Annotated in this window: 49 protein-coding genes (1 of these 49 running past the window's edge); 26 read left to right on the forward strand and 23 right to left on the reverse strand. The window is 64.0% G+C overall.

Features of this window, described 5'->3' with window-relative positions; all coding sequences use genetic code 11:
* Nucleotides 1-994, forward strand: the 3' portion of a protein-coding gene (locus IE071_RS01560; protein ID WP_189439428.1) for a PilT/PilU family type 4a pilus ATPase. Its footprint begins 176 nt before the window's first position; only the last 994 of its 1170 coding nucleotides appear in the window; the start codon falls outside the window, past its left edge; the stop codon is at nucleotides 992-994.
* Between the two features lie 70 nt (nucleotides 995-1064).
* Here IE071_RS01560 and IE071_RS01565 read toward each other — a convergent pair whose 3' ends face one another.
* From IE071_RS01565 to gshB, 7 genes are all read right to left on the reverse strand, one after another.
* On the reverse strand, nucleotides 1065-1442 hold the full coding sequence (locus IE071_RS01565; RefSeq protein WP_189439429.1) for a BON domain-containing protein: 378 nt from the start codon (nucleotides 1440-1442) through the stop codon (nucleotides 1065-1067).
* A 250-nt stretch (nucleotides 1443-1692) separates the two neighbouring features.
* Nucleotides 1693-3486, reverse strand: coding sequence for a hypothetical protein (locus IE071_RS01570; protein ID WP_189439430.1), 1794 nt, complete (start codon nucleotides 3484-3486; stop codon nucleotides 1693-1695).
* Nucleotides 3487-3568: 82 nt separating this feature from the next.
* On the reverse strand, nucleotides 3569-4495 hold the full coding sequence (locus IE071_RS01575; protein WP_189439431.1) for an aspartate carbamoyltransferase catalytic subunit: 927 nt from the start codon (nucleotides 4493-4495) through the stop codon (nucleotides 3569-3571).
* Between the two features lie 34 nt (nucleotides 4496-4529).
* Entirely contained in the window at nucleotides 4530-4979 is a 450-nt protein-coding gene (ruvX, locus tag IE071_RS01580) for a Holliday junction resolvase RuvX (RefSeq protein WP_189439432.1), read from the reverse strand.
* On the reverse strand, nucleotides 4976-5545 hold the full coding sequence (locus IE071_RS01585; RefSeq protein WP_189439433.1) for a YqgE/AlgH family protein: 570 nt from the start codon (nucleotides 5543-5545) through the stop codon (nucleotides 4976-4978). The genes ruvX and IE071_RS01585 overlap by 4 nt, the downstream gene beginning before the upstream one ends.
* A gap of 57 nt (nucleotides 5546-5602) precedes the next feature.
* Nucleotides 5603-6469: an energy transducer TonB gene (locus IE071_RS01590; protein WP_189439434.1), complete on the reverse strand. Its 867-nt coding sequence runs from the start codon at nucleotides 6467-6469 to the stop codon at nucleotides 5603-5605.
* Nucleotides 6466-7443 carry a glutathione synthase gene (gene gshB, locus IE071_RS01595; RefSeq protein WP_189440841.1) on the reverse strand — a complete coding sequence of 326 codons (978 nt, stop codon included), beginning with the start codon at nucleotides 7441-7443 and terminating at the stop codon, nucleotides 6466-6468. Before gshB ends, IE071_RS01590 begins: the two co-directional genes overlap by 4 nt.
* A 411-nt stretch (nucleotides 7444-7854) precedes the next feature.
* On the opposite strand from gshB, the gene pilG reads away from it, so the two are divergent.
* The 7 genes from pilG to IE071_RS01630 all read left to right on the forward strand — a co-directional run bounded on the left by pilG (nucleotide 7855) and on the right by IE071_RS01630 (nucleotide 19884).
* The gene (gene pilG / locus IE071_RS01600) at nucleotides 7855-8220 is read left to right on the forward strand and encodes a twitching motility response regulator PilG (protein ID WP_189440842.1); all 366 of its coding nucleotides are present in this window, start codon (nucleotides 7855-7857) and stop codon (nucleotides 8218-8220) included.
* Nucleotides 8221-8242: 22 nt separating this feature from the next.
* Nucleotides 8243-8614 (forward strand): response regulator, encoded by a 372-nt coding sequence (locus tag IE071_RS01605; protein ID WP_189439435.1) that lies wholly within the window; start codon nucleotides 8243-8245, stop codon nucleotides 8612-8614.
* Nucleotides 8611-9150 (forward strand): chemotaxis protein CheW, encoded by a 540-nt coding sequence (locus tag IE071_RS01610; protein WP_189439436.1) that lies wholly within the window; start codon nucleotides 8611-8613, stop codon nucleotides 9148-9150. The genes IE071_RS01605 and IE071_RS01610 overlap by 4 nt, the downstream gene beginning before the upstream one ends.
* 129 nt (nucleotides 9151-9279) lie before the next feature.
* Complete coding sequence (locus IE071_RS01615; protein ID WP_189439437.1) at nucleotides 9280-11313, forward strand: methyl-accepting chemotaxis protein; 2034 nt, start codon at nucleotides 9280-9282, stop codon at nucleotides 11311-11313.
* 102 nt (nucleotides 11314-11415) lie between these two features.
* Nucleotides 11416-17619: a FimL-related protein gene (locus IE071_RS01620; protein ID WP_189439438.1), complete on the forward strand. Its 6204-nt coding sequence runs from the start codon at nucleotides 11416-11418 to the stop codon at nucleotides 17617-17619.
* On the forward strand, nucleotides 17612-19360 hold the full coding sequence (locus tag IE071_RS01625) for a chemotaxis protein CheB (protein ID WP_189439439.1): 1749 nt from the start codon (nucleotides 17612-17614) through the stop codon (nucleotides 19358-19360). The genes IE071_RS01620 and IE071_RS01625 overlap by 8 nt, the downstream gene beginning before the upstream one ends.
* A complete protein-coding gene (locus IE071_RS01630; protein ID WP_189439440.1) occupies nucleotides 19357-19884 on the forward strand; it encodes a chemotaxis protein CheW in 528 nt (175 codons plus the stop codon). The genes IE071_RS01625 and IE071_RS01630 overlap by 4 nt, the downstream gene beginning before the upstream one ends.
* A 23-nt stretch (nucleotides 19885-19907) precedes the next feature.
* Here the strand turns inward: IE071_RS01630 and IE071_RS01635 are convergent, their stop codons facing one another.
* Together IE071_RS01635 and IE071_RS01640 are read right to left on the reverse strand one after the other, a co-directional pair.
* A complete protein-coding gene (locus IE071_RS01635) occupies nucleotides 19908-20642 on the reverse strand; it encodes a 16S rRNA (uracil(1498)-N(3))-methyltransferase (RefSeq protein WP_189439441.1) in 735 nt (244 codons plus the stop codon).
* A 30-nt stretch (nucleotides 20643-20672) separates the two neighbouring features.
* Nucleotides 20673-22037: an adenosylmethionine--8-amino-7-oxononanoate transaminase gene (locus IE071_RS01640; RefSeq protein ID WP_189439442.1), complete on the reverse strand. Its 1365-nt coding sequence runs from the start codon at nucleotides 22035-22037 to the stop codon at nucleotides 20673-20675.
* 67 nt (nucleotides 22038-22104) lie between these two features.
* Between IE071_RS01640 and IE071_RS01645 the strand changes: the two genes are divergently transcribed.
* The 5 genes from IE071_RS01645 (at nucleotide 22105) to mazG (ending at nucleotide 26167) form a co-directional block, all read left to right on the forward strand.
* Nucleotides 22105-22890 (forward strand): type II secretion system protein N, encoded by a 786-nt coding sequence (locus IE071_RS01645; protein ID WP_189439443.1) that lies wholly within the window; start codon nucleotides 22105-22107, stop codon nucleotides 22888-22890.
* A 15-nt stretch (nucleotides 22891-22905) separates the two neighbouring features.
* Nucleotides 22906-23682, forward strand: coding sequence for an inositol monophosphatase family protein (locus tag IE071_RS01650; RefSeq protein ID WP_189439444.1), 777 nt, complete (start codon nucleotides 22906-22908; stop codon nucleotides 23680-23682).
* A gap of 185 nt (nucleotides 23683-23867) precedes the next feature.
* Nucleotides 23868-24425 carry an ADP compounds hydrolase NudE gene (gene nudE / locus IE071_RS01655; RefSeq protein ID WP_189439445.1) on the forward strand — a complete coding sequence of 186 codons (558 nt, stop codon included), beginning with the start codon at nucleotides 23868-23870 and terminating at the stop codon, nucleotides 24423-24425.
* Nucleotides 24422-25234: a 3'(2'),5'-bisphosphate nucleotidase CysQ gene (cysQ, locus tag IE071_RS01660; RefSeq protein ID WP_189439446.1), complete on the forward strand. Its 813-nt coding sequence runs from the start codon at nucleotides 24422-24424 to the stop codon at nucleotides 25232-25234. Before nudE ends, cysQ begins: the two co-directional genes overlap by 4 nt.
* A 120-nt stretch (nucleotides 25235-25354) precedes the next feature.
* Nucleotides 25355-26167, forward strand: coding sequence for a nucleoside triphosphate pyrophosphohydrolase (mazG, locus tag IE071_RS01665; protein ID WP_189439447.1), 813 nt, complete (start codon nucleotides 25355-25357; stop codon nucleotides 26165-26167).
* Between the two features lie 49 nt (nucleotides 26168-26216).
* Here mazG and IE071_RS01670 read toward each other — a convergent pair whose 3' ends face one another.
* A complete protein-coding gene (locus IE071_RS01670; protein ID WP_189439448.1) occupies nucleotides 26217-26741 on the reverse strand; it encodes a hypothetical protein in 525 nt (174 codons plus the stop codon).
* 138 nt (nucleotides 26742-26879) lie between these two features.
* Between IE071_RS01670 and IE071_RS01675 the strand changes: the two genes are divergently transcribed.
* Nucleotides 26880-27659 carry a DUF4097 family beta strand repeat-containing protein gene (locus IE071_RS01675; RefSeq protein ID WP_189439449.1) on the forward strand — a complete coding sequence of 260 codons (780 nt, stop codon included), beginning with the start codon at nucleotides 26880-26882 and terminating at the stop codon, nucleotides 27657-27659.
* Nucleotides 27660-27697: 38 nt separating this feature from the next.
* On the opposite strand, the gene IE071_RS01680 is transcribed toward IE071_RS01675, so the two are convergent.
* From IE071_RS01680 to IE071_RS01695, 4 genes are all read right to left on the reverse strand, one after another.
* Nucleotides 27698-28840 carry an SLC13 family permease gene (locus tag IE071_RS01680; protein ID WP_189439450.1) on the reverse strand — a complete coding sequence of 381 codons (1143 nt, stop codon included), beginning with the start codon at nucleotides 28838-28840 and terminating at the stop codon, nucleotides 27698-27700.
* Nucleotides 28841-28866: 26 nt separating this feature from the next.
* Nucleotides 28867-29496 (reverse strand): glutathione S-transferase family protein, encoded by a 630-nt coding sequence (locus IE071_RS01685; protein WP_189439451.1) that lies wholly within the window; start codon nucleotides 29494-29496, stop codon nucleotides 28867-28869.
* A 44-nt stretch (nucleotides 29497-29540) separates the two neighbouring features.
* Nucleotides 29541-32024 carry an ABC transporter permease gene (locus IE071_RS01690; RefSeq protein WP_189439452.1) on the reverse strand — a complete coding sequence of 828 codons (2484 nt, stop codon included), beginning with the start codon at nucleotides 32022-32024 and terminating at the stop codon, nucleotides 29541-29543.
* A 160-nt stretch (nucleotides 32025-32184) separates the two neighbouring features.
* A complete protein-coding gene (locus tag IE071_RS01695; RefSeq protein ID WP_189439453.1) occupies nucleotides 32185-32886 on the reverse strand; it encodes an ABC transporter ATP-binding protein in 702 nt (233 codons plus the stop codon).
* On the opposite strand from IE071_RS01695, the gene IE071_RS01700 reads away from it, so the two are divergent.
* From IE071_RS01700 to IE071_RS01710, 3 genes are all read left to right on the forward strand, one after another.
* Nucleotides 32885-33520, forward strand: coding sequence for an arylesterase (locus IE071_RS01700; RefSeq protein WP_189439454.1), 636 nt, complete (start codon nucleotides 32885-32887; stop codon nucleotides 33518-33520). The two genes, IE071_RS01695 and IE071_RS01700, sit on opposite strands and share 2 nt — an antisense overlap.
* An 84-nt stretch (nucleotides 33521-33604) precedes the next feature.
* Nucleotides 33605-34336 carry a response regulator transcription factor gene (locus tag IE071_RS01705; RefSeq protein WP_072761749.1) on the forward strand — a complete coding sequence of 244 codons (732 nt, stop codon included), beginning with the start codon at nucleotides 33605-33607 and terminating at the stop codon, nucleotides 34334-34336.
* A 28-nt stretch (nucleotides 34337-34364) separates the two neighbouring features.
* Nucleotides 34365-35381 (forward strand): sensor histidine kinase, encoded by a 1017-nt coding sequence (locus IE071_RS01710; protein WP_189439455.1) that lies wholly within the window; start codon nucleotides 34365-34367, stop codon nucleotides 35379-35381.
* A 35-nt stretch (nucleotides 35382-35416) separates the two neighbouring features.
* Here the strand turns inward: IE071_RS01710 and IE071_RS15955 are convergent, their stop codons facing one another.
* Nucleotides 35417-36778 carry a 3-oxoacid CoA-transferase gene (locus IE071_RS15955; protein WP_189439456.1) on the reverse strand — a complete coding sequence of 454 codons (1362 nt, stop codon included), beginning with the start codon at nucleotides 36776-36778 and terminating at the stop codon, nucleotides 35417-35419.
* A gap of 168 nt (nucleotides 36779-36946) precedes the next feature.
* On the opposite strand from IE071_RS15955, the gene IE071_RS01720 reads away from it, so the two are divergent.
* From IE071_RS01720 to IE071_RS01730, 3 genes are all read left to right on the forward strand, one after another.
* Nucleotides 36947-37318: a BlaI/MecI/CopY family transcriptional regulator gene (locus tag IE071_RS01720; protein ID WP_189439457.1), complete on the forward strand. Its 372-nt coding sequence runs from the start codon at nucleotides 36947-36949 to the stop codon at nucleotides 37316-37318.
* Complete coding sequence (locus IE071_RS01725) at nucleotides 37305-38861, forward strand: M56 family metallopeptidase (protein WP_189439458.1); 1557 nt, start codon at nucleotides 37305-37307, stop codon at nucleotides 38859-38861. Before IE071_RS01720 ends, IE071_RS01725 begins: the two co-directional genes overlap by 14 nt.
* Before the next feature lie 95 nt (nucleotides 38862-38956).
* The gene (locus IE071_RS01730) at nucleotides 38957-39946 is read left to right on the forward strand and encodes an isoaspartyl peptidase/L-asparaginase family protein (protein WP_189440843.1); all 990 of its coding nucleotides are present in this window, start codon (nucleotides 38957-38959) and stop codon (nucleotides 39944-39946) included.
* Between the two features lie 8 nt (nucleotides 39947-39954).
* Here IE071_RS01730 and IE071_RS01735 read toward each other — a convergent pair whose 3' ends face one another.
* The 6 genes from IE071_RS01735 to IE071_RS01760 form a co-directional block, all read right to left on the reverse strand.
* Nucleotides 39955-40413, reverse strand: a complete 459-nt coding sequence (locus IE071_RS01735) for a thioredoxin domain-containing protein (RefSeq protein ID WP_189439459.1) — start codon at nucleotides 40411-40413, stop codon at nucleotides 39955-39957.
* Nucleotides 40410-41576 carry a sialidase family protein gene (locus tag IE071_RS01740; protein ID WP_189439460.1) on the reverse strand — a complete coding sequence of 389 codons (1167 nt, stop codon included), beginning with the start codon at nucleotides 41574-41576 and terminating at the stop codon, nucleotides 40410-40412. The genes IE071_RS01735 and IE071_RS01740 overlap by 4 nt, the downstream gene beginning before the upstream one ends.
* Nucleotides 41577-41736: 160 nt before the next feature.
* Entirely contained in the window at nucleotides 41737-43992 is a 2256-nt protein-coding gene (locus tag IE071_RS01745; RefSeq protein ID WP_189439461.1) for a TonB-dependent receptor, read from the reverse strand.
* Between the two features lie 179 nt (nucleotides 43993-44171).
* Nucleotides 44172-44756: a response regulator transcription factor gene (locus IE071_RS01750; protein WP_189439462.1), complete on the reverse strand. Its 585-nt coding sequence runs from the start codon at nucleotides 44754-44756 to the stop codon at nucleotides 44172-44174.
* Between the two features lie 73 nt (nucleotides 44757-44829).
* Entirely contained in the window at nucleotides 44830-46104 is a 1275-nt protein-coding gene (locus tag IE071_RS01755) for an ATP-binding protein (RefSeq protein WP_189440844.1), read from the reverse strand.
* A gap of 64 nt (nucleotides 46105-46168) precedes the next feature.
* Nucleotides 46169-47767 (reverse strand): peptide MFS transporter, encoded by a 1599-nt coding sequence (locus tag IE071_RS01760; RefSeq protein WP_189439463.1) that lies wholly within the window; start codon nucleotides 47765-47767, stop codon nucleotides 46169-46171.
* Nucleotides 47768-48114: 347 nt separating this feature from the next.
* On the opposite strand from IE071_RS01760, the gene IE071_RS01765 reads away from it, so the two are divergent.
* From IE071_RS01765 to IE071_RS01780, 4 genes are all read left to right on the forward strand, one after another.
* Nucleotides 48115-48489, forward strand: coding sequence for a diacylglycerol kinase (locus IE071_RS01765; RefSeq protein ID WP_189439464.1), 375 nt, complete (start codon nucleotides 48115-48117; stop codon nucleotides 48487-48489).
* 86 nt (nucleotides 48490-48575) lie between these two features.
* The gene (locus tag IE071_RS01770) at nucleotides 48576-49196 is read left to right on the forward strand and encodes a LemA family protein (protein WP_189439465.1); all 621 of its coding nucleotides are present in this window, start codon (nucleotides 48576-48578) and stop codon (nucleotides 49194-49196) included.
* Nucleotides 49196-50080 carry a TPM domain-containing protein gene (locus IE071_RS01775; protein WP_189439466.1) on the forward strand — a complete coding sequence of 295 codons (885 nt, stop codon included), beginning with the start codon at nucleotides 49196-49198 and terminating at the stop codon, nucleotides 50078-50080. Before IE071_RS01770 ends, IE071_RS01775 begins: the two co-directional genes overlap by 1 nt.
* Complete coding sequence (locus IE071_RS01780) at nucleotides 50080-50583, forward strand: TPM domain-containing protein (RefSeq protein ID WP_189439467.1); 504 nt, start codon at nucleotides 50080-50082, stop codon at nucleotides 50581-50583. The genes IE071_RS01775 and IE071_RS01780 overlap by 1 nt, the downstream gene beginning before the upstream one ends.
* 101 nt (nucleotides 50584-50684) lie before the next feature.
* Here IE071_RS01780 and IE071_RS01785 read toward each other — a convergent pair whose 3' ends face one another.
* Both IE071_RS01785 and IE071_RS01790 read right to left on the reverse strand, forming a co-directional pair.
* The gene (locus IE071_RS01785; protein ID WP_189439468.1) at nucleotides 50685-53540 is read right to left on the reverse strand and encodes a TonB-dependent receptor plug domain-containing protein; all 2856 of its coding nucleotides are present in this window, start codon (nucleotides 53538-53540) and stop codon (nucleotides 50685-50687) included.
* Between the two features lie 299 nt (nucleotides 53541-53839).
* Entirely contained in the window at nucleotides 53840-55678 is a 1839-nt protein-coding gene (locus tag IE071_RS01790) for an alpha/beta hydrolase family protein (RefSeq protein ID WP_229792695.1), read from the reverse strand.
* A gap of 344 nt (nucleotides 55679-56022) precedes the next feature.
* Between IE071_RS01790 and lgt the strand changes: the two genes are divergently transcribed.
* Nucleotides 56023-56850 (forward strand): prolipoprotein diacylglyceryl transferase, encoded by an 828-nt coding sequence (gene lgt / locus IE071_RS01795; protein ID WP_189439469.1) that lies wholly within the window; start codon nucleotides 56023-56025, stop codon nucleotides 56848-56850.
* 3 nt (nucleotides 56851-56853) lie between these two features.
* Nucleotides 56854-57648 carry a thymidylate synthase gene (locus IE071_RS01800; RefSeq protein WP_189439470.1) on the forward strand — a complete coding sequence of 265 codons (795 nt, stop codon included), beginning with the start codon at nucleotides 56854-56856 and terminating at the stop codon, nucleotides 57646-57648.
* Nucleotides 57649-57671 lie beyond the last annotated feature (23 nt).

Raw genomic sequence — 57671 nt, forward strand, 5'->3', positions numbered from 1 at the left:
GCCGGGGCAGCGCGAAGAGTTCGAGAAAACCCACGAATGCCAATTCGCGATCTCGGCGCAGGGCGTCGGCCGCTTCCGCGTCTCATGTTTCTACCAGCGCAACTGCGTAGGCATGGTGCTGCGCCGGATCGAGTCGAAGATCCCGACGCCGGAGGAGCTGAACCTGCCGCCGGTGATCAAGCAGCTGGCGATGACCAAGCGCGGCATCATCGTTTTCGTCGGCGCCACTGGTTCGGGTAAATCGACCTCGCTCGCATCGATGGTCGGCTATCGCAACCTGAACTCGACCGGCCACATCATCACGATCGAGGACCCGATCGAGTACGTGCACAAGCACGAAGGCTGCATCATCACCCAGCGCGAAGTCGGCATCGACACCGACAGCTGGGACAACGCGCTGAAGAACACGCTGCGCCAGGCGCCGGACGTGATCATGATCGGCGAGGTGCGCACGCGCGAGGGCATGGATCACGCGATCGCCTTCGCCGAAACCGGCCATCTGGTGTTGTGCACGCTGCATGCGAACAACGCGAACCAGGCGATGGATCGCATCCTGCATTTCTTCCCGGAAGACCGTCGCCAGCAACTGCTGATGGATCTGTCCTTGAATCTGAAGGGCATCGTGGCGCAGATGCTGATCCCCACGCCCGACGGCAAGGCGCGCCGGGTCGCGGTGGAAGTGCTGCTGGGTACACCGCTGGCGCAGGATTACATCCGTCAGGGCGAGATCCACAAGCTCAAGGAACTGATGAAGGAATCCACCCTGCTCGGCATGAAGACGTTCGATCAGAGCCTGGTCGAGCTGTATCACGCCGGCGAAATCAGCTACGAGGACGCTTTGCGTTACGCCGACAGTTCCAACGAGGTGCGCCTGCGCATCAAGCTGGCACAGGGCGGTGACGCACACACGTTGTCGCAAGGTCTGGATGGCGTGGAGCTGGAAGAGACGAGTGACGCGCAGAACTTTGGCGGCAGCAATTTGCTGAATCGTTGAAGCACGTCGCTATGAAATGAAGAAGGCGCCCGCGGGCGCCTTCTTCATTTCATAGCGACGGCTGCTTCGATTACTGCTGCTCTGACGGCATGCCGCCGACGGTGAGGCGGCTGACGTCCACGCTCTTCACACCCTTGACGAGCTGCGCCACACGCTCGGCATGCATCTTTTCATCCTGCGAGCCGACGTTGCCGCTCAGCGTGACCACGCCGTCGTTGGTCGATACCGAAATGGCGGTGGCCTTGATGCCCTTGGTGGTGCCGAACTCGGATTTCACCTTGGTGGTGATCCACGCATCGGCTGCCTTGTCGGGCACGGTCTGGTTGTCGGACGATTTCTGGATTGGCGTGGCGTCCTGTGCCAGGACCTGACTGAACGGAATGACTGCGGCCGCAAGCATCAGGCCGGTGGCAAGCATGCTGTTTCGGATGATCGAATGGGTACGCATGGCAATCTCCTTGCTGGTGATGAAATTCTGTCGGCAAGGATGGCGAGATCCTTGTCGCCGACTTTCTTGTCTGCCATGGCAACAGCGGCGTCGTGAATGTTGCGTGGCTGCGGGTATCGCCAGTTCAGGGGGTGATCACCGATGCGAAAAGCAGGTCATGAGGATGTTGGCTGAGCGTTTGATGCCGGTGTGGCAGGCATGAAAAAACCGGGGCGCCGCAGCGCCCCGGTTTCGTGTTGAGCAGTGAACGTTACTTCAGGACGGTCTGGCTGTTGATCACCATGCCATTGTCGTCGACGTGCATTTCAGCATCGATGCTATCGACGCGTTCGGCCTGGGACTTCATGGCGGCGAATTGCGCCTTCGAGCGTGCCGCGTTGGCAGCGGCCTGTGCGCTGCTGTCGTCGTTGCTGACGCCGCCTTCGATCGACGGCTCATCGCTTTTGCTGATCGTGGCGGTGGCGGCGGCCAGACTGTCAGCCTTCTGTTCCATCATCTGCAGCCAGTTGAGGTACATCGCGCCGGTCAGATGCATGCGGGTCATCTGCCCGGCGTCGCCGGCCGCATTCTTCAGGGTGTCGCCGAGCTTGCCGTCTTCACCGGCACCCACGCCGAGCGCAAGCGCCGTGTCGCTCATGGCGAGCCATGCCGGCTGGCCCAGCATGCTGATCATGTCCTTCGGCAACGGTAGCGGCTTGCCATCATGAACGAGCTTCAGCTCGGCCAAGGCGGGCACCATCATCTGACCCATCGCCAGCAGGCCGGCGGGGTTGTTGGTGCCCAGCACGAGGCGTCCGCTGAACGTCGGCAGGGCGGCGTCCTGACCCGGCACTAGCGAGTCCAGTGCAATGCGCAGGCCGAGCATGTCGCCGAACGGCGGGATCGCGGCCTTCTGCATGGCCGGGCCGAGCTTGGCAAAGCTGTCGTTGAGATCGATCAGCGAGGGGCAGGTGAATGGCTTGGCGGCCACGGCATCGGCCTGGGCCGACCAGAATGTGCGCATCTGCGCGACCGGCAGCGCCAGGCTTACGTCGAACGGCGCGGTACCGGCGCTGCCAAGTCCGGGCAGTTCCACCTTGAGGCCGCTGAAGGCCTTGCTGATATCGTCGGCCAGTGCCACATCGAAACGTACATTTTGGTGTCTGGCATCGAGCTGGGTGTAGCCGAAGCTCAATGTCGGTATGCGGGCGGCGATGCGGGCGGCATCGGTCGCGCAACTTGGTGACGTCTGCAGCTGGTTGGCCACCGGCTCGCCGGTCTTGGCCGATTCGGCTTCGGCGCGTGCCTTGAGGATCGCGCCGATCAACGGGTCTTTGCCGCTGACCGCCAACGGCAGGGCGCGGGTCAGATCCAGCTCACCGACCAGCCACGGGCGGTAGCCCTTGGCTTTGGCTAGGGTGGTCAGGCGGCCGTCGTCCTGCATATTTTTTTGCGGTCGATCCAGGCCGAGTGCCTGACGCAGCAGTGCCGGCGAGGCATCGGCCGGCAATAGTGCGGCCACGGCCTGCTTGCCGACCATGGCCAGGATCATCTCGGTGCCCGAGGCGGCGAACGCATACTTGCGATAGTTCTGCTTGTCCACGTTGGCGAGATCGAGCTTCTTGCCATAGGCGGTTTCCAGCCGGCTGATGAAGCCCTCGAACGCCTGCGGGTCGTTCAGCTCGAAACGCAGCACGGGAGCCAGGCCCAGGCCGTAGAGCGCGGAATGGCCCTTGAGATTCAGCCCGGCACCCTGGGCAAAGGTTTCGACGGTCTTGCCGTTGAATTCGGCGCGCAGGGCGCGCAGCAGGCGGGCGCCGTCGGGATCCTTCGCGGCCAGGCGATCGGCGGCCGCATCGAGCTGGGCCAGATTCGACGGCAACTGCGCATCGGCCTGGGCGAGCAACGCCTGGCGAGTGCTGTCGTCCATGATTTCCAGATTGGCCATCACATACGGCGTGTCCGCCGGTACGAAAGCCAGCGGTGCATCCTTGTCCTTGTGCCCGCAGGCCGCCAGCATAACGCCAGCAAAACCCAGCGCGACAAATCGCGTCGTCGATCGCATGTTGATCCCCAGAAATAGGTGAATGGTGCGCTGCACATTATGCCCGCTTGCGCAGGGTCGCGCGTGGCAGGCAGCAGGTAGCTCAGCGGGCCAGCACTTCGTTGAGTACGGCCATGCGCACGAACACACCGTTGCCGACCTGCTCGAGAATCCGCGACTGCGCGCCATCGGCCACGTCCGAGGCAATCTCGACACCGCGGTTGATCGGGCCCGGGTGCATGACCAGGCAGCCTTTGGATGCCAGCGCCAGCCGACGCCGATCCAGCCCGTAATGGGCGAAGTACGCCGTTTCGTCCGGCAGGTCAATGGACGCCATGCGCTCTTTCTGCAGGCGCAGCATGATGACGGCATCTGCACCGTCGATGGCCTCGTTGAAATCGGTGTAGCGGCGTCCCTGCGGCACTTCGTCCAGCGTCGGCATCAGCTCGGCCGGTCCGCACAGGCGAATTTCCTTCACTCCCAGCACGCTCAGTGCGTGGATGTCCGAGCGGGCCACCCGCGAATGCTTGATGTCGCCGCAGATCACCACGCTGAGGTTTTCGAAATCCGGCCGGTGCTGACGTATCGTCAATGCATCCAGCAGACCCTGGGTGGGATGTGCGCGATTGCCGTCGCCGGCATTGATCACCGAGACCCCGCTCATCGCGTGGCGCACCAGTTCGTCCGGCGTACCCGATTGCTTGTGGCGCACGACGATCGCGTCCAGGTGCATCGCTTCCAGCGTATGCAAGGTGTCGAACAGCTCCTCGCCCTTGCTGGTGGAAGACAACCCGATATCGAAGTTGATCACGTCCGCGCCGAGCCGCCGCGCCGCCAGTTCGAACGAGGTGCGGGTGCGCGTGGATGGCTCGAAGAACAGATTCAGGACGGTGCGCCCGGCCAGTACGTCGAGCTTGCGGGTGCCGTGTGCGCAGGCGTCACGCAATGCTTCGGCACGGTCGAGCAGGCGCTCGACCGTTTCGCGCGGAAGGTTTTCCAGGGAGGTCAGGTGGCGCAGGCGAGGGCTCATGGCGGCGATTCGGGAGGTGGGAGGGGCGGTGCGTTCAATGATCAGTAGTGCTGGATGCCGCTGATCCGGCACCGCTCAGCCAGCGCTCGAGGATGACCGCCGCAGCTTCGGCATCGATGCTGGCCGCATCGCGACGGCGCTTGAGTCCGGCAGCACGGGCGGCGGCAAAGCGCTGTGCAGCTTCCTGCGAGCTGTGTCGTTCGTCGACGAGGACGACCGGCAGGCTGTAGCGCTGTTGCAACTGGGCCGCAAAATGGCGCGCGCGGCGGCTGGCGGGCTGTTCGGCGCCATCCAGGGTCAGCGGCAGGCCGACCACCAAAGTGTCCGGCAGCCATTCCTGACGCAGTGCATCGAGCCGGCTCCAGTCCGGGTCGTCATCCTTTACCGGGATGATGGTCAATCCCCTTGCGCTGGCGGTGAAGGTATTGCCGATCGCCACGCCGGTCAGTCGGCTGCCGACGTCGAAACCGAATACGCAGCTCATGCGTGACCCGCGTAGCCGGACAACTGACGCGGGTCGACCCCGACCAGCCCGGCAGCGGCACTCCAACGCTCTTCCAGCGGCGTGTCGAACACCACGCGGCCACAGGCTTCGGCGGTGAGCCAGGCGTTCGCCATCAGCTCCTGTTCCAGCTGGCCGGCGTCCCAGCCGGCGTAGCCGAGCACCATGATCGCCTGGCGCGGACCTTCGCCGGCCGCCATCGCGACCAGAATGTCGCGCGAGGTGGTGACCGACCAGTCGGTGTTGATGCGGTAGCTGGAATCCCAGTCGCCGGGCTCGCGGTGCAAGACGAAACCGCGCTCCTGCTGTACCGGGCCGCCGATCAGCACCGGCGCATCGGCCAGTTCGCTGTCCATGCATTCCAGCTTCATCTGTGCCAGCACGTCGCCGAACCGGTATTCGGACAACTGGTTCACCAGCAGGCCGACCGCACCATCCTCATCGTGCTGGCACAGCAGCGCCACGCCACGCGAGAACGGCGGATCGGCCAGATTCGGCATGGCGATCAGGAAGTGCCCGGTGAGGGTGCTTGGTGCGGTCGTGCTCATGCGGTCATTGTAAGCCCGCTCGGCGTCCAGTCGCGCGAACGGCAGGTGAGGGTGGGACTATTTATTGCGCAATACATCGCCAGGCAGGAACTGCCAGGTACGGGTGATGTAGAGCTCGTCGACGTTGACATCCTTCGGCAACGGCGGAAACGGTGCGGACAGCCGAACGATACGCTCGGCGGCCGCGTCCAGCAGCGGCTGGCCGGAGCTCTTGATGATCGTGATGTTCTTGATACCACCGTCGCGGTTGAGCCCGACGGTGAGCAGCAAATCGCCGTACAGCTTGCGCCGGCGCGCTTCATCCGGGTAATTGAGGTTGCCGATACGCTGTACCCGGTCCGACCAGCCGCGCATGTAGCTGGCGTAGACGTATTCCTTGGTATTGGCCGAGATGAACTTTTTCTTCGGCCGCTTGGCCAGCGCCTCGGTCTGCTGACGCAGTTCGGCGGCCAGCTGGGCGATCGCCTGCTGGCGCTTCAGTTCTGCCGCGGTCGGGGTCTGCTCTTGTGGATCGACCTCGGTCTGTGCGGTATCGCTGGCCACGCTGAAGTCGGTCGCGCCGGTCGTGGTGACCATCCGCGTCGGCGTGGCTTCCCGCGGCTGTGGCGTGGTGGCCTCGATCGGCTGCGCTGCGATGCCTGGATCCGGCTTGGGCAGCGCGCCGGAAAACATCTGTGACGGCCGGGCGGCACGGTCGCTCTGGCCACCGCCGCTGTTGTTGGCCTGGGCCAGGAAATCGGCCTTGTCCGGCGCCTGCTGGTTCGCCACGTTGACCAGGGTCACGTCCAGCGTCGGCAGGCCGGGGTTGGGTTTCACGAAATGAAAGGTGATGCCCAGCAGCAGCACGCCGTGCAGCAGCAGCGAGAACAGCATGGTGGCACCGATCGGGTTCGGTGCAGGGGAGGCAGTTGCCGTGGTGCTCACGCGGTACGCTTTCCAATGACGTGCTGTTCGATGACGTCGAACAGCTGACCGGCAATGTTAAGCCCGAACTGCGCATCCAGCTCGCGCACACAGGTCGGGGATGTGACGTTGATCTCGGTCAGGTAGTCACCGATCACGTCCAGCCCGACAAACAGCAGGCCGCGTCGACGCAGCTCCGGCGCCACCTGGGCCACGATCCAGCGGTCGCGGTCGGACAGTGGTACGCCTTCGCCACGGCCACCCGCCGCCAGATTGCCGCGGAATTCGTCACCCTGCGGGATGCGCGCCAGTGCGTACGGGACCGGTTCGCCGTCGATCACCAGGATGCGCTTGTCGCCGGCGGTGATCTCGGGGATGTATTTCTGTGCGATCGCGAATTGCCGGCCTTCGCCGTGGGCATCGCCGCCGAGCAGGGTCTCCAGCATCGAGTTGAGGTTGCTGTCGCCAGCCTTGGCTCGGAAGATGCCGCGTCCGCCCATGCCGTCCAGCGGTTTCAGCACCACTTCGCCATGTTCGACGGTGAACCGGCGCAGTTCGCCCGCATCGCGCGAAACCAGGGTCGGTGCGATGCATTGCGGAAAAGCCAGCGCAAACAGCTTTTCATTGCAGTCGCGCAGTGATTGCGGGTCGTTGATCACGGCCACGCCGCCGCGCTGGGCCGCTTCCAGCACCATCGTGTCGTAGATGAACTGCGCGTCGACCGGCGGATCCTTGCGCATCAGCACCACGTCGAGCTCGCGCAAGTCCCGCCACTGCGCGACTCCCAGCGTGTACCACTGCTTCGGATCTTCACGCACGCTGAGCGGAGCGATCCGTGCCCATGGCGCGCCATCACGCAACGCCAGGTCGCCCTGCTCGAAGTAATGCAGCGAGTGACCGCGGCGCTGGGCCTCCAGCAACATCGCAAAACTGGTGTCCTTCACCATCTTGATCGCGCCGATGGGGTCCATCAGCACGCCGACAGAAAGGGTCATCATGGTTCTCCGTTGGTGGCCTGAACTGTGCGTCAGTGCAGGCAAGCGTCGATCGTCAGGTGGCTATATTAAACGCATGGTCGCCGAGGCTATCCGCAGCGACAAGCCTGACACGATCTGCTGCTGTCGCCAGTGGCCAGATGGTGCCAATATGGGTCACCTTGTGCAGTCGACAGGCAGCGCAGGAGATTATTGCTTGACAGTCTCGGCGGGCAGGCAGTAAACAACAAAGCCTCGGATGACCGCCGTAGAGCGGGTATCGGGTGGTTCGTTTTTTGTATTTTTTTTTACATGCGCACCATGCGGCACGGCTGTTGCATGTCTTGGTGTCTATACCTGAGTCCGGGGCGGGCCGCAGGGGGAGTAGTGAATTTGAACGTGAGCGCTAACGACTTGGCTGGCCTGAAGGTCATGGTGATTGATGACTCGAAGACCATCCGCCGCACAGCGGAAACCCTGCTGAAGAAAGAGGGTTGCGAGGTACTGACCGCGGTCGACGGGTTCGAGGCATTGGCCAAGATCTCCGACCAGAAGCCGGCCATCATCTTTGTCGACATCATGATGCCGCGGCTGGATGGTTATCAGACCTGTGCGCTGATCAAGAACAATCCGCAGTTCCGCGCCACGCCGGTGATCATGCTGAGTTCGAAGGACGGCCTTTTCGACAAGGCACGTGGCCGCATCGTGGGTGCCGAGCAGTATCTGACCAAGCCGTTCACGCGAGACGAACTGCTTGGTGCCATTCATCGCCATGTCAGCACGGTATCGAACCACTGACTGCAGATTCTGAGGGGGACCTGTGGCCACTATTCTCATCATCGACGATTCGCCGACCGACGTGCGCGTGTTCACCACGCTGCTTGAGCGTGCCGGTCATCAAGTTGTCGCTGTCAGCACCGCCGAAGAAGGCATTGAGCGCGTTCGCGCCGAATTGCCTGATCTGGTCATCATGGACGTGATCATGCCCGGCATGAACGGCTTCCAGGCGACCCGCACGCTGACCCGTGATCCCGTCACGGCGGTGGTGCCGATCGTGATGATCACCACCAAGTCGATGGAAACCGACCGCGTATGGGGCTTGCGCCAGGGCGCCCGTGCATTCATCACCAAGCCGGTGAACGAAAAAGAATTGCTGGGTTGCATCAACGATCTGTTGTCGAGCAAGACATGAACCAGTCCGTCAATCGCACTCCTTTCGAAATTCTGGCCCGTTACGAGCGACTGTCGCTCGCACATGCCTCCGACACGCAGGACAAGCTGGAGGCGCCCGGATTGTGGCGCGGCATCGGCTTCCGCGTCGGCTCGCGTCTGCTGGTCAGTGGCATCGACGAAATCAACGAGTTGCTGGCGGTGCCGGTGCTCACTCCGGTGCCTGGAACCCAGCCGTGGCTGCTTGGCGTGGCCAACGTGCGCGGCAACCTAGTGCCGGTGGTCGATTTTGCCCGCTTCCTGTTCGGCGAACGCACCCAGCATTCCGACCGCACCCGCCTACTGGTGGTGCGTCAGGGCGGCGGCAGCGTGGCGCTGCTGGTAGATGAGGTGTTCGGCCAGCGTACGGTAGATGAGGAGCAGCGCCGCGAGGCCGGGCGCGAGGATGATCCGCGACTTGCCCGTTTCGCCGACAGCCGGGTGGGTGAACAGCAATTGGCAATTTTCAGCATGAACCGACTGGTGCGGGCGCCGGATTTCCGGCAGGCCGCGGCCTGATATCGGGCCAGGAAGCAGTTATGTGAAGGGCCGGCGCCCGTTGGGGTCGGAATTTTGGGGCAACCATTCCCTGGCCAGTACCCGCTCTGCGGAGCCGGCAGCGTAATAAGTTAGACGGATGAGGTGAACATGAGCACTACAGGGGGCGTCAGCAAGGAACGCGGTTTCACCACCGCACTCATTGTCCTGCTGCTGATTGCGATTGCGTTGGCGGGTTTCGATTTCTGGCGGCTCACCGTCAAGAACGATGAGGATCGCCAGGCGATCGCGTTGACCACGCAGATCCAGGTGCTGTCACAACAGACGGCGAAGTTCGCACTGGAATCGGCCGGTGGCAACGTCGATTCGTTCAAGGAGCTCGAATCCACCCGTAACTCCATCGATTCGGCAGTCCAGCGACTGAACAAGGGTGACTCGGCTACGGGCATGCAAGCCTATGCCGACAACAACGCGTCCCTTGCGGGTCGTGCGGTGAGCGCCCTGAACGACTCCTGGAAACAGCTGGACGGAGACATCGGCAAGATTCTCTCCAACAAGGCCGTGGTTCTCGATTCCGGCCAGCGTGCCGACACCTTGTCCCAGCAGATGCCGTTGCTCAACTCGAGCATGGAGCAGGTGGTCAACATTCTGCAGCAGCGCAACGCCAGCGCCGATCAGATGCTTGGCACCTCGCGCCAGATGTTGTCCGCTGACCGAATCATCCGTCGTGTGCAGGAAGTGCTGCAGGGTGGCGATTCCGCGCAGTCGGCGGCCGATGGCCTGTCCCGCGATGCGCAGCTGTATGGCAGCGTGCTGAAGGGTCTGATCGAGGGCAATGCCGATAGCGGCGTGAAGCCGATCGGCGACGCGAATGCGCGCAAGATCCTCACCGACATGGATGCCAACTGGACCAAGCTGGCCGACCCGGTCGCCAAGCTGGTTGCTGCCGCCGGCAACATCGCCGACGTGAAACACGCAGGTAACCAAGCGTCTTTGGATTCGCAGACCGTGCTGTTGCGCGCGAACGACCTGTCCGAGCAGATCGGCAAGCTGCCGTTGCGCCGACTGTTCCCGAACGTGTGGTGGGGTCTGCTCGGCGCAATCGCCGCGGTGGCCTTCGCACTGATGCTGGTCGTTACCCTGGTTACCGAACAGCGCAAGCGTTTCGCCAGCAGTACCGAGCTGAACCAGCGCAACCAGGAGGCGATCATGCGCCTGCTGGACGAGATGGGCTCGCTCGCCGAAGGTGACCTGACGGTCAAGACCACGGTGTCCGAGGACATCACCGGCGCGATCGCTGACTCGGTGAACTACGCCATCGACGAGCTGCGATCACTGGTAACCACCATCAACGAAACCTCCGAGCAGGTGTCGTCGTCGGCTCAGGAAACCCAGACCACTGCCCGCCATCTGGCGAACGCGGCGGAACAACAGGCACAGCAGATCAGTTCGGCGACCTCGGCGATCAACCAGATCGTGAGCTCGATGGATATCGTGTCGAAGGACTCCGCCGAATCGGCCGACGTGGCCGAGCGCTCGGTGAAGATCGCCTCGCACGGCGCCGAAGTGGTGCGCGAGACGATCTCGGGGATGGACTCGATCCGCGATCAGATCCAGGAGACCTCCAAGCGCATCAAGCGCCTGGGCGAATCCTCGCAAGAGATCGGCTCGATCGTGGAACTGATCAACGACATTGCCGAGCAGACCAACATCCTCGCGCTCAATGCGGCGATCCAGGCGGCTTCGGCCGGTGAGGCCGGCCGCGGTTTCGCGGTGGTGGCGGACGAAGTGCAGCGACTGGCCGAACGTTCGACCAGCGCGACCAAGCGTATCGAGACGCTGGTGCAGACGATTCAGTCCGATACCAACGAGGCGGTGAACTCGATGGAACAGACCACCGCCGAGGTGGTGGCTGGTGCACGCAAGGCGGAGGACGCCGGCAGCGCACTGGGCGACATCGAGCGCGTCTCGCACGATCTGTCGTCGCTGATTCAGAGCATCTCCACGGCGGCGCGTCAGCAGTCCGCGGCGGCGACCGACATTTCGCATTCGATGAACGCGATTCAGGAAATTACCTCGCAGACCTCGCAGGGTGCGAGCCAGACGGCCGACTCGATCGGTACCTTGGCGCAACTGGCGAGTGATCTGCGGCGCTCGGTGGCGCATTTCAAACTACCGGGTTGATATCGGCCGGGCTGATGTCAGCCCGATTGAGAAAAGCATTTGACGGGGGGCAGTCTCGCTGGTTGCAGGATGCTTGCGTTGTGCAACCGCTGAGAGAGGCGCATGAGACTTCAAGACCACATCGATTTTACCACCCTGCAGTGGGTCAAGCCGGAGCTCGACGATACGTTGTCGATCGCCCGCGAGGCGCTGGAGTCCTACGTCGACAATCCGGGCAAGCGCGATTTCATGCGCACCTGCGCGGATCATCTGCATCAGGTGCATGGCACCTTGAAGATGGTCGAGTTGTATGGCGCGGCGATGGTCACCGCAGAGATGGAAGCGCTCGCCATCGCGCTGCTCGAAGATCGCATCACCTATCGCGAAGAAGCCTATGCCGCGCTGATGCGCGGCCTGATGCAGCTGCCCGACTACCTCGAGCGCTTGTCCAGCGGTCATCGTGATGTACCGATCGTGCTGTTGCCGCTGCTCAACGACCTGCGTGCCAGTCGCGAGCAGGAGCCGCTGACCGAGTCGGCGATGTTCCATCCCAATCTTGACGCGTTCCTGCCGGAACAGGCGCCAGCGGCGATGAGCGAGGCGTATGCCGAAGCGCATCGTGGCGAACTGGTGGATCTGCGGCTGCGCTTCCAGCAGCAACTGCTGAGCTGGTTCCGCGGCCAGAACCCGTCACAGCAATTGATCGGCATGCGCAAGACCTTGCTGGCGATTACCGCGCGCTGCCATCACGTGCATGGCCGGCGCCTGTGGTGGATTGCCGCTGGAGTGCTGGAGGGTCTCGAACAGGGTTCACTCAAGGCTTACGCTGGCGAAATACGCCAGTTGGTCGGCAAGGTCGACCGCAATATCCGCCAGCTGATCGAGCATGGTGAGGGCAGCCTGCGTGGTGGCGATGCGGATGATGTGGCCAGCAAATTGCTGTACATCGTGGCCCAGGCCAAGCAGCGCAGTCCGCAGATGGAGTTGCTGCGTACCACCTATGCACTGGACAGCTTGCTGCCGGATGCCGGTGAGTTGGAACATGCCCGTGGTTCGATGGCCGGGCACAATCGCGCGTTGCTCGATTCGGTATCGCGAGCGCTGAAGGACGACTTGTTGCGCGTCAAGGAAGCCTTGGATCTGTTCCTGCGTCAGCAGGACGGCGACCCGGCGCAACTGGCCGCGCAGGGTGAAGTGCTCGAGCGTGTCGGCGATACGCTGGGCATGCTGGCACTGACCGTGCCGCGTCGTGTTGTCAACGAACAACGGCGGGTGCTCGACGAGATCGCCAATCGCATGCGTGTGGCGGACGAAGACACCTTGCTCGATGTGGCCGGCGCGCTGCTGTACGTCGAAGCGTCACTGGACGATCACATCGAAAGCCTGGGTTCCGAGGATGAGGTGAGTGTTGGCGACGGCATGCGCGGGTTGCCGCGCAGCGAGGCACTGGGCGTCGTCACGACCTTGATGCAGGAGGCGATTGGCAATACCGGCAAGGTGAAGGATGCGATCGTTGCGTTCGTCGAATCCGGCTGGGAACACGATCGTCTGGTCGGCGCGCCGCCGCTGATGGATGAAGTTGCTGGTGCCATGCGCATGTTGTCGTCACCGCGCCCGGCCGAACTGGCCCAGGGCGTGGGGCGTTTCATCGGTTATGAACTGCTGGATGATCGGCGCGTACCCAGTGGTGCGCAGATGGATCATCTGGCCGACGCGCTGGCGGCACTGGAGTATTACCTCGAAGCGGCGCGCGAACATCGCGGTGGCCTGGAGCATATCCTGGACGTGGCCGAGCACAGTCTTGGCCTGCTCGGCTACTGGCCTGTGCCATCTGTACGTGCGGCGTCCGCGACCGCAGCTGCCGTTCCTGCAGCGGCGGCGCCTGCCGCGTCCGGGTTCGAACACGAGGAACATCCGGAACTGTCCGAGTCCGTCAGCTTGCTGCCGGGCGATGATCTGGGGCACCTGTTTGTGGGTGCCGCCGAGCCGCATGTCGCACCCGTCCACGACCTGGATGGGTTGCGGCTGGCGCAGACCGAAACGACCGCACCGGCAATGCTGGAAGGTCACGATGCGGGTCAGTCGGATGGTGACTGGCTCGAAATCGAGGAAGAGGTCTTTGAACAGGTGCCGGTGCGCGACGCCCTCGCGGCGAACACCAGCTTCAACATCAATGCCGAAGGTATCGACGACGATATCCGCGAGATCTTCCTGGAAGAGATGCAGGAGGAGATCGACAACCTGCGTGGTGCCGAAAAAGTCTGGCTGGTCGATCCCACCCTGACCCCTTCACTGATCAACATCCGTCGCTCGTTCCACACGCTGAAGGGTTCGGGACGACTGGTTGGTGCCGGCGTGCTGGGCGAATTCGCGTGGAAAGTGGAGGACATGCTCAACCGCGTGCTCGACAACACGATCGAGCCGAACCAGAACGTGCAGGCGCTGGTGCGGCATGCGATCGATGCGTTGCCACAACTGTTGGCGGCGCTCAAGGGCGAGGGTGCGCCGGACGCACCGCTCAGCGCGATCATGCATACCGCCGAACAGCTGGCTGCCGGCAACCAGGTGCGCCTGGAAGATCATTCCTCAGCGGGGATGGAAACGGTTCGTCGCGTCGTGCGCCGCCGCGTGCCGCGCGTCGATGTGGCCGCGGAGAGTGTTCCGGAAGCTGGCGTGACCGATGCACACACTGCCGCTGCCGGGCACGAGCCGGTTGAGGCCGAGCACGTCATCGCGATGCCGGTGATGCCGCCGGTGGATCCGGTGTTGCTGGAAATCCTGCGCAGTGAAGTGGCGCAATACCTGCAGACCATTCGCGCCGCCATCCAGCGCACCAAGAACGAATTGCCGATCGGCGAAGAATTGCTGCGCGCCGTGCACACGCTGCACGGCGCGATCGCGATGGTCGACATTCCGCTGCTGACACAACTGCTGTCGCCGCTGGAAGGTTTGTTCAAGCGTCTGCGCGCAGCGAACCTGCCGTTGTCGTCCGACGGCGTGAGTCTGCTTGGCCAGTCGGTCGACGTGGTCGATCACGTGATGGGTCAGTTCGACGCCGCCGAGCCGCAATTGCCCAATGTGGATGCGCTCACCGCGCAGATCATTGCCATGCGCGATCGCTACCCCGAGTCGCAGGTGGCACACGTCGTGTTCGAGCCGCACGCCGACGAGACGGAGTCGGCAGAAATGGCGGTCGCTGCAGATCATGCCGGCGCCGACGAAACGGATATGGCGGCCTCGCTGGATACCAGCATGCTCAAGGCAACCGGCGCGCCGGCGGCCGAGGCATCAGCCACGTCGTTGACCGAAGCAGGCCAGACGCAGGAGATTCATCCGGACGATGCGCATCACGCCGAAGTAGCCGCCGAATTGGTGGCTGCATTGGGCGCATTCGAGCCCGCCGAGGCCAGCGCTGCGCGAGTGGCGGCGGAGCAGGCAGCAGCAGAGCAGGCGGCTGCCGAGAAATTCGCGGCCGAGCAGGCTGCAACGGAACAGGCGGCTGCGGAGAAATTGGCAGCCGAGCATGCTGCAGCGGAGCAGGCAGCTGCCGAGAAGTTGGCGGCCGAGCACGCTGCAGCAGAACAGGCAGCTGCGGAGAAGCTGGCAGCCGAGCAGGCCGCCGCAGCGGAACAGGCAGCCGCGGAGAAGCTGGCGGCCGAGCATGCTGCAGCAGAGCAGGCAGCTGCCGAGAAGTTGGCGGCCGAGCAGGCTGCAGCGGAACAAGCCGCTGCCGAGAAGCTCGCGGCCGAGCACGCCGCAGCGGAGCAGGCAGCTGCCGAGAAGCTGGCGGCTGAGCATGCTGCAGCGGAACAGGTCGCCGCCGAGAAGCTGGCAGCCGAACCGACCGCAGTGGAACATGCGGCTGCCCATGACGAAGCGGATGAAGTCAGCACGGAGGTGGCGCATGAGCCGGCTTATGCCTTGGCCGGCTCCGGTCAGATCGATGCCGATTTGCTGGAAGTCTTCATCGACGAGGCACGCGAGATCCTCGATCACGCCGACGGTGTGCTGGCGCATTGGCATGCCGAGCCGACTGAACTGGCGCACGTAGCCGAGTTGCAGCGTGATCTGCATACGCTCAAGGGTGGCGCGCGAATTGCCGGGCTGGTGCCGGTGGGCGATCTGTCCCACGCGATCGAGACCCTGCTGGAAAAACCGATCCGCGATGCGGCAAGAACCGGCACGCTGATCACCGCGCTGGAAGCGAGCTTCGACCAGTTGCACTCGCTGGTGCAGCAGATATCGCAGGGCCAGACGCCGGGTTACCCGCAGGCCACGATCGATCACCTGCTGGCGCTGGCCGGTGCAACGACCCTGGCCGACGACGACATGCTGGCCGCGGTGGCCATGCCGACACCGGCAGCACCCGTCACTCCGGTGCGGGCCGCAGCGCAACCGGCGACGCCGGTGTCGTTCGATGCGCTCGATCTGCCCGAACTGTTGCCAGAGATGGAGGAGGAAGTACGCTCCTCGCAGGAACAGATCCGCGTCCGCGCCGATCTGCTCGACAGTCTGGTCAACCATGCCGGCGAAGTGGCGATCTACCGTTCGCGACTGGAGCAGCAGGTTGCCGGCTATCGCTTCAACCTGGTGGAACTCGAGCAGACCGTGGCGCGTCTGCGCAGCCAGCTGCGCATGCTGGAGATCGAGACCGAGGCGCAGATCATCGCGCGCTTCCAGCGCGAGCATCGCGAAGCGGGCCTGACCACGTTCGATCCGCTCGAGCTCGATCGTTACTCGCAGCTGCAGCAGTACTCGCGTGCACTGGCCGAGTCGGTATCCGATCTGGTGTCCATCCAGAACATGCTGGACGAGCTGACCCGTCAGGCCGAGACACTGCTGATTCAGCAGTCGCGAGTCAGTACCGAGCTGCAGGATGGTTTGCTGCGCACGCGCATGCTGCCGTTCGACACGATGGTGCCGAACCTGCGTCGCACCCTGCGTCAGGCTGCACAAGAGCAGAGCAAGAACGCGCAGCTCTACGTGGATGGTGCCCACGGCGAAATGGATCGCAACCTGCTCGACCGCATCAAGGCGCCGTTCGAGCACATGCTGCGCAACGCGATCGCACACGGTATCGAAACTCCGGCGGAACGCCGCAAGGCCGGCAAGCCGGCCGAGGGTTCGGTACACATCCAGGTCGCGCGTGAAGCCACCGAGGTGGTGATCCGGGTCAGCGATGACGGTCGCGGACTGGATCGCGCGGCGATCCGCAAGCGTGGTATCGAGCGCGGGCTGCTGCGTGCCGAGACCAGGCCGACCGACAATCAGTTGCTGTCACTGATTACCCAGCCAGGCTTCTCCACTGCCAGCAAGATCACCCAGCTGGCCGGTCGCGGCGTCGGCATGGACGTGGTGGCAAACGAGATCAAGCAGCTTGGTGGTTCGCTGTCGATTGAGTCGGACGAAGGCAAGGGCACCACCTTCGTGCTGCGTCTGCCCTTCACCCTCGCGGTGACCCAGGCGATCCTGGTACGCATCGGTGAGGCGACCTTCGCCATTCCGATGACCTCGGTACAGGGTGTGGCGCGGGTCAATCCGGATGACCTGACCGCGTTGCTGGCCGAAGATGAGCCCTCGTTCCGCTACGGCAACGAGGAATACGGCATCCACGATCTGGCCGAGTTGCTCGGCCTGCCGCCAGGTCTGCCGGCCGAAGGCGAGCAGCAGCCGTTGCTGCTGACCCGTGCGGGCGACCTGCGCGCGGCGATCCGCATCGATGCGGTACTCGGTTCGCGCGAGATCGTGGTCAAGTCGGTCGGCCCGCAGATCAGTTCGGTGCCCGGCCTGCTCGGTGCGACGATCATGGGTGACGGTTCGGTGCTGATCATTCTGGATCTGGCACCGCTGGTCCGGCACGGCATCATCCGTCGCGACCAGCGTCTGTCCGAAGGTCTCAGCGCAGTACAGGCGCCGATCATCGAAGAAGTTCAGGTGCGGCCGTTGGTGATGGTGGTGGATGACTCGATCACCATGCGCAAGGTCACCAGCCGCGTGCTGGAGCGTCATGAATACGAAGTCAGCACGGCGAAGGACGGTGTTGATGCGCTCGAGAAGCTGCATGAGCGTGTGCCGGATCTGATGCTGCTCGATATCGAGATGCCGCGCATGGACGGCTATGAACTGGCCACCCACATGAAGGCCGATCCGCGCCTGCGCAATGTCCCGATCATCATGATCACCTCGCGCAGCGGCGACAAACATCGCCAGCGCGCATTCGACATCGGTGTGGATCGCTATCTCGGCAAGCCGTATCAGGAGGCCGAGCTGCTGGTGCAGATCGGCGAAGTGCTGGAGCAGCGTGCGGTGGAGCCGATTCATGACTGATACGGTCACGGCGGTTGCCCTGCTGTTCGACGACACCGAGCTGGGCGGTCAATTGCGCGAGGCGCTGCATGAGCGAGGCGCGCGGATCGTGCACGAAGGCGGCGTATCCAGCCTCAGTCGCGAGTTGCTGCAGCAGGTAGGCGCCGATGTGCTGGTGGTCAACCTGGACGACAGTGCGGACGATGCGCTCGATCAGCTGTACGAAGTGATCGATGGCGATCGGCCGCGGGTGGTCTTCAATGATGCCCAGGCCAGTCGTGCGCTGATGGGCTGGGATCGCGCCCGCTGGGCGCGCCATCTGGCGGTCAAGGTGCTGGCGGCGGGCGATGTCGATCCGCCGCGGCCCGAGGATGCCCGCGGGGTCGAGACACCGCCGGAAGCCGTGATGGAGGCCGCGCCGGTTGAAGTGCCCGCGGCGCTTGTCGAGGCTGTGGCACCGACTGCAGTGTCAGTCGAGCCGAGCGCGGAATCCGCGATGCTGGAAATGGAGCCGGCGCCGGATGCGGAGTTGGAACCCGACTTTCTGGTGCACGACGATCCGGGCCAGCACGAACAGATTGCCACGGCGGAGTCGGAAAACCTGGCCGCGGAACTGGAGGCGTTGCTGGCCTCCGGCGAACTGCCGCCTGACGAGGACGAATCCGGCCCTGGTCTGCGTTACTTCAGTGAAGAAGATGCGCCACCGCTGCATGACGGCAATTTCGGCGAGCCGGCTGCCGTGGCTGCGCTGGAGTCGTCACATGCGGGAACCTCTGAGACCGGAGCCCACCAAGCTGGAGTTCATCAGGTATCGGTCGGTGAAACCCTGTCCGGCGTGACACCACCCGCATTCCGGACCGACCATCTGCAACTGTCGGCACTGACCGATGCGTCGGTCGCCACGATCCCGGCCGCGGCGGCCGAGCCGGCGTTGACGCATGGCACGCCGGTCGTGCATGTGCCGTCCGCATGGGCACTGCTGGACGACGAAACTGCACCGGCGGTTGTCGAAAAGCCCGATGCCGCCGCGTTCGGTATCGAGAAACTCAGTGCTGCCGATTTCCTCGCGCCAGATGTCGAGCCGGCTGCGCACGGCATGGAAGCGGTGATGAGCCTCGAACTGGTATCGATGGAAGAGGCGATCGCGCCGCAGGCGTATGTGCACAATCACGAGATGATGCTGGACGAGCTCGGTTCGGCATTGAGCCGGATCGTGCTGCTGGGTGCCGCAATCAGCGGCACCGATTCGGTATGCGCCTTCCTGGCGGCATTGCCGGCAAGCGCGCGCCTGACTTTTCTGCACACGCAGCATCTTGGTGAGCAGTCAGATGCGGCACTGGTGGAAAAGCTTGCCGCGCACTGCGCGCTGCCGGTGCGCCTAGCCGGGCAGGGCAGTCGCGCCGGCGTTGGCGAGGTGCTTGTCGTGCCGGCCGGACAACAAGTCAGGCTGCGCCGCGACGGCAGCATCGATCTGCAGGCGATGGGTTCGGATGCCGTACTGGAGCCGTCGATCGACGCCAGTCTGACCATGGCGGCCAACGCCTTCGGTCGCGATGCGCTGGCGATCATTTTCGCCGGGCGCGGCAACGATGCCGTCGCCGGTGCGCAGGCGATCCATGATCGCGGCGGCCAGGTCTGGGTAGAGTCGTCGTCCGGCGAACATTTTGCCGACATGGTCAGCGGAATATTCGCCGAACGACTGGTCAGTTTTTCCGGTACGCCGTCCGAGTTGGCGGCGCACCTGATCGAGGTGTTTTCATGAGTGATCCGCTGCCGCGTGAAATCCGCTGCGTCCTGGTGCCGGTAGGCAACCTGCGTCTGCTGTTGCCCAATGCGACCATCGCCGAAGTGGTCACCCAGAGCAAACCCGAGCCGGTGGCCGATGCGCCCGACTGGCTGCTGGGGCGTATCGCCTGGCGTGGCTGGCGCGTGCCGCTGGTGTCGTTCACGAAGCTGGCCGGTACCGAGGAAGGCGATGCCGAGCTGAGTGTGCGCGTTGCGGTGCTCAAGGCACTCGGTGGCAATCCGAAACTGCCGTTCATCGCCGTGCTGACCCAGGGCTTTCCACGCCTGACCACGTTGAATGCCGAGCTGATCATTCCCACCCACGACGGCACAGCGTTGCCGCCGGGCGTGCGTGCCCATGTGCTGGTGCGCGATGACGTAGCGATGATTCCCGATCTGGAATGGATCGAAACCGAATTGCTGGGTCTGCTCGACGCGGCCGAGCTGGCTGGCTCAGTGGAATCCGGCGAGTTGTCCGAATCGTCCCACGCGGAAGACTGAGGCGAGTCGAAGCAGGCGACGGCCTAACCGTCGCCGTGCAAGGCCTGCAAGGCTGCCAAGGCTGCCAGTCCGGCCGTTTCCGTGCGCAAGATACGTGGCCCCAGCCGCAGGCCATCGAAGCTGGCGGCAGTCAGTGCGCGGATATCGCGTTCGCCCAGCCCACCTTCGGGTCCGACCACGAGCACACCGCCGGCCGCAGAAAAACGCAGCTCGCGGGATGCGCGCGTGGCTTCCGGCAATAGCGCCAACCGTAACGCGCCATCATCGACCAGACTGTCCAGCCATGCCGACAGCGGCAACGCCGGAGTGATCTCGGGCAGGCGTGCGCGACCACTCTGCTCACACGCGCTGGCCGCCACCGCACGCCAGTGCGCCAGCCGTTTTTCTGCACGCGCGGCGTCCAGCTTCACTTCCGAGCGTTCGGTCAGCAGCGGCACGATGCGGGCGACACCGAGCTCGGTCGCCTTCTGCACGATCAGATCCATCTTCTCGCCGCGCGCCACACCTTGGGCCAGGGTCAGCGACAGCGGCGACTCGTTGTGCAGTTCCTGTCTCGCATCGATCCGTACCGTGACCTCGCGCTTGCCTACGGTGAGGATGCTGGCCGGGTAATCGCTGCCGTCGCCGTTGAACAGGGTCAGCGGATCGCCCGCGACCAGTCGCAGCACGCGGGCAACGTGCTCGCCGGCTTGCGCCGGGAGTGACAGTTCGGTGCCTGGCACGAGCGGCAGGTCGGCGTGGATACGAATGGTGCGCATGAGGGTCGTGTTCCGCAGTGTCGTGTGAGGTCAGCGGGTCACGGCGCGTTCGATGCCAGCGATCGCGGTGTCGACCAGCAGATCGATTTCCGCTGCGGTGACCACGTAAGGCGGCATGAAATACACCACGTTGCCGAGCGGACGCAGCAGCACGCCGTGCTGCAGGCCATGCAGGTACACGCGCAGGCCGCGTCGTTCGTCTGCCGGAAACGGGCGCCGGCTGGCCTTGTCGGCAACCAGCTCGATCGCCGCGATCATGCCGGTCTGGCGCACGTCGGCCACGTGCGGATGGTCACGCAGTGGTTCCAGACGTCGAGCCAGATGCAGGGCCAGCTGGCGATTGCGTTCCAGTACCGGCTCGTCGCGAAAGATCGCCAGCGTCTCCAGCGCCACCCGGCAGGCCAGCGGATTGCCGGTGTAGCTGTGCGAATGCAGGAATGCCTTGCCGGCGCTGTATTCGGCGTAGAACGCTTCGTAGATGGTGGTGGTGGTGAGCACGGCCGACAACGGCAGGAAACCGCCGGTGAGACCTTTCGACAGGCACATGAAATCCGGCGTGATGTCGGCCTGCTCGCAGGCGAACAAGCTGCCGGTGCGGCCGAAGCCCACCGCGATCTCGTCGGCGATGAAGTGCACCGCGAACTCGTCGCACAGTGAGCGCAGGCCGGTCAGATAACTCGGGTGATACATGCGCATGCCACCGGCGCATTGCACCAGCGGTTCGACGATCACTGCGCAGGTTTCATGCGCATGACGTTCGAGCAGGGTGCGCAGTTCGCCCAGGCGACGTTTGGCTGTCTGTTCGGATGACTCGCCCGACTCGCCTTCATACGTGTCCGGCGATGGTGCCAGAAACGGCGTCAGCAACAGTGGCGCATACGTCTTGCGGTATAGCGCCACGTCGCTCACCGACAACGCGCCCAGCGTCTCGCCGTGATAGCTGCCGCTAAGTGCGATGAAGCGGGTCTTCTCGCCATGACCCTGGTTGAGCCAGTAATGGAAGCTCATTTTCAGCGCCACTTCGATCGCCGCCGAGCCGTTGTCGGCGTAGAACACGCGATCGAGTCCGGGCGGCGTGATGCGCACCAGCTCCTCGGCCAGCTCGATCGCCGGCGCATGGGTGAAGCCGGCAAAGATCACGTGTTCCAATGTGCGTGCTTGCTCGGCCAGCGCGGCAGCGATGCGCGGATTGGCGTGGCCGAACAGATTGGTCCACCACGAACTTATGCCATCCAGGTAGCGTCGACCGTCGGCGTCGACCAGCCAGGCGCCTTCGCCGCGCACGATCGGCACCATCGGTACGCTTTCGTGATCGTGCATCTGCGTGCAGGGATGCCACAGGTGTTTCAGGTCGCGTGTGGCGAGTGCGGCGTTGCTGCTTGCGGGGTTGCTCATCCGGCTATCATCGGCGTTGCGCGATGGACGCTCAAGTCCGCGCATGAATCATCCCGGAAACCGCCGTTTGAAATACTTGCGAAAACACCTGATCGGTCTCGGCTTGGTGCTGCTGGCCGCGGCCTTGCTGCTGTGGTTTCTGCCGGCGCGCTGGGTGATGCCGTGGCTGCAGCCGCGACTGCATGGGCTGCGTTTGCAGCAGGTGCAGGGTCTGCTGTGGGATGGTCGGGCGGGCCAGGTCGTGGCCGCCGATGGGCGTGTGCTGGGGCAGCTGCAATGGCGGTTGTCGCGAGGTGCGTTGCTGGGAAAGCTGCAGCTGTACCTGCATTTCGATGGGCCGCAACTCGCCTTCTCGGGCGCAATGCAACGACTACCCGACAATCAGGTCGCGTGGGGTGAAGTGAAACTGCGGGCTGAGCTGGCTGCGCTGGATCCCTACGTGAAGTCGCCGCTGGGGCAGCCCCGAGGCGAACTGCAGCTGACGATCGATCACGCGTTGCTGCAAGGCGGTTGGCCGCTGGAACTGCAGGCGCAGGCGCACTGGCAGCATGCGGTCATGCACACGCGCAGCGGCGACGTGGCGCTCGGCGAGTTGCAGTGGCAGGCGCAAGCGCAGAGCGGCGTGATTCAGGCGCAAGTACAAGACGACGGAAACGGACCGTTGCAAGTGAGCGGCCAGTTGCAGCTGAGCCCGCTCGGCTGGCGACTGGACGCGACGCTGCGTCCCCGACAGACTGATCCGGCACTACGCCGCTGGCTGGCAGGTTTGGGAACATCGGCTGCCGATGGCAGCGTGCATATCCAGCGTAGCGGTGGGCTGGCCGGCACCTTGCCGGCGCCACCATCGAAATGAGGACGCGAGACCAGCATGAATCCTGATATCACCGCAGCAGCCCTGACCGCTGCACGTGAAGCCGCCGCCGCCGCCGCCGAGGTAATCCGGCATTACTGGCGACGCGGCGTCGAGGTGGAGCTGAAATCCGACGCGACCCCAGTGACCATCGCCGACCGCGAGGCCGAGCAGGCGATCCGGAAAATCCTGCAGGCCTCCTTGCCGCAGGCGTCCATCTACGGCGAGGAATTCGGTCTGCAGGGCGAGCGCGGCGGTCTGCTGTGGCTGGTCGATCCGCTCGATGGCACCAAGAGTTTCGTGCGGCGCACGCCGTTCTTCTCGACCCAGATTGCGCTGATGGATGGCGATGAATTGGTGCTCGGCGTGTCCAGTGCGCCGATCTACGGCGAGACGATGTGGGCCACCAGCGGCAACGGTGCATGGCTCGATGGCGAACGCGTGCAGGTGGCTGCGACCAGCACCATCGGCGAGACCTCGATCTCGATCGGCAACGTCAAGACGCTCACCGCCGATGCACGTTGGGACGCGCTGGGCGCGCTGATCCGCGACAGCAACCGCATCCGCGGTTACGGCGATTTCTGCCATTACCACCTGCTGGCATGCGGCAGCCTGGATCTGGTGATCGAGTCGGACGTGAATATCCTCGACATCGCCGCACTGGCCGTGATCGTGCGCGAAGCCGGCGGCATGTTCACTGACCTCGACGGCGCGCCGTTGACGCTGGATACGTATAGTGTGCTGGCCGGCACGCCGGCGATCCACGCGCAGGCGCTGCAGCGCCTGCGGCGCTGAGCGACGCGCCAGGAGCTTGGGCGGCAGAAACTGTCCGGGCTGCAAAGCCGCCTGCTTGGTCCATTTTCTCGCCGTTTCTTGCCCCATAGAACCACTATGGGGCGGCGACCCATCGAAAAACTGTCCCGACGCAGCCAGCTTTTCGCCTCGAACATTTCTGCCGCCCAAGCTCCTAGAATGCGCGGATGCCAAAGTTACCGATCATCCATGCGACGCGCGACGTCAGCGACAGCCGCTTCCTGCAGGTCGAACAGGTCGATCTGGAGTTTTCCAACGGCGTGCGGCGCACCTACGAACGGCTGAAAGGCAGCGGCCTGGGCGCCGTGATCATCGTGCCGATGCTGGACGATGACACCGTGCTGCTGGTGCGCGAATACGGCGGCGGCGTGGGGCGTTACGAACTGGGTCTGCCGAAGGGCCGGCTGGATCAGGACGAGACCGCCGAGCAGGGCGCCGAGCGCGAACTGAAGGAAGAGATCGGCTACGGTGCGCACAAGCTGAAGATCCTGCACAACCTGTCGCTGTCGCCGTCGTACATGACGCACATGGCGCACGTGGTGCTGGCGCAGGATCTGTATCCCGAGCGGCTGGAAGGCGATGAGCCGGAAGAGCTCGAGGTAGTGCCGTGGAAGATGTCCGAACTGCACACCCTGCTCGGTCGTGATGACGTGACCGAAGGGCGCTCGATCGCTGCGCTGTTCATGGCCCGCGAATACCTCGCCGGGCGTTTTCAGCGCACATGAGTACCGTCCCCGACTTTGCCCAACAGATTGGTGAGATCGCACGTGCCGCCGGCGCGGCGATTCTGTCGATTTACCACAGTGACTTCGCGGTGCAGACCAAGGCCGATGAGTCGCCGCTGACCGCCGCCGATCTGGCCGCCCAGCAGGTGATTCTGGCCGGCCTGAGCAGCCTCGATCCGTTGCTGCCGATCTTGTCGGAAGAGGCGAAGGCATTGCCGTGGTCCGAGCGCCAGCACTGGTCGCGCTACTGGCTGGTCGATCCGCTCGACGGCACCCGCGAGTTCGTCAAACGCAATGGCGAATTCACCGTCAATATCGCACTGATCGATGAGCGCCAGCCCGTGCTCGGCGTGGTGCTGGCGCCGGTGACCGGGGAGCTCTACATCGCCGCCCGCGGCCAGGGCGCCTGGTTGCAGACGCAGGCCGATGGCGACTGGCAGCGCCTGCGCACCCGTCCGCTGGGACAGTCGCCGCTGGTGGCGGGCAGCCGCTCGCATGGCGGTTCGCAGAGCAGCTTGCTGCAGCAGTTGATCGGCAGCGATTTCGAACTGGTACCGCTCGGCTCGTCGTTGAAATTCTGTTTGATCGCACGCGGTGCGGCGGACGTCTATCTACGCCTTGGCCTCACCAGCGAATGGGACACCGCCGCCGCGCAATGCGTGCTGGACGAGGCCGGTGGTGCCGTGCTGGATCTGTCCGGCCAGCCGTTCCGCTACAACCGTGGCGAGTCGCTGCTGAATCCCGAATTCATCGCCGTCGGCGATATGGCGGTCGATTGGTCGGCACGGTTGCAGGCGGCGCAGCGCTGATTTCGATGGAGTGTGTCGCGAGAGTGGCCCCTCATCCCTGCCTTCTCACCCGCAAGGGGACTCCCCAAGGGTCGCCCGAGGGGGAGAAGGTGTCGCGGTACTGATGGAGTTTTTCGCGGTATGAATGATTCACCCCGATACAGCCTCGACGACCTGCTTGCGATCATGGCGCGCCTGCGCGATCCCGAGCGGGGTTGCCCGTGGGACGTGCAGCAGGATTTCGCGTCGATCGCGGCCTACACGATCGAGGAGGCCTATGAAGTGGCCGACGCGATCGACCGTCGCGATTGGTCCGATCTGCGCGATGAACTGGGGGACCTGCTGCTGCAGGTGGTGTTCCATGCACAGATGGCGCAGGAGCAGGGGCTGTTTGATTTCGCCGATGTCGCCCATGCGATCAGCGCGAAGATGCAGCGCCGTCACCCACATGTGTTCGGCGACGTCCGTTATGCGGATCTCGACGAGCAGAAGCGTGCGTGGGAAGACATCAAGACGGCCGAACGCGCAGGCAAGGGTGAGTCCGCCGACGATAGCGCGCTGGACGGCATCTCGGCCGGTCTGCCGGAATGGAAGCGCGCGCTGAAACTGCAGCAGCGTGCGGCCAGCACCGGTTTCGAATGGACCGATCCGCAGCCGGTGCTGGCCAAGCTGGTCGAGGAAGTGGAGGAGGTGCGCGCCGAGTTCGCCAACGGTGCCGATCCGGCGCGACTGCAGGACGAGATCGGCGACGTGCTGTTCGTGACGGCGAATCTGGCACGCCATGCGGGCGTCGATTTTTCGCAGGCGCTGCGGCATGCGAATGCGAAGTTCGAACGACGCTTCCGGCAGATGGAGCAACTGGCCGCAGCCGAGGGCGTTGCGTTCGGTGAACGCACGCTCGCCGAGCAGGAGCAGCTGTGGCAGCGCGCCAAGGCGTTCGAGCGCAAACCCTGAGGCTGCGCGATGGTCGTGACCATCGCGCAGGCCGGAGCACTAAGAGCGATTACTTACCTGCTGGCGGCTGTGCGGCGCGCATCGCGTCGTCGCCGTGGTGCTGCTGCCAGGCGGCACGCATCTGCTCCCGCTCGGCGCGCATCTTCGCCTCGTTGGCAAGGCTTTCGTCCAGCCCCTTGCGCAGCGTGGCAATCGCCTGATCCAGATTCGTCGGCCGCGCCTGCAGGCGGGCCAGATGCTGATAGACGTAATCGCGTACGCGCGGATCCTGCGATTTGGCCAGCACGTCGTTGTACAGCGCGGCCAGCTCCTTGCTGCGACCGGCCTGCATGTACAGCCGCTCCAGCCCTCGCAGGTCGCCGATCACGCCACCACGCTGGCCATCGAAGCCGCGCTGGCGCATGTCATGGCCGTGGTCGCCATCACGCCGTGTGGCTGCGTGCATGTCCTTGCCATGGGCCGCATGGGCTGAGGCAGGGGGTGTCGGCGGAGGTGCGTCCTGAGCCATCACGAACGCGGTCGATCCGACCATCAGCACGGCCAGTGCGGAAGCGAGCAGGGTCTTGCGATGCATGGTAAATATCCTGGGTAGGTAGACAGAAAACGTTTCCGGCGCCGACGCGTTGACTTGTGCGACGCTGTGCGCATGAGCTTGCAACCCTTTTGCCGCCAGCGGCATCTCAAGCCTGTCGATAACCCGAGGAGAGTCACCATGCGCCGTCTTTTCACCGCCGCCCTGTTGCTTGCGCCGTTCGCTACCTTCGCCGCCACCCCGTGCAAGTACGAGGCGCCGCGCAACCTCCAGCTCGATCTGGCTGGCGTGCGGGCCGTGCAGATCGAGGTGCACAGCCACGACCTGCATCTGACCGGCAGTGACAACGCCCGGGGGCTCACCCTCACCGGCCGTGCCTGCGCCTCGGACAAGGCGGCACTGGACGGTCTGCAGGTCACTCAGCGACGTCAGGGCGACCAGCTGCTGCTCGACATCGGCGGTGACAATCACTTCTCGCTGAGCTTGTTCGGCAACTCCTACGCGAATCTCGAAGTCACCGTGCAGCTGCCGGCGAACTTGCCGGTGACCTTGAGTGTGGGCTCCGGCGACGCCGAGGTCAGTGGTGTGCAGCAGCTGCAAAGCAACGTCGGCTCGGGTGACCTGCATGTGCGCCAGGTGTCCGGCAAGTTCAGCACCAGCGTGGGTTCCGGTGATGTCGACGCGACCGATATCGGCAGCCTGGAACTGGGCTCCGTCGGCTCCGGCGACTTCAAGGCCGATGGCATCAAGGGCGATGCCAGGGTTGGCAGCGTCGGCTCGGGCGACGTCACGTTGCGCAAGGTCGGTGGCAGTGTGCATGCCGATACGCTGGGTTCCGGCGATTTCACCGTGAGCGATGTGATCGGCGATTTCAGCCTCGGCGCCAAGGGCAGTGGCGACGTCAATCATTCCGGGGTGAAGGGCAAGGTCAGTGTGCCGCATGACAACGATGACGATTGATACGGATTACGCCGTGCGCGGGCAGGAGTCGCCGGATATCAGCCCAGCCAGAGCCAGACCAGATACACCAGCGGTGCGCACACCAGCAGGAACGGAATCGACACCAGATGCAGCATGCGCAGGCCATGCGGCTGCTTGGCCAGGCGCAGCGCGATCAGGTTCGCCAGCGAGCCGATCGCCACGCCGAAACCGCCCACGTTCACCGCGACCGCCAGGGCGATCGCATCCGGTGTGCGGTCAAGCAGCAGCACCGTCGCCGGCACATTGCTGATCAGCTGCGAGGCGAGGATGCCGCTGGCATACAAGGTCAGCGGCCGGCTGAAGTCGAGTCGGTCCAGCGCATCGCGCACCAGCGACAGTTCGGCGAAGTGGCCCAGTCCCAGAAAGATCGCCGCGAACGTCAGCAGCAGCAGCCAGTCGATTCGCGCCAGGCTCGAACGCGCCAGCAACGCGAATAGCACCAGCAGCAGTACGGCACCCAGTGGAGCCTGGTGGTATTCCATCAACAGCACCATGCCGACCAAGGCGACTGTCGACCATGCGCCGAGCCGGTTCGACGTCACGTGGCCATCGATCTTGTCCGGAGTCAGTTCGATCCGGTCGCGCGGCAGCCACAGCCACGTGAATGTCGCCACCAGCGCGAACATCACGGCCGCCGTCGGCAGCATTGCCAGCACGAAATGCAGGAATGGCATCGACGAGTGCTGCCACAGCAGCAGGTTCTGCGGATTGCCGATCGGGCTCAAGGTGGACCCGGCATTCACCGCTAGCGCCTCCAGCACCACCATGCGCAACACCGGCAGGTTCGAGATGCCGCCGATCGCCAATGTCAGCGGCACGATCAGGAACAGGCTGACGTCGTTGGTCAGCACCATCGACAACAACGCCGTTGCGCTGACCAGTAGCAGGCCGAGACTGCGCAGCGAATGTGCCCGGGCCACCACCGCTACCGCCGCGTGCTGCACCAAGCCACTGTCGCGGATGCCCTGGATCGCGATCAGCAGGCCCATCAAGCCGGCCAGTGTCGGCAGCTGCAGCCAGTACTGATATTTCGCCAGCGGCTGTGGGTCGAGCAGGGCCAGCGCGATCGTCAGCGTGGCGAACAGCAGCAACAACCATTCGGCTTGCAGTTTCTGTATCCACGACGATGACGCGCCAGATGACGGCTTTGCATCACCCATGCATCAGCATCCGGCCGACATGCGCATCACCACTCGCTCAATCCTTCGATCTCGTAAAGCTTCTGCCAGCTCGGGCGTGCGCGCACCAGGTCGGCCAGCCGCTTCAGCGCGGGCCACTCGGTGGCCGGACGCGGCATATTGCGCGACCAACGCATCAGCATGGTCAGCAACAAATCGGCACCGGAGAATTCGGCGCCAAGCAGATACGGTCCATGCGCGGCGAGTTGCGCATCCAGCAGCACCCACACCCCTTCGATCTTGCGCTGCAGGGCGGCGCGCACCTCCGGCGTGTGCTCCGCCGCGCCCAGTTCGGGCGGATAGAACCAGAAGCGGTACGTCGACATCAGCGTGTTGCTGAGATAGACGATCCACTGCTGCCACGCCTCGCGCTCGGGCGTGCCCGGCGCGGGCGCCAGCTTCGCTTCCGAGTGGCGCTCGGCCAGCACCATCAGCAGCGCTGCCGATTCCGACAACGGCCGGCCGTCGATCACCAGCGTCGGCACCACGCCACGCGGATTGAGTTTCAGATAAGCCGGATCGTGCTGCGCCTTGGTATCGAAATCGACCAGCCGCAACTCATGCGGCGCACCGATCTCCAGCAGCGCCAGATGCACCACCATGCTGGCGGTGCCGGGGGAGTAGTAGAGGGTGTACATGCGATTTCCTCAGCGCGTTCGATACACGCGATCTTGGCGGCGGCTCACCCTTCGCGCAACAAGCGCATCGGCGACGTCCGCGTCACCTTCCTTGTCCCAGCCAACCCCAGCAGCATCACCACGAAGGCGGCACCGAGCGCGGCGAACGCGAGTGGCCACAGCGGCGGCACGAAGCCTTCGATATGGAACACGGCGTGGCCAAGCCATAGTCCGGCGCCGGCGGCACCGAAGGCGGCGGTGAGGCCGGCGACCAGGCCGAGCAGGGCGAATTCGCAGGCGGCAGCGACGCGCAGTTGGTTGCGACGTGCACCGAGCGTGCGCAGCAGCGCGGCCTCGTGGCGGCGTTCGGCGGCACTGGCGGCGAGTGCGGCGGCCAGCACCAGCGCGCCGGCGAGCAGGCTGAAGCCGAGGATCCAGCGCACCGCATTGCCGACGCGGTCGACGATCTCGCGCACGCGATCGAGCAGTGAATCGACATCGACCAGACTGAGGTTGGAATAGTCGCGCGACAACTGTGCCAGTTGGGTGGCATGACCGCGCGCCAGATGGAAACTGGCCAGCCAAGTGTGCGGCAGGTCGCCGGCGTGGGCTGGGTCGAGCAACAGGAAGAAGTTGACCCGGAACGAACTCCAGTCGACCTTGCGAATGCTGCCGATCTTCGCCTCGATATTGCCTTCGCCGACGTTGAAGCTCAGCGTGTCGCCCACCTTCAGCGCGAACATGTCGCGCCACATGGTGTCGATCGACACTTCGGCCTCCGCCGGATGCGCACCTTGCCACTGGCCGGCGATCACCTGATTCGACGGCGGCAAGGCATCGGCCCACGACAGCCGCAGCTGCCGGTCGGCCCAGTCCTTCGCGCGTTCGTCGGCGAAGTGCAGCTGGTCGATCGGTGAGCCGTTGATCGCGGTGAGCTTGCCCACCGCCAGCGGCAGCATGTTGAGCTGGTCACCACCGATGCCGGCCAGCGCGTGTTCGAAACCAGCGCGCTGATCGTCCTGCAGATTCAGCGCGAACCAGTTCGGCGTATCCGCAGGCAGTTCCTGTCGCCAGCCCTGCAGCAAAGCCGGTGCGACGATCGCCAGCAACAACAGCGCGCACAGACCGAGACTGAGTGCGGTGGCCTGGATCAGGCTCAGCGTGCGCCGCCGCGCCAGGGCGGCGAGGCCGAGTCGCAGCGCCGGATGCGCGCCGGGTGCGACGCGTCGTGCCAGCCATAGCAACACGGCGGCCAGCAATGCCGCGATCACGGCCACGCCGAGCAGGCTGGCGGCGAGAATGCCGGCCAGCTGCAGCGAGCTGCTCTGGCTCCAGATCAGGCCCAGCGCGACCAGCACGGGAACCAGGTACAGCGCATCGAAACGCCGCACGCGCCGCTGCACGCTCTGGCGGAACACCGCTACCGGCGGCACCTCGGCCAGCCGCACCAGCGGCGGCAGGGCGAAGCCGGCCAGCACGGCGATGCCCATCGCAGCGGCGGCGAACGATGGCGCCAGCGGCAGCAAGGTCGGCACGCTGCCGAACAACGAGCTGGCGAACAACCACGCCAGTTGCGCCAGCCCCAGCGCCAGCAACAGGCCGAGCGCTGTTGCGGGCAGCGCGAGTGCGCCGAGCGTGCCAAGCAGCAGGCCGAGCACGCGCTGGCGTGATGTACCCAGTGCACGCAGCAACGCCACTTCGGAAGTCTTGCGGCGTGCGTAGCGTTGCGCGGACAGCGCAATCGCGATGCCGGCCAGCAACGCCGACAGCAGCGCGGTCAGACGCAGGAACGCGCCGGCCCGATCGAATGCCGAGCGCATGCGTTCCTGAGTTTGCTCCGGCGTGATCAATTCGGCACCTTGCGGCAAGGTCGTCGATTGCGCCCAGTCACGCCAACCCTGCACGGCCGCCGGTTCGCCGGCCAGCAGCAGGCGATGGCGCGCACGGCTGCCGACACCGAGCAGGCCCGCTTTTTCGGCATCGGCCAGATTCATCAGCGCGCGTGGCGCCAGTGCGAACAATTCGCCGCCGTCCGGCTGACGAAGCAGTTCGGCGGCGATGACCAGGTCGCGTCCACCCAGTTGCAGCGGTTGGCCCACTTTCAGATTCAGCGCGACCAGCGCGCGATGATCGAGATAGACCTCGCCAGCGGCGGGTGCATGGCCGTTGTATGGACGTCCATTCGCGTCGCCCAACTCCAGCGTGCCGCGCAGCGGATAGTGCGCATCAGCGGCCTGCACGTCGAGCAACTGGGTCTGCTGATGCGCGAAGGCCACGCTGGGGAAGCTGGCGGTGCGCGTGAGCTGCAAGCCGCGCTGGCGGCCCTCGACGGCGAAGGCTTCCGGCACGGTCTGCGGTGATGCCACGCCGATATCGCCACCGATCAATTCGGCGGCGCTGGCCAGCATGCCGCGCTCGATCCGCGTCGACAGCGTGGCGACCACACCCAGCGCGACCACCGCCAACACCAGCGACGCAGCCAGCGTGCGCAACTCCGGCAGATGCCATTCGCGGCGCAGGCTGCGCAAGGAGAAGCGGAGCAGGTTCATGGGCTTGCTCCTCCCCCTGCACGCAGGGGGAGGTTGGGAGGGGGTTGCTCAAGGTCGCGGCAAAGATCAAAAGCACCCCACCCCAACCCTCCCCTGCGACCAGAGGAAGTCCCTTTGGGGCAAGCAGAGGAGGGGGAAAGAAACCGACGTATCGTGGTGTTCATACGCGTGCTTCCGCATGAGTCACCGCGACGCGACCCTCTTCCAGTTCGATCCGTCGATCGCAACGCGCAGCCAGCGTGGCGTCATGCGTCACCAGCACCAGGGTGGTGCGGTGATCGCGATTCAGCGCGAACAGCAGATCGCATATGTGATGGCCGGTGCGCTGGTCGAGGTTGCCGGTGGGTTCGTCGGCAAACAGCACGCGCGGACCGTGCACGAACGCGCGGGCGATCGCCACGCGCTGCTGCTCGCCGCCGGAAAGCTGGGCCGGATAGTGCCTGCGGCGCGGGGTCAGCCCGACCGCTTCGAGTGCCTCACGTGCGCGTTGGCGTGCCGCGCTGCTGCCTTCCAGCTCCAGCGGCAGCATCACGTTTTCCTCGGCGGTAAGCGCGGGCAGCAGATGGAACGACTGGAACACGAAACCGACCAGTCGTCGGCGCAGGTCGGCCCGCGCTTCCTCATCCAACTGCTCCAGCGCGTGGCCGTGCAGGGCGATGCGGCCGGTATCCGGCGTATCCAGTCCCGCCAGCAAGCCGAGCAGGGTGGTCTTGCCGGAGCCGGAGGCGCCGACGATGGCGAAGCTCTCGCCCGGCTGGATCTGCAGGCTGACCTTGCTGAGGATTTCCAGTCTCCCCTCGGGGCCGCTGACCGACTTGCTAACATCGCAGGCCTCAAGAAGTGGACGGGAAGAATCACTCATGCGTCGATGCCTATGGCTGTTGGTCTTTTTGTGTGGCATCGGCAGCGCCCAGGCGGCGGTGCCGAAAACCGTGCTGGTGCTGGGTGATTCGCTGTCCGCCGCGCACAACATACCGGTCGAGTCCGGCTGGGTGCATCTGCTGGATGCGCGTCTTGGCAAGATGGTGCCGAAGTGGGCCGCGATCAATGCCAGCATCAGCGGCGAGACTTCATTGAGTGGACGCAACCGTTTGCCGGCGCTGCTGGCGAAATATCGACCAACGATCTTGGTGCTGGAGCTGGGTGCGAACGACGGTTTGCGCGGTCTGCCGCTGCCGGCTCTGCGCGACAATCTCGCCGCGATGATCGGGCAGGCGCAGCAGGCGAAGGTGCGGGTGCTGCTGGTCGGCATCGAATTGCCGGTGAACTACGGGCCGCAGTATCGCGATGGGCTGCGTGCGATCTATGCGGATCTTGCACGCGACCGACACACGGCGCTGGTGCCGTTCCTGCTCGACGGCATCGCGCTCGATCCTGCCTTGATGCAGGACGATGGCCTGCATCCAGTCGCCGGCGCCGAGCCGCGCGTGCTGGACACCGTGTGGAAACAATTGCAACCACTGCTCGATCAACCCGCAATACCCAACGGGCTCTGAACCGTCCGCACCGATTTCACGCTACCCTCACCCCCACAACGGTTATCTCTTCACATATGTGAAGGCCACTGAGGTGAGGACGATATGACCGTACATGACGAGCAAGCGGGACTGATTCTTCTGGTCGAGGACAACCGCCAGATAGCCGAAATGGTCGGCGAGTTCCTGGAGCGTCGCGGCTACTCGGTCGACTATGCCGCCGATGGCGTCAGTGGCCTGCATCTGGCGGTCTCCAACAGTTACGACGTGATCGTGCTGGACCTGATGCTGCCGGGTCTGGACGGGCTGGAAGTCTGTCGCAAGCTGCGCCGCGAAGCGAAGAAATCCACCCCGGTGCTGATGCTGACCGCGCGCGACACGCTGGAAGACAAGCTGGTGGGTCTCGAAGCCGGTGCCGACGATTACCTGGTGAAGCCATTCGAAGTACGCGAGCTCGAGGCACGTCTGCGTGCGTTGATCCGCCGCGATCGTCGCCAGGTGTCCACCGAGGTGCTCACGGTCGGCGACATGACCCTGGATACCGCCACGCTGCGACTGACCCGCGACGGCCAGGAGCTGACCGTGTCGCCAATCGGACTGAAGCTGCTGGCGATCCTGATGCGCGAATCGCCACGGGTGGTCAGCCGGCGCGACATCGAGCGCGAAATCTGGGGCGATACGTTGCCCGATTCGGACACCTTGCGCTCGCATCTGTACAACCTGCGTCGGGTCATAGACAAACCCTTCGCACATCCCCTGTTACACACCATCCATTCGGCGGGTTATCGCCTCGCGGATCTGGAGTCGGAAGTGGCGTCGACAACCCAGACAGCCTGACATTGCATCGACAGGGCGAAAACATGTAATGGATAGCAGGGTAGTCAAAGCAGTCACATTCCGTGTGGGTGCGTTCCGGCGACGGATTGCGTGGGTGTTCGGTTTGCAGTTTCTGATCGTGGCGATCGTCTGCATCCTGGGTATTTACAATATCGTGCCGACCGTCGTGGTGATCGCGGTAATCGTGCTCACCACGGCCATCGCGTGGTTCGCCACCCGCCGCGAGTGGCGGCCTGTGCGTGCGCTGGCTCGGTTGGTCAATCGCTGGGATGGCCAGCAGTTCGATCCGGAATCCTTGCATCTGGATCAGATGTCCACCCACACCGACGCCGATGTGGCCTCGCTGGCGCGTGGACTGCATGGGTTTGCCACGCGCATCGCCAACTACAACCAGCGCGAGCGCAACTTCACCCGCGATGCCAGCCATGAACTGCGCAGTCCGCTCACCGTGATCAAGATGTCGGTCGACATGCTGGCCGAGGAGGAGGGCATCAGCGATTTCGGCGCCCGTTCGGTGCGCCGGATCAAGCGTGCCGCGCGCGAGATGGAGGTGCTGGTCGAGGCATTGCTGATCCTCGCCCGCGAGAGCGATAGCGCGACGGATCACGAACGCTTCATTGCCAACGACGTGCTGCGCCGGGAGATGGAATCCGCTCGCGAGTTGCTGACCGGCCGCCCGATCGAGTTGCTGCTGGAGGAGCCGGCGCGGTTTGCGCTGGAGGGTTCGGCGCAGGCCTTCTCGGTGTTGTGCTGGCAGCTGATCCGCAACGCCTGTCAGCAGACCGAACAGGGCAGCGTGGTGGTCAGTGTGCTGCCCGGCGTGGTGAGCGTGAGCAATCACGCGGATCCGCACATACCCGGCGACAGTTCCCGCCCGCTGCGCGTGCATGGCGTGGATCGGCACGGCTTTGAACTGGCGATCGCCCAGCGCATCAGCGACCGCTTCGGCTGGCCGCTGGAATTGCAGACGCGGGTCGGGCAGGAAAACATCGCGCGCATCCGCTTTCCGCATCCGCTGCCGGTCGAGACGATCGCCAGCGCCTGACCGCAGGAGCGCACACGTGCGCCCCTGCGCAAGGATCAGCCGGCTTGCAGCGCCGGGTCCACGCTGAACGCGCAGCCGGTCTTGGCCTTCACGTCGGCGAGACTGACGCCGTCGTTGAGTTCGATCAGCACCAGGCCGTCGCCCTTGTTGACCTTGAATACGCACAGGTCGGTGATGATCAGGTCGACCACCTGCTTGCCGGTCAACGGCAGTTCGCACTCCGTCCGGATCTTCGGCGTGCCGTCCTTCGCGTTGTGCTCCATCAGCACCACCACGCGTTTGACGCCGCTGACCAGATCCATCGCGCCGCCGGGACCTTTGACCATCTTGCCGGGGACCATCCAGTTCGCCAGGTCGCCGTGTGCGGAGACTTCCAGTCCACCCAGGATCGACAGATCGATGTGGCCGCCGCGGATCATCGCGAACGAGTCGGCGCTGGAGAAGAAGCTGGAGCCGGGCAGGGTGGTGATGGTCTGCTTGCCGGCGTTGATCAGGTCGGGATCGATGTTGTCTTCGCTCGGGAACGGGCCGATGCCGAGCAGGCCGTTCTCCGACTGCAGGGTGACATTGACTCCCTCGGGAATGTAGTTCGCCACCATGGTGGGAATGCCGATGCCGAGGTTCACGTAGAAGCCGTCCTGCAACTCCTGCGCGGCACGCTTGGCCATCGCCACGCGGATCGGGCTTTCCTTGCCGCCGACCACGCCGGCGACGGTGCGGAACTCGATGCGCTTCTCGTACTTCGCGCCCTGCACGATGCGGTCGACGTAGATGCCCGGCACGTGCACGCCATCGGGATCGATCGAGCCGACTGGCACGATCTCCTCAACCTCGGCCACGCAGATCTTGCCGCAGGTGGCGATCATCGGATTGAAATTGCGCGCGGTCTCGTGGAACACCAGGTTGCCGTGGGCGTCGCCCTTCCACGCCTTGACGATCGACAGGTCGGCATGGATCGCTTCTTCCAGCACGTATTCCTTGTCGCCGAAGACCTTGGTTTCCTTGCCCTCGGCCAGCTTGGTGCCGAAGCCGGTGCGCGTGTAGAAGCCGGGGATGCCGGCGCCGCCGGCGCGCAGCTTTTCCGCCAGCGTGCCCTGCGGGGTCAGGTGCAGCTCCAATTCGCCTGCCAGCACCTGCCGCTCGAACTCCTTGTTCTCGCCCACGTAGGACGCGTACACGCGTTTCACCTGATGCGTCTTCAGCAGCGGACCCATGCCGAAATCATCCACGCCGGCGTTGTTGCCGACGATGGTCAGCCCCTTGGTGCCGGCCTCCAGCAGCGCGCCGATCAGGTTCTCGGGAATGCCGCACAGGCCGAAGCCGCCCGCAGCGATCGTCATGCCATCGACCAACAGTCCATCAAGAGCTTTCGCCGCGGTGGGGTAAACCTTGTTCATTGCTGTGCCTTCCTGCAGGGAGAGTCAGCTGCCAAGGATACGCCGGATTGGCTACCGGCTGCCCTGTACCAAGGTCGTAGGCCGGGTCTCGCGCCGGCAATTTGAGGGCTTGACGCCATCATTTACGCGTGTAAACATCATTCCACTTACACGCGTAAACGGTGACTCATGGCGATCAGCGAAGCGGAAGCGGTGGTGATGGATGTGCTGTGGCGCGAAGCGCCCCGCAGCGCCGAGGAGATCCTCGCCGAGGTTGGCCCGGCGCAGAACTGGCAGGAAGGCACGGTGAAATCCCTGCTCAACCGCCTGTTGCGGAAGAAGGCAGTGCACGCCGAGCGCGAGGGGCGCCGTTATCTCTACACGCCGCTGCTGAAGCGTGAGCAGTACGTCCAGCAGGAGAGCAAGGGTCTGCTCGATCGCCTGTTCGGCGGACGCGTGGCACCGCTGGTCGCGCACTTCTCCGAGCAGCGCAAGCTGTCGAAGAAGGACATCGCCGAACTACGCAAGCTGCTCAAGGAGCTTGACGATGAGCAGCCTTGAGTTGATGGCGATGGACGGGCTGGAGCACGGCTGGTTGCTGATCCTCGCATTCACCGCCGCCGTACTTGTCGTGGTCGCGTTGCGTAAACCCTGTCGCCGATGGTTCGGTGCCGAGCGCGCCTTTCAGCTGTGGTCGCTGGTGCCATTGGCGATGCTGGTCGGCCAGTTGCCGCATGCCACGAGTACCAGCCGCACGGCACTACCTGTGCTGGTGTACATGATCACCTCGGTGACCGGCGTGCTGCCATCCCACGCTGGTACGTCTGCTGGAATTGGCTGGCGCAGTCTGGTCATGTTGGCTTGGTGCGTGGGCACTGCGATTGTCCTGGCGTCGGCGGTATTCGCGCAGTGGCGCTATCGCAATCGCCTGCGTGGCGCCACGTCGATGACCGACGTGTCCTCGCGCTGGCCAGTATTGCGCGCCACCAGCGCGGATGTCGGGCCGGCGCTGGTCGGCGCCTGGCGTAGCCGGATCGTGTTGCCCGCCGATTTCGAACGTCGTTACGACACCACCGAGCGGGCGTTGATCTTCGCCCACGAAGCGATGCATGCGCGCCGGGGCGATGGTTGGTGGTGCTTGCTGGCACAGATCGTCGTGGCGCTGTTCTGGTTCCATCCATTGGCGTGGTGGGTGCTCGGTGCATTGCGCCACGACCAGGAACTGGCCTGCGACGCCGCGGTGCTGCGCGAGCACGGTGCACAGCGGCGCAGCTATGCGAATGCGATGTTGAAGACCCAATCGGCACTGTTTGCACTGCCGGTGGGTTGCCCCTGGTCACCTCGTCATCCACTCACGGAGCGTATTGCCATGTTGAAGCTGACCCCACCTGGCCGTTTGCAGCGCATCTTCGGGAATATCACCGGTCTCATCCTCGCCACTGCGGTTGCCGGCTCGGTATACGCAGCCAGTGCGATGTCAGATCAGCGCCCGGCAGCCACCTCGAAATCGACTGCTGCCAATGAATACCAACTGGACATGATGGTTGAGCTGGGTAGTGATGGCGCGCACAGCAACCACGCCGAACGCATGACGATTGCGCTGTGCATGACGCCCGGCGTGAGCGCGAGCGCGACCAACCATGGCTGGAAAATAGAAACGAGGACCTTGCCCGAGACTGGCAAGCGAGTGCACATCGATCTGACAGTGGCGGGTCCCGATAAAGCGCCGGTTGAGCATGTCCAGTTGCGCGGTGCGCTCGGCGAGGTGCTGCATGCCGCCGGCAAAGGCAAGGATGACAAGCAACGATATGCATTCGACGTGACGCCATTGGCTGGTTGCCCGGCGCGCACTCCCACTGCCGAGACAAGCGCCCGTTTGTTCATGATCAACCAGAACGTCAAGGATCAGCCTGCGCGCGCAATAGCGGTATCCATGGCGTCCAAGGCGGGGCTTGAGCTGGCCAATCCGGAAGCGCTGGACAATCGTCTGGTTACCTTGAATTTCGAACAGATACCGGCCGAACGCGCCTTGCAGTTGGTCGCTGATATCGACGGCAAGAAGGCCGTGTTCGAGGGCAAGCAGGTGCGTTTCGAGAATAAGTGACCGGTGCGGTTGGCTATACTTTGCCCAACCATCGGGAGAGTGAAGTGAAGCCGCACCGTCTGTTCGTCGCCCTAGCCATCTTTGGAATCGCCAGCCTGAGCCACGCCGCCGTCTCGCCCGTGCTGGTGATCCATGGCGGCGCTGGCGTGATCAGGCGCGACATGACGCCGGCCAGGGAAAAGGTGGTGCGTGCCGCGATGACGCTGGCGCTTAAGAACGGCTATGCCCAGCTGAAGGCGGGCAAGCCGGCGCCGGATGTGGTGGCTGCGGCGATCACCGTGCTGGAGGATGACGAGAACTTCAATGCGGGCAAGGGCTCGGTGTTCACCCACGACGGCAAGAACGAACTCGATGCGGCGATCATGGACGGCAACACGTTGAGTGCCGGTGCGGTGGCCGGCGTGCGGCGGATCAAGAATCCGATCCAGCTGGCGCGGGCGGTGATGGAGAAGACGCCGTATGTAATGCTGTCCGGCGACGGCGCCGAGACATTCGCGCAGAGCATCGGCATGCCGCTGGTCAATCCCTCGTACTTTCGCACCGAAGAGCGCTGGCAGCAGCTGCAGAAGGCGCTCAAGGAAGACGCGGCGAAGCAGCCGCATGCGGACGTCGAGACGGCCAAACATTTCGGTACGGTCGGTGCGGTGGCGCTGGATGTGCAGGGCCATCTCGCCGCTGGCACGTCCACCGGCGGCATGAACGACAAGCGCTGGGGACGCGTCGGCGATTCGCCGATCATCGGAGCCGGCACCTACGCGAATTCCGGCTGTGCGGTGTCCGCCACGGGTTGGGGCGAGTTCTATATCCGCACGGTAGCCGCGCACGAGATCTGCATGAAGGTCACCCAGATGCGTGTGCCGCTGAAGCGCGCCGCAGCCGAGGTGATCAATCAGGAAATTCCCTCGATGGGTGGCAACGGCGGCGCGATCGCGCTGGATGCGGACGGCCAGATTTCGATCCCGTTCAACACCGACGGCATGTATCGCGGCTGGATCGGTGCCGACGGCGTGCCTCACGTGGCGCTCTATGGCGACGAGGACGATGGTACGGCGGAGTTGCCGGCACCGGCTGACAGCGCGGAGTAACCCGGCGCCTAGCGCAGCTTCTGCAGTTGCTCCGGTGTCAACGCACCGCTGATGCCCAGCCGGCTGCCATCGGCGCGGATCACCAGCACGCGCGGCGTCTCGCCGCCCCAGTCCGGGTCGAGCAGGAAGTTGATCTGTTCGGGTGACGCTTCGGCATACGCGCGGGCCGGATAACCGGCCATCTGCATGCTGCGCAGGCGCGCTTCGATCGCCTCGCGTTGTTCGATGCTATCGGTCGTCACCGTGAGCAGTTCGATCTCATGCGGATGCGCGCGCTGCAAGGCGGCGAGGGCTTCGAGGTTCGGTTCGCAATAGGCGCAGTCGAGTGCCCACAGCGCGATGATTCGTTCGCCACGCGCCGGCGGCTGCAGCAGGGCGGGCACCTCGGCCGCGGTTAACGGCTGCAGCGAGCCGGCCATGGCGATGGCCGGCAGCCATAGGGCGAATGCCAGCAGCAGGCGTTTCATCGCGGTGTCTCGATCAGGCGAAAGCCAGTCGCGGTATTCCACGCCACGAACGCGTGCCCCTGCTTCTGCAGCAACTGCGGCGAAGCGACCGCACCGCTGTTGCTGGCGATCTCGCGGGGAGCATCGAAATGCGCACCGTTGTCGGTCGAGCGACGCAGCATCAGCGTGTAGCCGTTCGCGCCGACCTGGTTCCATACCACCCAGACCGTGCGCTCGTGCACGGCCACGTCGGCATGGCTGGCGCCTGTCGTGGCGATCGCCAGCGGATGTTGTGGCGCATGGCCGGGGTCGAGCTGGCCGTACCAGATCGTCGGCTTGCCCTTGGCCTCGTACCACACCGCATGACGGGTACCGTCGCTGCCGATCGCCAGCCCGGGACCGTGATGCGGGCAGCCGGCGATCTGCCAGTCGCTGAAGGTGGCGCGTTCGACCTGGCTGGTCTGGCCGTCCGTGCGCAGCACGGTATAGGCGTGGTCGCGGATGTTGTCGCCGTAGATATTGCGGAAGAACGCAGCGATCCCGCCGTCGGGCAGGCGTGCCAGCGCGATGCGGCAGCATTCGCAGCTCTGGTCGACCAGCTTGCGCTCGGGCACGAAGCTGGCGCCGCCATCATCGGACCAGCTGTAGTACACCGCGGCGCCGAGGTACGGTTTGCCTTGTGCGGTGGTGGCGATCACGTCGCGCTTGTCGATCCACGCGATCACGATGCGGCCGTTGCCATCCACCGCCAGTGCGTCGAAGCGATGGGTGATCTCGGCGTGGTCGTGGTGCACGGTAAGCGGCTTGCTGAAGTGTTCGCGGCGATCCAGCGAGCGGGCGAAGCGCACGAAGCCGGTCCATGGTTTCGCGCGTGGCTGCGACCAGCTCACATACAGTTCGTCGTGCGGACCGAACGCGATCTTCGGGCGGTTCTCGCCCTCGGCGTAGATCGGTTCGGCGATGGCGTTCACGTCGACCGGCGCGCTCAACGTGCGGCCGTCGTCGTCGGAATGGCGCAGGCGTACATGGCCGTTCGCCGCGTCCACCAGGTACAGCCGACCATGGCTGTCGAACGCCGCGCTGGCGCCGAGCTCGGGACCTTTCGGCATGTTCATCGACATGCCTTCGTGCGCGAACAGTGCTGGCGAGAGCAGGCAGAGCAGGGTGATCAGCAGGCGACGCATCGCAGTTCCTCGGAAGGCCAGATTTTGCTCCTCCCCCTGCGCGCAGGGGGAGGCTGGGAGGGGGTAAGGCTTTTGACGTAAGTTACGATCAAGAGCACCCCACCCCAGCCCTCCCCTGCATGCAGGGGAGGGAGCCGTGTGCGCTTGGCGTGAGGGCTTTTCACAACTCCCAGCGCAGCTCACCGAACCAGGTGCGACCGGCGTAGGGATGGTAGACCCAGTACGTCGTGTTGGTGAGGTTGTCGACGCCGAGCGCGGCGGTCCAGCCTGGTGCGAACTTCCAGCGCAGCTTTGCATCCGCCACGGTGAAGCTGCTCACAGCGCCATAGGTGTTGACGAAATCGCTGTTGTTCAATGTCCCGTACTGGCGCCCGGAGTGACGAATGCCGAGTGAGGCGTCCCATTGCGGCGCGAATCGGTAGTCGGCGAACAGGCTGGCACGAACCTTCGGGATGCGCGGGAAGTACTTGCCGTTGGCCAGCGGATACTGGCGATCGTCCAGCGTCTTCGCATCGTTGAACGCGAGGCTGGCCTGCAGGTCGAGGCCTTCCATCCACACATCGATCAGGCCCAGCTCGCCTTCGACGCCGCGCACCCTCATCAGGTTGATGTTCTGCACGCTGGTGACGGTGGGTGTGACGGTGACGTCGGTCTGCGAGTACAGCGCATCGGCGATGCGATCCTGGAACAACGAGACGCGCCAGTGACCGTCGGTCAAATGTTGAGTCAGGCTGAGATCGGTGGATTCGTCGATCTCCGGCTTGAGTGCGGGGTTGTTGTTGATGATCGCATTGGCCGAAATCGTGCCCTGGAACAGCTCGGCCACGGTCGGGTAACGAACGGCTTTGCCGTGCGCCAGTCGCAGCTGCCAGTTGTCGGCGAAATCCCAACTCAAGGCGGCCTTTGGCGAGAAGTCTGTGCGCTGTCGATCCGCGTAGCGCAGCGTACTGCTGGCATTGCCGAGCAGACCATCATAGGCACGCCATTGCTCCAGTCGGCCGCCGATGGTCAGCGCCCACGCCGGGGCGAAGCTCCATACATCCTGCAGGTAAGCGGCACGGGTCTGGGTACGTCCGGCGAATGCGCTGATCTGGGCGCCATCGGCATCGCCGAGCCAGTCGCTGGCATTGCGCACGTGGGTATTGAGCGCGTAGCGGTCGCCATGCACGCCGGCATATAGCGTGTTCTGCTCGCCCAGCGGGCCGGAGCTGCGCAGGTCGAAGGTGCTCCAGCCGGAACCGCTCATGTCGGCAATGCTGCCGGGGCCGCCGACCGGAGTGCCGGGTTCGGCCAGTTTCGCGGTAGCGGCCAGCGAATGCAGGAAGTCGTACTTGCTGGTCACGGCGATCCAGCGCCAGCCGTTGTCGAAGTGACCGTTCAGCTCGGCACCGTACAGCATGTGCGAATCGACCCCGGCGGTCGGCGCGAGACCGCTTGCCGGCAGCGTCCAGGTCTGGCCGGCGGCGCTGATCACGCCGCCGCTGACCGACTGGCCGCTGCTGTTGCGGATCAGGCTGCGGGTGCGATCTTCGGCATCGTTATGCCACCAGCCCAGGGTGAACAGCGCAGCGACATGGTCGGTGATGTCCACGCCGAGTTTCAGCTTGGCTTGGGTCTGCACGGTGTGCTCGATGCTGTTGGCACCGTAAACCAGTCGCGGCGTACCGTTTGGATTGCGATCGAGCGTTGCGCCAGTCACCGGTATCGCTATCGCGGCATTGCCGCCGGGTGCCGCAGTGGCGTACTGCAGCGGTTGGCCGTCGTTGTCCAGTCGGCTCAAGGCGAGCAACCAGCTCCAGCGACCCTGCTTGTTACCCAGCGTGGCGGCGAACTGACGGCCGTTGTAGTGGCCACCGGTGCCGTAAGCGTCATGGAAATCCTGGCTCATGAGCTGCGTGCTGACGCTGGCGACCAGTTGCTGCGGCAGTACGGTGTGGATCAGAACCGTCGTACCCAGCGAGTTGCCCGGGTACAACGCAGAGTACGGCCCGTACATGACATCGACCGCGCCGATCTCTTCCGGCGCCACCATGCCCCAGCGCGGTGCGCCGTTGTAGCCATTGGTCATCAGGTTGGACAGCAGCAGGCCGTCGGCATAGACCAGGCTGCGCGCACTCTGCAGGGTGCCAGCATTGCGTCCGCTGATCACGGCGTTGGGGTCGCCGATGTAGCGCGCGCGCACCATCATGTTCGGCACGTACTTCAGCGCGTCCTCGCTGCTGGTGAGGTTCTGCTGCTGCAGGCGTTGGCGGGTGACGCGTACCTGTACGGCCGGTGTTTCCGTCACCAGACTGTCGCTGGCGTGCACCGATACCGGCGCCAGGGTGGTGGTCGCCGGTGCGGGATCGGCCGCCAGCAGCGAACTACTGGACACGGCAAACACGACAGCGCAAAGGCCGGGCAGGATGGCTTTCAAGCAATACTCTGGATGGGCGTCTAGGGTTGCAAGGATAGTTCGCCGTCAGACGCGCAACAGATGGCGCGTTGTCGCAGCGGGGCGTGCCGGCGACGCATAGCGGTATCGTCCGGCGTGCATGGGATGCGGCAGGCGCTGAAAGGTGCCCGCCGACCTTGCCCCGGCGGGCGACCGAGGAATCAGTCGTCGCGTTCGGGCCGTTCGCGCACCGGGTGCTTGCTCAATTTGCGCTGCAGGGTGCGGCGGTGCATGCCGAGCCGGCGTGCGGTTTCGGAGATGTTGCCGTCGCATTCGGTCAGCACGCGCTGGATGTGCTCCCACTCCAGCCGGCGCAGTGCCAGCGGCTGTTCGGGAGCCTCCGGTAGGTCGCTGTCCTCGCTGTCGCTGTCGCCATCGAGCAGGGCGCGCACCACCGCGTCGGCATCGACCGGTTTGGCCAGATAGTCGTGCGCGCCGCGTTTGATCGCCTCCACTGCAGTGGCGATCGAGGCGTAGCCGGTCAGCAGCAGCACGCGCAGGTCCGGCACCAGCGCATGCAGCTCGGGAATCAGGCGCAGGCCATTGTCTTCGCCCAGCTTCAGGTCGAGTACGCAATAGCGCGGCTGATGCCGGCGGGTCAGTGCGCGGGCTTCATCGAAATTGCTCGCGGTGATGACCTCGAAGCCGCGCGAGCTGAGTGCTCGCGCCAGCACGCGCAGGAAGGTGGCATCGTCGTCGACCAGCAGTAACGGACGTGCTGTGGCGGCGTGGGGCAACTCGGTCATTACGGTGTTTCCTGAAAGTGGAGCAAAGCCCATTCTTGCCGGAAGCGCGGACGCTTGCACGTGCGCCAGCGAGTCATTTTTCGGCGATCACCGCCAAAGGCAGGCGCAGACAGACTTCCGCGCCGTGGTCGGTATTGCCGGCAATCATCTCGCCGTTGAGGCGTTCGGCGGTGGCTTCGGCGAGGGCCAGGCCGATGCCGAGCCCACTCTGTTTTTGCGAGTGGCCGAGCAGGGTAGGCTCGCCAGTGGCGCCAAAGCCGGGGCCATGATCGCGCACGCTCAATTGCAGCCAGCCGGTATCGCGCGATACCAGCAACTCAACCGCGTGCGAGTGGCGGCTGGCCGAGGCATCGGCCGCGTTGTTGAGCAGGTTGAGCAGCGCATGACGTAGCCCCGGCGGTGTGCGCAGCACGGTCTGCGCCGTGGTGTCGTCCAGTTCCAGGGTCAGCTCGGCCTCGGGTCGCAGCAGCTGGAAGCGTTCCAGGCAGCCGTGGATGAACTCGGTCACGCTGAGCCGTTCCGGTTCCTGCGACAACTGCGCCTTGCCGAACGCGACCATCTCGCGAAGGATCGTGCGGCAGCGATCGACCTGACCCTCCAGCAGCGCCAAGTCTTCGGCCAGCGAGGTATCGCCGACGTGCTCGCGGCGTAGTTCCGGCAGCAGGGTGCGCATCGTCGACAGCGGTGTGTTGAGCTCGTGCGCGGCACCGGCGGCCTGGGTGGCGATTGCCAGAATGCCCTCGTCGCGCAGCGCGCGCTCGCGCACCCGCTGCACTTCCAGCTGCTGCACACGCAACGCGTGCGCCAGCCGGTTGATGAAGAAGCCCAGCAGCAGTGCGCTGATCACGAAATTCACGGCCATGCCGGCCACGTGCAGCGAGAAGCCGCCGCGCACCTCGCCGTGCATCGGCATCGGTAACGACACATGCCAGTACAACAGGATCACATAAGCAACGCCGGCCAGTGCGGCCACCGCCAGGATGGCGCGCACCGACAGCGCTGCGGCGCTCAACGCGATCGGCACCAGCAGCAGGGTGATGAACGGATTGCTGGCGCCACCGGTGAAATACAGCAGATAGCCGAGCACCAGCGTATCGGCGGCGATGTGGCCGATGGTTTCCCATTCGCGCACCGGCCATGGCTGGCGTAGCCTCCACGCGGCGAACACCGAGAAAACCGCGAGCAGACCGATGCCGACAAGCAACGGCAGTAACGGGATCTGCAACTGCATCCACCACGCGCAGACGAGTACGGCGACGCTCTGTCCGGCGATCGCGCAGAGTCTCAACCACGCCAGTGTCCGGGCGAGAGCGAAGGGGCCGATGTAGGTGGTGCTGCGATGTGACATCGCGATCATGGGCTGATCAGAAAACCTGTGGAACCCGCCGCCAGCGGCGGCGGGTTCATCGGACTCACGGGTTGTTGAATTCCTCGCTGCGTACGGCGGGCAGCGGATTGTGGTTGTTCGCCGGATCGGAGTGGCTGGCCGACAGCTTGTTCATCAGCGGCAGCATGACCAGTGCGATTACTACGCAGGCGATGCCGACGAAACCGAGCTTGTTGAACAGGCTCACGTAGATCGTCAGCGACTGCACCGGATCGGTGATGTTGTCGGGGATGTGCGCATAGTTCGCCACGATGCTGCCGAGGTACTGCGACAGGCCCACGGCCACGTAGTACGCGCCCATCATGAAGCCGCCCATGCGTGAAGGCACATAGCGGGCGATCATCGCCAGCCCGAGCCCGCTGACCAGCAACTCGCCCAGCGAATACCAGCCATAGCCCCAGACCATCGTCCACGACGACACCTGGCCGGCCACCGCTGCGCTTGCGCCCACGCCATACATGAAGAAACCTACGGCCACGGCGGCGAAGCCCAGCGCGAACTTCAGTGCGATCGAGGGATCCTTGCCGACCCGGCCAAGCGCGTTGTAAGCGAACACCAGCACCGGGCTCAAGACGACGATCCAGATCGCATTGAGGTTCTGGTACTGCTCGGGAATCCAGTTGAACAGGTGCATCCCGAATACGTTGAACGACAGGTCCACGTTGTGCTGCGCGAACAGGTTCAGCGACGTCGCCATCTGCGAGTAGAAGATGAAGAAGAAGATCGTCTGCACGGTCAGCACCAGCGCCGCGATCAGGCCGGCGCGCTCGCTGGGCTTGCTGCTGCGGATCAGGTGCGCGAAAACGCCCAGGATCAGCACGCCGGCAGCGTAGACGCAGACCTTCGCCACGGCTTGGCTCTGCAGGATGAATGCGACGACGAAAATCAGCAGGAAGGCCGCGCCGAAGACCGGCAGCGCGCGACGCATGTTCATCGGCAGGTCGTCTGCAGGCGAACCGATGTGCCGGAGCGCGCGACGCATGAACAGGTAATTGACCATGCCCAGGATCAGGCCGATCGCGCAGACGCCGAACGCGGTGTGCCAGCCCATCGAATCGCCGTAGCGTTTGCCGACGACATCGCGGATCCACGGTGTAGCAGTCATCGAGATCATCGAGCCGATGTTCACCGCCATGTAGTAGATGGTGAATGCGCTGTCGATCTTGGTGTCGTCGCCCTCGTAGATCTTGCGCACCAGGTTGCCCGCGTTGGGCTTGAAGAAGCCGTTGCCGACCACGATCACGCCGAGCGCGAAATAGGTGAGGTTGGCTGGGGTCAACAAGGCCATCAGGCCACTGCCGCCATCGGTCAGACCCAGCGTCTCCGGCGGGATCCACAGGATGCCGTAGCCGATCGCCAGCACCGTCGCGCCGATCAGCATGGTGCGTCGCGTGCCCAGCAGCTTGTCGCCGACCCAGCCACCGATCGCCGGCGTCGCGTAGATCAGCGCGGCCGCCGCGCCCCAGACCAGGTTGGCCTTGGTGTCGACGAAGCCAAGCTTCTTCATCAGGAAGGTGACCATCAACACCTGCATGCCGTAGAAGCCGAAACGCTCCCACATCTCGATCATGAAGACGGTAGTGAAGGAGCGCGTCTGCGAGACGGGCGGGTTCTGGATTGCCATATCTTTTCCGTGCGTGATTCAAACCGTGACGACGCCAGAGTGTCGTCTGTGACATGCGATCCTGAACGGATCACAACCGACGAAGCGTAACCTATTCGCCATCACGGTGTAGCTGCAGTGCGACATGGCAAAAACCTGCGCCAGCCGCGCAACGGCAGCAAATCGGCCGTGCCATGGCGCTGGCGGGCCGCTTGCGGCGGGTGCCTGTGGCATCATGACCGCCTGAATCAAACTGCCTGCGGGGAAGTTGCCACCATGTCGATCGTCGAGCTTCCGCCGTTCGTTGTTGCCGTCATGGCTCTTGCCGGGTCGCCGCTGCCGGCGGCGGCCTGAGCCGGCGCGTCGCGATGGCCGCCGAAGGTTTTCGTGGTCCGAAGCAGCTCTGGAACGCGTTCCAGTGGTCGATGAAAGGTTTCCGGGCGGCCTGGCGCCATGAGGCGTCGTTCCGGCTGGAAGCCTGTCTGGTGATCGTCATGGTGCCGCTGGGTCTGTGGCTCGGTGACGGCGGACTGGAGAAATTCGCGTTGATCGTGGCGCCGTTGCTGGTGCTCTCGGCCGAGTTGCTCAATTCGGCGATCGAGGCGGTGGTCGACAAGGTCAGCCCGGAATTCCACGAACTGGCCGGACGCGCCAAGGACATGGGTTCGGCGGCGGTGTTCGTGCTGCTGGTGATGGTGGCGCTGAGCTGGGCGCTGATTCTCGGGCCGCGCCTGTTCGGCTGAGCGGCTGGTGTTCATCACGAGCTGACACGATTGCACCGAATGGCATGGGATGATGGAATGATCTTCCACCGGTTCGGAGCGACTCCATGAAACTTCTGCGCAATCTCGTGCTGCTGTTGCTCGCCGTCAGCCTGACCGGCTGCGGTTACAACGCGATGCAGCGGCAGGATGAAGCGGTCAAGGCCGCCTGGTCCGAAGTGCTCAACCAGTACCAGCGCCGCGCCGATCTGGTGCCGAACCTGGTCAACACGGTCAAGGGCTATGCGCAGCACGAGGAGAAAGTCTTCGTCGAGGTGACCGAGGCCCGCGCCAAGGTCGGCAGCCTGCAGGTCAATGCGGATACGCTCAACGACCCGCAGAAGCTGCAGCAGTTTCAGGCGGCACAGGGGCAGCTGGGCAGCGCGCTGTCGCGCCTGATGGTGGTCAGCGAAAATTATCCGCAGCTCAAGGCCGACGGCCTGTTCCAGAACCTGCAGGCCCAGCTCGAAGGCACCGAGAACCGCGTTACCGTGGCGCGCAACCGCTATGTGCAGGCGGTGCAGCAGTACAACGAGATGATCCGCACCTTCCCGAACAACCTCACCGCCAAGATGTTCGGCTACACGGTCAAGCCGAACTTCAGCGTGGACAACGAGAAGGCCATCTCCACCGCGCCGACGGTGGACTTCGGTACCGGCACGCCTGCACCCGCCGCCTCGACGCATTGATGATGGCCCGGCGCTGGCCGCGCCTGTGCCTGCTGCTGGCGATGGCCTTGCTGTCGCCGGCGTTGCTGCATGCGGCTGATGCGGTGCCGAAGCTCGCCCGTCACGTCACCGACCTCACCGGCACGCTGACCGCGCCGCAGGTCGATCAGCTGGATGCACAGCTGGTCGCGCTGGAAAAGGCCAAGGGCGCGCAGCTGACCGTGCTGATGGTCGACAGCACGGCGGGACAGGACATCGAAAGCTATTCGCTGGCAGTGGCCGAGACGAACAAGGTCGGCCGCAAGGGCATCGATGACGGCGTGCTGCTGCTGGTCGCGAAGAACGATCGACGCGTGCGCATCGAGGTGGGCTACGGGTTGGAAGGTGCGATTCCCGACGCGGCCACCGCGCGGATTACCCGCGAATACATCGCGCCGAAATTTCGCAGCAACGATTATTTCGGCGGGATCAGCGACGCGGTCGGCGAGTTGACCCAGTTGATCAACGGTGAGGCATTGCCGCCACCGGTGCAGGGCTCTGCTGATGACGAGCGCTCTGGCCCAGGGCTGCAGAACGGTCTGATGATCGGCGTATTCGTGGCGCTGTTCCTGCGCAGCATGCTGGGCCGGGCCACGCCCTGGGTGCGCGCGCCGCTGGGTGCGGTGCTGGTCGGTGGGCTGCTGTGGCTGCTGATTTCGATGGGTGCCGGCATCATCGGCGCGCTGGTCGGCGGCGTGCTGATGCTGTTGCCCGGTGGTGCCGGCCGTTCGATCGGCGGCGGTGGCTGGGGTGGCTTCGGTGGTGGTGGCTGGGGTGGTGGCAGCGGAGGCGGTGGCTTTGGCGGTGGCGGTTTCAGCGGCGGTGGCGGCAGCTTCGGCGGCGGCGGTTCGTCGGGGAGCTGGTGATGGCACGCATGCAGCGAATGCTGACCAATCTGTTCGGTGGCTGGTTTCAACTGCGCCGGCGTTTTCCGGCTGCGCTACTGGACGAGATGGCCACGGCGATTGCCGCCGGCGAACGCACGCATCTTGGTGAAGTCTGTTTCGCGGTCGAGTCGCGACTGGCTCCGTTGGCGGTGCTGGATGGCCTCGATGCGCCAGCCCGCGCGCGCCAGGTGTTCACCCAACTGCGTGTGTGGGATACCGAACACAACAGCGGTGTGCTGTTCTACGTACTGATGGCTGAACACCGCATCGAGATCGTCGCTGATCGCGGCATCGCCGCACGGGTGACGACGGCCGAATGGGATGCGATCTGCGCACGCATGCGCGAGTGCTATGCCCGTGGGCAATGGCGTGATGGCAGCCTCGAAGGCATCGCTGCGGCGCATGCATTGCTGGCCAGGCACTTCCCCGGTAGCGACAATGCCAAGCCGGATGAACTGCCGGATCGACCGGTATTGCTGTGAGCCGTCTGCGGCTTCCTCATAAGAGAGCGAAAACTTTCTGCGGCGGGCAAAAAAATGGCGGGCCACTGGCCCGCCATTTTTGTCTTGCTCGAAGCGATCGATCAGAACTTCTGGTTGTAACGCACGTACCAGAAACGGCCGATGTCGTACGACGGGTTGGCAACAAAGCCGCTGTTACCGATCGAGTTGCTCGATGCGGTGTAGAACAACGGGCTCTGGCGATTGAACAGGTTGTTGGCACCCAGCGAAATGGTGCCATTCCACGACGTGTTCCAACGCACCGACAGGTCGTTGAAGGCAATGCCGCCGACCTGACGCTTCGGAGTGATGCCCACGCCCGGCGTGAAATAGTTCGGCAAGCTGCATTCAGCAACGAACGAGCAGTCTTCCTTCAGGCCAGAGTAGTAACGCACGCCCCAGGTGGCGCCGAAGTTGCCATAGCTCCAGTCCAGACTGGCATTGGAGCGGACACGCCAGGTGGAGTACTGGCCCACGTCGTAGCTGATCGGGTAACCGGAACCGGGATTCAGGTTGTACTTGCTGACGTAGTTGGTATCCAGGCCGACTTTGAACTGGCCGAACGACAGCTTTGGCAAACGGTAGGCGACGTTGAAGTCGTAGCCTTCGTTTTCCAGGTGGCCGCGGTTGGTCAGCGTGTGGCTCAGGTTGATCACCTGACCGTTACTGTCGCGCGAGAACTGACCGCACGCGCTTTGAATGCCACGCAGGTAGCAATCATCCAGCACGTCGTTGGACGAAACCGAGCTGATCAGGTTCTTGATGCGGATGTTGTACCAGTCCAGCGACAGGTTGAGGCCGTCGACATAGCTCGGGCTGTAGACAAAGCCCAGCGTCTTGCTGAGCGATGTTTCGGGCTGGAGCTTCACGTTGGAGCCGGAGAGGAACGGCGTGGTGGACTGTGAGTCGACCGAATCGACCGGCAGGCCGGAAGAGTCAGTCTGGTGGAAGTTCGCACCCAGGCCTGCTGCACGGCATGCCGCGATCGCATTGGCGTTGCCGTTCGCCACGGCGCCAAAGGTGGCGTCGCAAGGATCGGTGTAGTTGTCGAAGGTTTGCGACTGGCCGCCGTACAGATCGTTGATGGTTGGGGAGCGGAAGCCTTCCGAGATGCTGCCGCGCACCAACAGGTCATCGATCGGCTTCCACTGAATGCCGAACTTGCTGTTGGTGGTGTTGCCGAAGGTGCTGTACTTGGAAAAGCGGCTGGCCAGATCGACCGACAGCAGCTTTGCACCTGTGATGTCGACCAGCACGGGAATGTTCAACTCCGCGTAGGCTTCCTTGGTGTTGTACTTGCCCGACGAAGAGTCCGAGGCCAGATCGGTGGAGTTGCCGGTCTGCGAGAAGCCGTCCGGACGGTTGTAACCAGCCTCGCGACGGTATTCCACGCCAGCGGCAAACTGCACCATGCCCGCCGGCAGTTGGACCACATCGCCACCGATATTGGCGGCGAAACCGGTGGTCTGGGTGCCATACGTGCCATTGGTGTTGACGCCGATATAGTCGCGCATCTGCTGGGTCAGGCCACCTGCGCCAGACAGGATGTTCACCGGCGTGCAACCGGCGATCACGGCACCCGGGCTGCCGCATTTGACCACGCCATCAGTGTCCTTGAAGGATGGGCCAAGCGCCTTTTCGAGGTTCAGCAGGTTGTAGTTGCCGGTGCCGAAGATGTCGCCATGATTCTTGTTGTAGAAGGCATTGACATCCCAGTTGAAGTTGCGCTCACCAACCTGGAAAACACCGTCGAGACCGGCGCCGACGCGATAGGTCTTCAGCGTGTTCTTGGTCACGCGCGGCGTCTCGACACCACGGCGCAGGAACTCGACGTCCTGCGGAGCGGCGTAGCCCTGCTGGCTGCCCAGCGGGTTGTAATAGCTGTCCTTGTCCAGCGCCACGCCCGTGTTGGACGTGCCGATCGGATAACCCGCGACCTGGATATTCGCCGTGCGCTCGGTGTAGGCCGCGTCGGCGTGTGCGCTGATGTCGCTGGAGATCTCGTAGGTGGTCTTGCCGAACAGCGACTTACGCTTGGCACCGTTGAGCAGCATCATCTGCTGGTCGGCGTTGTATTTGTCGGCGCTGGTGAAGTCGTGATAGTTGCCGATATTGGTCGGATCGGCACCCGGGTTGAGCTTGATGGGGCCATCGGGGCCGTTCAGGATCAGGCCGCCCGGACCGAAGGAGGACAGGCCTTCCGTCGGGTGACGCGGGCCCAGCGGGTAGCGCGAGAAGTCGCGATCGCTCGCCCATACCGGATCTTCCTTGGCGTAGGTGCCGCTGAACACATAGGACAGCTTGCCGAGCTTGTTGCCCCAGGTGAAATCGTACTGCTGCTGCGCGCCATCGCCCTTGCCGTACTGGCCGTAGTAGACATTGGCGTCGCCGCCCTTGATGTTCGTGCGGGTGATGATGTTGATCACGCCGGCGATCGCGTCGGAGCCGTAGATGGCCGACGCACCGTCCTTCAACACATCGATACGCTCGATGATCGAGGAGGGGATCGTGTCCAGATCGGTGAAGCCGTCGGCATTGGTACCCCAACGGCGACCATCCACCAGCACCAGCGTGCGGGCGGCACCCAGGCCACGCAGTTCGACCGTGGAGCTGCCGGCGTAGGTATTGGAGGTCAGCACGGCGGAGCGGCTGTAGCTCGGCGAGCCGGCAGCGGTGATGTGCGACAAGATGTCGCCGACGCTGACATATCCCTGTTTCAGGATCTCGGCGCGATCAATCGTAAACACCGGTTGTGCGGTTTCCATGTCCACACTGCGAATGCGCGAACCGGTAACCGTGACGGTATCAAGCTGTTTGGCCTGGTCGGTGGAGGCACTGTCCTGGGCCGTGGAGGAGGGCGCGTCCTGCGCGGAAACTGTCCACGTCTGCAGCATCAACGCTGCCGTGATAGCGGTAGCGAGCAAGGTCTTCTGTTTCATGTGTGGGTAAAACTCCGAGCAAAAAACAGCCAATGACCGGCTTGAAAAGCTGGTCATTCAGGCTTTTGGGATAGCGCGTCTCACCTGGGGTTAGGGCTACGCGCCACGGCATCGTCGTGCATGGGGGAAAGACGATGTAACCCCGACGTTAAGTCAAAGGGCAATCAAACTGCAAGAAAAAACGTCGTTAACTTACGATGCGTCTGCGAGAAGCGTGCAACACCAAGGCGACGCAGGTGTTGTAGAGGCCAAAAAAGAAGGCGCCGAAGCGCCTTCCAGGATTTTCTGTACCGCAAACCTCAATTTGTGTTGACGCCGGGGCCGATGTGCTTGGCGATAAAAGTCTGCAGCAGGTTGTAGAACTCGATGTTGTTCTTCTCGTCGTAGAAGCCGTGGCCTTCGCCCGGCTTGCTCAGCCACTCGTACGGCTTGTGCGCGGCATCGAGCGCGGCACGCATCGCCTTGGCGTGAGCAAACGGTGCGCGCTGGTCGTCCTCGCCATGAATCAGGAGCACGGGTACGTCGATCTTGCTGGCGAGATTGACCGGCGAGTTGGCCGCCAGCTCGGTGGGGTCGTCACCCATTTCGATCCGCAGTGCACTGCGACCGATCTTGCTTTCCTGGGTATCGCCTTTCTTGTAGCGCATCGCCATGTCGTAGATGCCGGCGTATCCGATGGCGCACTTGAACATGCCTGGTGCACGGATCGGCGCCATCATCGCCGAGTAACCGCCGAAGCTGGCGCCATAGATGCAGATGCGCTGGGGGTCGGCGTACTTCTCTGTGATCGCCCACTTGACCGCATCGATCAGGTCGCGCTGGATGCCGGTACCCCACTGGCGATAGCCGGACTGCTTGAAGTTAGCGCCGCGACCGCTGGATCCGCGGAAGTTCACCTGTAGCACGAGGTAGCCGCGACTGGCCAGGAACTGAGCATCATCATCGAAGAACCAGTCGTCCTGCACATCAGTCGGGCCACCATGCGGCACCAGGATCATCGGCAAGTTGGCCAGGCTCGCATCCTTGGGGATCGTCAGGATGGCTTCCAGCTCGGTGCCATCGCTGGTCTTGAAACGCAGTGGACGCCGTTCAGCCATCTTGGCCGGATCGATCCATGGCTCGGTGGAGAACAGCTTGACCACCTTGTAGTTCTTCGTGTCGATCAGGAAGTAGCTGCCGGGATCGCGATCGCTGCTGACCGAGAACAGCAGCTTGCTGCCGTCCTCGCTGAAGTTGATGAAGTGGACGTAGCTGCCGGGGAACTTCAGGCTCAGTGCCCGATGCAGCTTGGCCGGCGGCGAGTCGGCATCGAGGTATTTGAATTGCGGCACGCCGGTGGCCAGCGTGGTGGCGAATGGCTGATAGGGAGGCGCGGTCACCTCCATCGTGCCAATGCTGCTGAAGCTGTCGCCAGCCAGCAACTTGCGATTGCCACCATTCTCGTCCTGTTCGACCAGTGTGGCGGGGCCGCCACTGGCCGAATACGTCGCGTAGATTCGTTGCTGGTCGGGGGTGAAAAAGAGGGGCGTGAAGCTGCCGACCTGGGCCAGGGCCATTTTGGCCCAGCCGCCATCTTGCTGGTGGTACATGACGTAATCCCAATCGGCGTTACGACCATAGGCGTAGTGGGCCTTACCATCGGCACCGACCATGAAGCTCAGGGCGCCGACGTGGATCTGGCCGATCATATGGCGCGTGTTCTTGACTGCGTCGACGTCATAGAGCGTGCTGAAGTCTTTGCTGCTCCAGCTATACGTGGTCATGTAGAAATGGCTGTTGACCGGAGTCGGCACGCCAGCAACGAAGCCCGCGCCCTCATCGCCACCGCGCGTCGCCGCGCGGGTTCCATACGAGCTTTGGTAGCCGTACAGATAGTCCTGGTGTTTGCCGTCGAGGTCGGTGGCGATCACCTCGCCGGTTGCTAGCGGTTTGTCGATCGAGCCGTATTTCTTGCCTTTCTCCACCACCAGCCGGGTATTGCTGACCCAAGTGATGCCGATGGCCAGTTCGTACTTGGGTAGGCGCAGCAGGCTGATCCACTTGCTCATGTCAGCCACGTCATAGACCACCACAGCATGCGAGTCGCCATCATCCAAGTTGATGGCGAGATGCTGGCCGTCCGGTGAAAGGCTTGGCATCGACAACGGAGGATGCCGTGCAAAATCCTCCACCGGGATCAAGTCAGCCGCGACAGCGGCGACGGGCAACAAAAGGCACGCAGCGGACAACATGGTCCGCGCAAAACGGTAAGACATCGATTTCCCCCTGACACGCTCCGTGTGGTGAGCCAGCTCGTCTGGAGCGCAACGGCATGGCTGGATGCGGGCATCCCTGGCGATGACGGCTGTCTGATTCCCGTTTTCCCCGATACAGGCAGTGTCTATCGACGATTCTAGCGCTCGTGTCGGCAGGATCGGAAGGGGCTGGCGCCTAGTCCTTCCCGGCCCGCTACACTTGGCTATTGCCAGCCAGTCTTGCCCTCATGTCCCAGCCTTTCGTCGTTGACATCAATCCGGTCGCCTTCCAGCTCGGTCCGATCCAGGTGCATTGGTACGGGCTGATGTATCTGCTCGGTTTTTTCTTTGTCGCCGTGTTGGGCGAGTACCGGCGTCGGCGTGGGCGTCTGCCGGTCAGTCGCGATGCGCTGGGCGACCTGCTGTTCTACGGCATGCTGGGCGTGATCGTAGGCGGACGCGTGTGGTACATGCTGTTCTATGTCGATATCGACTGGATCTGGACCGCACCGCAGACGCTGTTCAAAGTGTGGGACGGCGGCATGAGTTTCCACGGTGGCCTGCTCGGCGTGCTGGCCGCCGGCTGGTGGTGGTCGCGCAAGCACAAGCTGCATTTCTTCGACACGGTCGATTTCGTGGCGCCGTTGGTGCCGATCGGACTCGGCCTGGGCCGGCTCGGCAACTTCATCAACGGCGAGCTGTGGGGCAAGCCCAGTGACGTATCGTGGGCGATGATCTTTCCGCACGCGCCGGATCGGTTGCCGCGGCATCCCTCGCAGTTGTACGAGATGCTGCTGGAAGGTGTGACGATGTTCGTGGTGCTCTGGCTGGTATCGCTCAAGCCGCGGCCGCGTTATCTGGTTTCTGGCCTGTTCGCGCTGCTGTATGGCTGCTTCCGCTTCGCGGTGGAATTCGTGCGCGTACCCGATGCGCAGCTCGGCTACCTGTTCGGTACGCAATGGGTGACGATGGGACAGATGCAGTCGTTGCCGTTGATCGTGATCGGACTGCTGTTGATTGCGCTGTCGAGGCGCGCGCCGACGCTGCCGCTCGCATCTGTTACCGCGAAGGCCTGAAACATGCGCGCCTATCTCGATCTGCTCCGCCATGTTCTCGATCACGGTACCGAGAAGACCGATCGCACCGGCACCGGCACGCGTAGCGTGTTCGGCTGGCAACTGCGCTTCGATCTCAACCAGGGCTTCCCGCTGGTCACTACCAAGAAGCTGCATCTGAAATCGATCGTGCACGAGCTGATCTGGTTCCTGCGCGGCGACACCAACATCGCCTACCTGAAAGAACACGGCGTGCGCATCTGGGACGAATGGGCCGATACGAACGGCGACCTCGGTCCGGTCTACGGCCAGCAATGGCGTGCGTGGCCGACCGCCGATGGCGGCGTGGTCGACCAGATCGCGTGGGTGATCGACGAGATCAAGCGCAATCCGGATTCGCGCCGCCTGATTGTCAGCGCGTGGAACGTGGGCGAGCTGCCGAAGATGGCGTTGCTGCCATGCCACAGCCTGTTCCAGTTTTACGTCGCCGACGGCAAGTTGAGTTGCCAGTTGTACCAGCGCTCGGGCGACATTTTCCTCGGTGTGCCGTTCAACATCGCCAGTTACGCCTTGCTCACCCACATGGTCGCGCAGGTCTGTGGACTGGGCGTGGGCGACTTCGTGCATACCCTCGGTGACGCGCATCTGTACAACAATCACATGGAGCAGGCGCGGCTGCAGCTGAGCCGTGAAGCGCGACCGCTGCCGCAACTGAAGCTCAGCCCGGAGGTGCGTTCGATCTTCGATTTCCGCTACGAGGATATCGCGATCGAGGGTTACCAGCCGCATCCGGCGATCAAGGCCGAGGTGGCTGTCTAGAAGCACGTCGACGTGCGCGGAAC

It is taken from the genome of Rhodanobacter panaciterrae, from assembly GCF_014651895.1.
In the GTDB taxonomy this organism is placed as follows: Bacteria; Pseudomonadota; Gammaproteobacteria; order Xanthomonadales; family Rhodanobacteraceae; genus Rhodanobacter; species Rhodanobacter panaciterrae.

Bases quoted from the DNA above. Each gene is read 5' to 3' on its own strand.
- IE071_RS01685 (WP_189439451.1), bottom strand. From the start codon at position 29,496: ATGTACACCCTCTACTACTCCCCCGGCACCGCCAGCATGGTGGTGCAT.
- ruvX (WP_189439432.1), bottom strand. From the start codon at position 4,979: ATGAGCTGCGTATTCGGTTTCGACGTCGGCAGCCGACTGACCGGCGTG.
- IE071_RS01640 (WP_189439442.1), bottom strand. From the start codon at position 22,037: ATGAGCAACCCCGCAAGCAGCAACGCCGCACTCGCCACACGCGACCTG.
- IE071_RS01755 (WP_189440844.1), bottom strand. From the start codon at position 46,104: ATGTCACATCGCAGCACCACCTACATCGGCCCCTTCGCTCTCGCCCGG.
- IE071_RS01610 (WP_189439436.1), top strand. From the start codon at position 8,611: ATGAACCAGTCCGTCAATCGCACTCCTTTCGAAATTCTGGCCCGTTAC.
- nudE (WP_189439445.1), top strand. From the start codon at position 23,868: ATGCCAAAGTTACCGATCATCCATGCGACGCGCGACGTCAGCGACAGC.
- IE071_RS01765 (WP_189439464.1), top strand. From the start codon at position 48,115: ATGGCCGCCGAAGGTTTTCGTGGTCCGAAGCAGCTCTGGAACGCGTTC.
- IE071_RS01700 (WP_189439454.1), top strand. From the start codon at position 32,885: ATGCGTCGATGCCTATGGCTGTTGGTCTTTTTGTGTGGCATCGGCAGC.
- IE071_RS01680 (WP_189439450.1), bottom strand. From the start codon at position 28,840: ATGGGTGATGCAAAGCCGTCATCTGGCGCGTCATCGTCGTGGATACAG.
- IE071_RS01770 (WP_189439465.1), top strand. From the start codon at position 48,576: ATGAAACTTCTGCGCAATCTCGTGCTGCTGTTGCTCGCCGTCAGCCTG.
- IE071_RS01800 (WP_189439470.1), top strand. From the start codon at position 56,854: ATGCGCGCCTATCTCGATCTGCTCCGCCATGTTCTCGATCACGGTACC.
- IE071_RS01720 (WP_189439457.1), top strand. From the start codon at position 36,947: ATGGCGATCAGCGAAGCGGAAGCGGTGGTGATGGATGTGCTGTGGCGC.
- IE071_RS01740 (WP_189439460.1), bottom strand. From the start codon at position 41,576: ATGCGTCGCCTGCTGATCACCCTGCTCTGCCTGCTCTCGCCAGCACTG.
- IE071_RS01565 (WP_189439429.1), bottom strand. From the start codon at position 1,442: ATGCGTACCCATTCGATCATCCGAAACAGCATGCTTGCCACCGGCCTG.
- lgt (WP_189439469.1), top strand. From the start codon at position 56,023: ATGTCCCAGCCTTTCGTCGTTGACATCAATCCGGTCGCCTTCCAGCTC.
- IE071_RS01735 (WP_189439459.1), bottom strand. From the start codon at position 40,413: ATGAAACGCCTGCTGCTGGCATTCGCCCTATGGCTGCCGGCCATCGCC.
- IE071_RS01630 (WP_189439440.1), top strand. From the start codon at position 19,357: ATGAGTGATCCGCTGCCGCGTGAAATCCGCTGCGTCCTGGTGCCGGTA.
- pilG (WP_189440842.1), top strand. From the start codon at position 7,855: ATGGTGATTGATGACTCGAAGACCATCCGCCGCACAGCGGAAACCCTG.
- IE071_RS01750 (WP_189439462.1), bottom strand. From the start codon at position 44,756: ATGACCGAGTTGCCCCACGCCGCCACAGCACGTCCGTTACTGCTGGTC.
- IE071_RS01780 (WP_189439467.1), top strand. From the start codon at position 50,080: ATGGCACGCATGCAGCGAATGCTGACCAATCTGTTCGGTGGCTGGTTT.
- IE071_RS01585 (WP_189439433.1), bottom strand. From the start codon at position 5,545: ATGAGCACGACCGCACCAAGCACCCTCACCGGGCACTTCCTGATCGCC.
- IE071_RS01790 (WP_229792695.1), bottom strand. From the start codon at position 55,678: ATGCCAAGCCTTTCACCGGACGGCCAGCATCTCGCCATCAACTTGGAT.
- IE071_RS01705 (WP_072761749.1), top strand. From the start codon at position 33,605: ATGACCGTACATGACGAGCAAGCGGGACTGATTCTTCTGGTCGAGGAC.
- IE071_RS15955 (WP_189439456.1), bottom strand. From the start codon at position 36,778: ATGAACAAGGTTTACCCCACCGCGGCGAAAGCTCTTGATGGACTGTTG.
- IE071_RS01675 (WP_189439449.1), top strand. From the start codon at position 26,880: ATGCGCCGTCTTTTCACCGCCGCCCTGTTGCTTGCGCCGTTCGCTACC.
- IE071_RS01570 (WP_189439430.1), bottom strand. From the start codon at position 3,486: ATGCGATCGACGACGCGATTTGTCGCGCTGGGTTTTGCTGGCGTTATG.
- cysQ (WP_189439446.1), top strand. From the start codon at position 24,422: ATGAGTACCGTCCCCGACTTTGCCCAACAGATTGGTGAGATCGCACGT.
- IE071_RS01725 (WP_189439458.1), top strand. From the start codon at position 37,305: ATGAGCAGCCTTGAGTTGATGGCGATGGACGGGCTGGAGCACGGCTGG.
- IE071_RS01620 (WP_189439438.1), top strand. From the start codon at position 11,416: ATGAGACTTCAAGACCACATCGATTTTACCACCCTGCAGTGGGTCAAG.
- mazG (WP_189439447.1), top strand. From the start codon at position 25,355: ATGAATGATTCACCCCGATACAGCCTCGACGACCTGCTTGCGATCATG.
- IE071_RS01785 (WP_189439468.1), bottom strand. From the start codon at position 53,540: ATGAAACAGAAGACCTTGCTCGCTACCGCTATCACGGCAGCGTTGATG.
- gshB (WP_189440841.1), bottom strand. From the start codon at position 7,443: ATGACCCTTTCTGTCGGCGTGCTGATGGACCCCATCGGCGCGATCAAG.
- IE071_RS01695 (WP_189439453.1), bottom strand. From the start codon at position 32,886: ATGAGTGATTCTTCCCGTCCACTTCTTGAGGCCTGCGATGTTAGCAAG.
- IE071_RS01670 (WP_189439448.1), bottom strand. From the start codon at position 26,741: ATGCATCGCAAGACCCTGCTCGCTTCCGCACTGGCCGTGCTGATGGTC.
- IE071_RS01615 (WP_189439437.1), top strand. From the start codon at position 9,280: ATGAGCACTACAGGGGGCGTCAGCAAGGAACGCGGTTTCACCACCGCA.
- IE071_RS01775 (WP_189439466.1), top strand. From the start codon at position 49,196: ATGATGGCCCGGCGCTGGCCGCGCCTGTGCCTGCTGCTGGCGATGGCC.
- IE071_RS01575 (WP_189439431.1), bottom strand. From the start codon at position 4,495: ATGAGCCCTCGCCTGCGCCACCTGACCTCCCTGGAAAACCTTCCGCGC.
- IE071_RS01710 (WP_189439455.1), top strand. From the start codon at position 34,365: ATGGATAGCAGGGTAGTCAAAGCAGTCACATTCCGTGTGGGTGCGTTC.
- IE071_RS01690 (WP_189439452.1), bottom strand. From the start codon at position 32,024: ATGAACCTGCTCCGCTTCTCCTTGCGCAGCCTGCGCCGCGAATGGCAT.
- IE071_RS01760 (WP_189439463.1), bottom strand. From the start codon at position 47,767: ATGGCAATCCAGAACCCGCCCGTCTCGCAGACGCGCTCCTTCACTACC.
- IE071_RS01650 (WP_189439444.1), top strand. From the start codon at position 22,906: ATGAATCCTGATATCACCGCAGCAGCCCTGACCGCTGCACGTGAAGCC.
- IE071_RS01635 (WP_189439441.1), bottom strand. From the start codon at position 20,642: ATGCGCACCATTCGTATCCACGCCGACCTGCCGCTCGTGCCAGGCACC.
- IE071_RS01625 (WP_189439439.1), top strand. From the start codon at position 17,612: ATGACTGATACGGTCACGGCGGTTGCCCTGCTGTTCGACGACACCGAG.